The following is a 55,806-nucleotide window of genomic DNA, read 5'->3' on the forward strand; positions in this document are numbered from 1 at the left end:
AGCGCTCGCGCTGCTCGGGAGTGCAGTGCGACAGGGCGTTGGCGGGACGCCACACCATGTCCCAGAGCGCGCCGGTGAGCCGGCCGAGCTCCGCCTGCACGACGACCTGCTCCAGGATGGTCAGGCCGGCGCCGCCCCACTCGGCGGGCATGTTGACGGCCTGCAGGCCGCTGTCGAGGACCGCGTCGCGGATCTCGGTGTGGGCCTGCGGGGGCAGGCCGTTGTTCTCCTCGCAGTCGACCTCGTACTTCATGATGAACTCGGTGAGTTCGCGGGCCGCGCCCTGGAGCTCCTGCTGGCGTGCGGTGAGTCGGAAGTCCATGGGGTCCTCTGGGTCCTTTCGGCGGTTCACGGGAGGTGTGGCGGGTGGGGCGGGTGTGGTCGTACGGGTGGGGCGGTTTCAGCGCGGGAGGGACAGGACCCGGGTGCCGCGCTTGACGAGTTCGTTGGCGATGATCAGGCGCTGGATCTCGGAGGTGCCCTCCCAGATCCGGTCGACGCGCAGCTCGCGGTACATGCGCTCGACGGGGTACGTGCGGTCGTAGCCGCGGCCGCCGAAGATCTGCAGGCACCGGTCGACGACCCGCCCCGCGGCCTCGCTCGCCGCGAGCTTCGCCGTCGACGCCTTGGCGTGCAGGGTCTTGGGGTCGGTGCCGGGCTGATCGGCCTCCCAGGCGACCTGGTGGGTGTAGGCGCGGTTGACGGCGATGTCGACGGCGCAGTCGGCGAGCATGCCCTGGATCAACTGGAAGTCGGCGATGGGCGAGCCGAACTGGCGCCGCTCGACGGCCCAGTCCCGGGCCAGTTCCAGGGCCCGCTCGGCGGCGCCGACGGTCCGGGCGGCGATCATCAGCCGCTCGTCGGTGAACCACTCCTTGGTCAGCTCGTAGCCGTTGCCGACCCCGCCCAGCACGTCCTCGTCGGGGACGAAGACGTCGGTGAAGGTGAACTCGGGGTGCCCGTTCACCGCGGAGTGCATGAACCGGGGCACCCGCGTCATCTCCACGCCGGGCGCCTGCTTGTCGACGAAGAAGAGGGTCGCCGCCCGCTCGGGGCCCGCGTCGGCCTGCACCAGCAGGAAGTCCGCGATGTCACCGCAGGTCACGAACCACTTCTCGCCGTTCAGCAGCCAGCCGCCGTCGGTCCGGCCGGCGGTGCTCGTGCCCGAGCCGGGGTCGGAGCCCGCACCCGGCTCGGTCACCGCGAACGCGTCGAACCGCTCGCCGCGGATGACGGGCAGGAGGTACTTCTCCCGCTGCGCCTCCGTGCCGTACGCCAGGACGTTCGCCGGCCGCCAGGGGATGTCCCAGAGGCAGTTGGTGACCTTGCCGAACTCCTCCTCGACGATGACCTGGTCGAGCAGGGACAGCCCGGCGCCGCCCCATTCGGCGGGCATGTTGATCGCGTAGACGCCGGCGTCGATCGCGGCGCGGGTCAGCTCGCGGACCGTCTCGGCGGGCAGCGGGCCGCCGGCCTCCTCGGACCGGTCCTCGTAGGTCGTCAGCAGGCGGGTGTAGGCGGCGGCGCGCGTCTTGAGCTCGGTCTGCTCGGGCGTGTAGCGGAAGTCCATGGTCCTCTTGCTCTCCTTCGGGAAGGGGGATCCAGGGCGGCCTGATCCGAAAGACGGGCCCCGGGGGGCGGCGGGCCTCAGCCCAGGACGGCCCGGGCGTCCAGGGCCAGTGCGCCGTCCGGGCGCACCAGCAGCGGGTTCACCTCCAGTTCGGCGACCTCCGGATGGGCGGCGGCGACCTCGGTGATCCGCTCGATCACGGCGGCCGCGGCGGCCACGTCCACCGCCGGCCGGCCGCGTACGCCGTCCAGCAGTGCCCCGGTCCGCAGGCCGCGGAGCAGCTGCTCGGCCCGTGCGGCCGGTACGGGCGCCAGGGCGAAGGCCACGTCGCGCAGGGTCTCGGTGAGCACGCCGCCCAGCCCGACCATGGCCACCGGCCCGAACCGCGGGTCCCGGTTCACCCCGACGATCAGCTCGACGCCGTCGGAGAGGTCGGCCATCGCCTCCACCGAGTACGCGGCGGCGCCGAGCCGGGCGTGCATCTCCCGGTAGGCGGCCAGCAGCGCCGCCCGGTCGGGCAGGCGCAGGGCCACCCCGCCCGCGTCGGACTTGTGCAGCAGGTGCAGCGCCTTGAGCACGTACGGGCCCTCGAAGTCCGCGGCCGCCGCCAACAGTTCGCCCTCGTCGATGACCTCGCGGGCCGCCGGGAAGGGAACCCCGGAGGCGGCCAGCAGCGCCCGCACCCCGTGGTATCCGGGGTCCCCCAGCTCGACCGCCGGGGCGGGCAGCGGGGCGATCCCGGGCGCGGGCGCGGTCGCCCGGCCGGTGATCGCCGCCAGCGCCCGGGCGGCGTCCTCGGTGGCGGAGAACACCGGGACCCCGGCTTCGGCCAGTACCCGGCAGCTCGGCGACTGCGGATACATCGACTGCACGACCAGGGGTTTCGTCGCCGCCGCGAGGTGCCGGGTGATCTCCTTCGCTGCCCTGGTCTCGCCGTCGGCGAGTACGGAGCCACCGGCCGGGCCGCCGCCCAGACCGCCCTCGGAGGCGGCGTACCCGCCGAAGTAGCCGGTCATCAGGACCGCGTCGACCTCGTCGGCGGCGAGGAGTTCCCCGACCGTGTCCGCGTAGGAGAGGGGCCGCTGTTCGCCCATCCCGGCCAGGTCCACGGGGTTGCCGACGGAGGACTGCTCCCACAGCACGGCCCTCAACCGGTCCTGCGTCGACCCGCCGAGTTCCGGTACGTCGAGCCCGGCGTCCTCGGCCGCGTCCGCCGCGACCGCGCCGTGGCCGCCGCCGTCGGTGAACACCGCGGTACGCCGGCCGGTCGTACGCGTCCCCGAGCTCAGCGCCGCCAGGACGACGGTCATCTCCCGGGGCGTGCGGACGAGTTCGATCCCGGCGTCGCGGCAGGCGGCCGCCACCACGTCCGCCGAGGTGGTGAGCGCCCCGGTGTGGGACTGGGCGCTGCGCGCGGAGGCCGTGCCGCGCCCGGCGGTGAGCAGGACCACCGGCTTGCCCGCCGCGGCGGCGGCCCGCGCGAAGGCCCGGCCGTCGCCGAAGTCCTCGGCGTACACGGCGATCGCGGTGGTGGCCTCGTGCCGGGCGCAGTCCTCGACGAGATCGACCAGGGTGACGTCGGCCTGGTTGCCCAGCGAGACGAACCGGGAGAAGCCGAGGCCGTGCGGGGCGCCGCGGAGCTGGAGTTCGAGGGCGAGGTTGCCGCTCTGGCTCAGCAGGGCGACGCCGCCGGGCGCGAACCGGTCCGAGGCGAGGTAGAGCTCGGTCGTGTTGTCGGCTATGCCGAGGCAGTTGGGTCCGACGAGGACGGCCCCGGCTTCCCGGACGCGGGCGACGACCGCGCGCTGGCGGGCCAGTCCCGCGGGGCCGGCCTCCGCGAAGCCCGCGGTGATGGCGACGATCGCCTTCGCCCCGCAGACCAGGGCGTCCTCGACGGCGGCCTCGAAGCCGCTGCCGGGGACGGAGACCACCACCAGGTCGACCGGCTCGCCGATCGCGGCCAGAGAGGGTGCCGCCGTCTTGCCGAGGACGGTGCCGCCGCGCCGGTTCACCAGGTGCACCGGGCGGCGCCCGTCGGCGCGCAACGCCTGGGAGGCGACGGCGTGGCCGTACTTCGCGGGGTCGTCGCTGGCGCCGACGACGGCGACGGAGCGGGGGTCGAAGAGCGCGGTCAGATCGCGTCCCATGTCACTTCTCCACTCGGAGGGCGGAATTGGGGCAGCTCGCGGCGCAGGCACGGGCCGCCTCCTCGCCGCCGGGCGGGACCCCGAGGGCGATGACCTTCGCGTAGCCCCATTCGTCGAGCTCGATCAGCTCGGGCGCGGGTTCCTGGCACAGCCCGTAGCCCTGGCAGCGGGTGGAGTCCAGCAGGAGTTTCATGACGTGCCTTTCAGTACGGGCAACGGGATGCGGGATGTCGGCGCCATGGCGACCTCCGGTACGGGTACGGCCAGGCGGCGCCCGCGGCTGTCCGGCCGTACCGCGGTGCCGGCGGCGCAGTCGGGGCACGGCCCGCGCAGATGGGACCGGACCCGTTCGGGGAAGGCGCGCAGGAGGCTGCCGGCGGTGGCCGCGGCGGCGTCGAGCAGGCCGCACGCGCCGCGCCCCGGCAGGGTCTGCGACCACCGCTCCAGCCGGGCGGTGGCGTCCGGACCGGCGGTGCCCTCGGCGAGGGCGTGCACGGTGTCGCGGATCGCGGCGGTGCCGGAGACGCACACCCCGCACTGCCGTGCGCTCTCGGCGGCGAGGTGGCCGACGGCGTCGGCGGCGGTGGCGACCGGGCAGGCACCGGGGGCGAGGAAGCGGATCGCTCCGCAGCCCAGCGCGGTGCCCGCCGCGGCGAGTGCGTCGGGTTCGAGGGGGAGGTCGAGGGCCCGGGCGTCGACGAGCCCGCCGAACAGTCCGCCCATCAGGGCCCCGCCCGGGGCGGCGGTGCCGTGCCACGCCGCCAGGGTGCGCAGCGGGACGCCGTAGGGGACTTCGGTGAGCACCGGCTCCGCGTCCCCACCGGACAGCGTGATCAGGGTGGAGCGGGCGATGACACGGCGCAGCCCGGGGTGGGCGGCGGTGAGGGCGATGCGGGCGAGGGTCTCGACGTTGGAGACCAGGGTGGGCGCGCCCCCGACGCCCCGCTCGAACGGCCGGGGCGGTTTCGAGGTGGGCAGGGCGGGTCCGCCGTCGATCCGGCGGACGACCGCGCTCTCCTCGCCCGCCACATAGGTGTGGTCGGTCTCGACGACCTCCACGGGCAGGTGCGGCGCGCGTTCGGCGAGGGCCCGGCGTACGGACGCGCCCGCTTCCGGGTCGGAGAGGTAGACGTAGCCGCGTACGGCGCCGGTGATCGCGGCCGCGTGGGCCAGACCGTCGAGCACCAGATGGGGTCTGGCCCGCAGCAGCCAGCGGTCCTTGACCGAACCGGGCTCGCCCTCCTCTCCGTTGGCCACCACCACCGGGACGCCGCCCCGGTCGCGGACGGCGCGCAGCTTGACGGCCGCGGGGAAGCCCGCCCCGCCGCGCCCGCGCAGACCGGACGCGTCGAGGTGGCGCAGCAGCGCGTCCGGGTCGGTGGCGCCGGCGTCGCCGCCGGTGGCGCGGTGGGCCTCGGCACGCTCCGTCACGCCCGGTGCCGCGCCGAGTACGGAGCCGGGAGACCGTGTGGTGGGGAGGCGGATGGAGGTCATCGGCCGGCTCCTGTCCGGGGGTCGGTGCGCAGGTGCAGTACGGCGCGCTCGAGCGCGGTGCGGTCCTGGGCGGTGCGGTCGTACCCCGGTCCCGGGAGGCCGATGAGCATGCGGTGGTGGTCGAGGACCACCTCGGCGGCGTGCAGGGCGGCGGCGCGGTCGGCGTGCGCCCCGCCTGCGGCCGCGGTGGTCACCAGCTCGGTGACCTCGGCCAGGTAGCGGAGCCAGTCGTGCCGGCTGCCGTGCAGTACGAGGCGTTCCACGCGGCGCCGCTCGGCGGCGGCCGGCTCGTCGCGCTCCGTACGCGCCGAAGCGCGCAGGGCGGCGACCGCCGCGGGGAGCTCCCGCTCGGGTTCGGGGGTGAGCCCGAGCCAGTCCAGACGCCGACGACCGCTCATGGGTGCCTCCGCGAGGAGTGGGGTGGGTGGCGCACGCGGTGCCCGGGGGCGGCACGCGGTGCGGGTGGTGAAGGGCGGTGCGGTTCGTGCGGGCCCGGAAGAAGACCCGGGAGGGGCCGGCCGGCAGGTTCCAGCGGGACGAACACCCGCGAAAGCCGGAGAGGCGACAGACGGCACGCTCACTGACCGATCGGTCAGCCACGAATGACGCTAGCTGACCGATCGGTCAGCGCACAAGTCTTGACCCGGCGGAAACGAGCCAGCAATCTGGCTGTCCAATCGGTCAGCGAGATTCCGGCGTCCGTCCGGACCGCCATGCCGCACGCCGCCTCCATCGGCACCGGTCGGCCTCGGCATCGCGGACACCGATCGCCGCACGGCAGGCACGGAGGAGTCATCCGATGCAGTCCAGAGCCCCCGAAACCCAGCTCGGCCCGCCCGGCCAGGACGTTCCCGGCCCCGCGTTGCCGGCCCGCTACTACACCGACCCCGATACCGCCGCCGCGGAGACGGAGCACGTCTTCGCCCGGTCCTGGCAGCTCGTCTGCCACGAATCGGACCTGCCGGCCACCGGAGCCCGCCTCGCCGCCACGGTCGCGGGCCGGGAGGTCCTGGTGGTCCGCACCGAGGACGGCTCCCTGGCCGCCCACCTCAACGTGTGCCGCCATCGCGGAACGCGCCTCGTCACCGTTCCCGAACCGGACGGCAAGGCGATCCGCTGCCCTTACCACGGCTGGACCTACCGCCTCGACGGCAGCCTGGTCGGCGCCCCGGAGGCCCGCCAGATCCCCTGCCTCGACAAGCCCCGGCTCGGCCTGTTCCCGGCCCGCGTCGAGTCCTTCCTCGGCTTCGTCTTCGTCAACCTCGACATGGACGCCGTACCGCTCGCCAAGAGCTGCGCCAAACTCGCCGAGGCCGTCGGCCACTACGCCGACGCCGACCTGGTGCCGGTGGGCCGCGACCGGATCCACGACCTGGCCCGAGCCGAGGTCCAGCAGGCCAACTGGAAAGTGGCGGTCGACAACTACCTGGAGGGCTACCACGTCCCGGTGGCCCACCCCGGTCTGATGCGCCTGCTCGACTACCAGGGCTACAGCTGCGAACTGGACGAGTCCTACGCCCTGTTCGCGTCCCCCCTGCGGGACAAGCCGTCCTCGAACTGGGCCGAACGCCTCTACCAGCGCATCGCCGCGCCGATGCCGGGCCTCGCCGAGGCCGACCGCCGGGTCTGGCGGTACGCCGTCATCTATCCGAACACCCTCATCGACTTCTACCCCGACCACGTGCTGGCCTGGACCGCCATCCCGACGGCCGTGGACCGCGTCGCGGTACCCGGAGCGTTCTACACGCGCCGCGGCACGGGCCTGCGCACCCGACTGGCCCGCCGCCTGAACATCCACATCGGTTGGATCACCAACGACGAGGACGCCGAGCTGGTCGCCCGCGTACAGAAGGGGCTCACCACCCCCGGGTTCGAACCCGGGCCCCTTTCCCGCCGCGAGTCGGCCGTCGGCTGGTTCGCGGCCCGCATCCGGGCCGACCTCGCAGCCGCCGACACCCCCCGGCCCTGATCAGCGCACGGCAGCAACCCCCCACGCCCCGTGAAGCACCGTTCGATCCCCCACCGTTCCCCACCCCCGCCGTTCCCCACGGCCCCCCTACGGAGAGGACCCCGATGTCCCCCGAGGCACACTCCCTGACCAGACGCTCCTTCCTCCGGGCCGGCACCGCCGCCGCCGTCGGACTCACCGCCGCCGGATGCGGGTTCGCATCGGGTGACGACCCGGCCGCCAAGGCGGCCGAGGAGGCCCCGATCGACGTCAAGGTCGACGGCGACCTGGTCTATTTCAACTGGGCCGACTTCGTCGACCCGGCCGTCTTCGCAGGCTTCGAGAAGGAGTACGGCGTCAAGGTCATCCAGTCGAACTACGACTCGATGGAAGGCATGGCCGCCAAGCTCAACGCCGGCAACCGCTACGACATCGTCTTCCCCACGGCCAAGTGGGCACAGCGCCTGGCCGCCGGAGGCAAGCTCCGCACGATCGAGCACTCCCGCCTGAAGAACGCGGAAGCCGTGTTCGGCGGCTACGACTACTTCGCCAACCCCTGGTACGACCCCGGCTCCCGGCACACCGTTCCCTTCACGATGTACAAGACCGGCATCGGCTGGCGCCGCGACCGGCTCGGCGACCTCACCGGATCCTGGGCCGACCTGTGGAACGAGCAGGCCAAGAACAAGGTCTTCGTGCTCGACGACCGCGACGAGGTGCTCGGCATGGGCGCGCTCAAGGCCGGCGTCGGCCTCGGCACCGAAGACCCGGCCGAGCTCGCACGGGTCACCGAGACCCTGCACTCGCTCCGCCCCCGCCTGCGCGGCTTCTCCAGCGACAGCTACAACAACCTCCTCAACGGCAACGCCGACATCACCCAGGCGTGGAGCGGGGACATGGCCGCCATGCTCGCCCAGGCCGAGGACCCCGCCGTCTTCGGCTTCGAGGTCGCCAAGGAGGGCGCCCCCGTCAACTCCGACTGCTACGCCATCCCCGCGGGCGCGGAGCACCCCGGCACCGCGATGCTCTTCATCGACTACATGCTCCGCCCGGAGAACGTGAAGAAGAACATCGAGTACATCGGCTACCCGATGCCGGTGCGGGGGACGGAGGACACCTACTCCGCCCTCGTGGAGCCGTTCCCCCAATGCCTGGTGACGGCCGACGACCTCAAGGACGACCACTACTTCCGCAACGCCACGGTGAAGGGCGAACAACGCCGCGACGCCGCCTGGACCGACGTGAAGGCCGGCTGACATGCCCCGACGCAATCGACCCGGATCTTCCGGAGGAGCCGCCGGCTCCGGGAGATCCGGAGCCGGCCGCCCGCCGCGCGGCGGCCCGGCGGCCTCGGAGGCGAGACTGTGGAGCGGGCTCATGCTCCCCGGCACCCTCTGGATGACCGGGTTCCTCGTCGCCTCCCTCCTCCTGGTGGCCACCCTCGCCTTCGGCACCACCGACCCGCTCGGGAACCCGCGCTTCGGGCTCAACTTCGACAACTTCGCCGCACTGGCCGACCCGGCCTACCGGACCGTCCTGCTGCGCTCCCTCGGCTACGCGCTGATCACCTGCATCATCTGCCTGGCCGTGGCCTACCCGGTCACCTACGCCATCGCCCTGCGCGGCGGACGGTTCAAGAACCTGCTGATCGCCGCGATCGTCGTACCGTTCTTCGCCAACTACCTGGTGCGCATGTACGGCTGGTCCGTCGTCCTCTCCGACGACGGGCCGCTGCTGAAGGCCCTGCGCTCGATCGGCCTCGCCGACGACGGCACCAAGATCCTCCAGACCGGCCCCGGCGTCATCGCCGGACTCGTCTACGGCTTCGTCGTCTTCATGATCATCCCGCTGTACGCGGCCATGGAACGCATGGACACCTCCCTCATCGAGGCCGGACGCGACCTCTACGGCGGTCCCCTGCGCACCTTCTTCTTCGTCACCGTCCCCGCCACCCGGCAGGGCGCCGTCGCCGGCTGCGTCCTCGTCTTCCTGCCCGCCATGGGCGACTTCGTCAGCGCACAGCTCATGGGAGGCCCCGACCAGATCATGATCGGCAACCTGATCCAGGACAAGTTCTTCCAGGGCCAGAACTGGCCCCTCGGCTCGGCCCTGACCATGCTGCTCATGGCGGTCCTGCTGCTCGGCATGCTGGGATACCTGCGCCGCGCCCGCAAGGACGAAGCGGAGGCCGCCCGATGAAGCTCCGCCGGAGCAGCGGCCGCCGCGGAGCCGATCGCCGGCCCCGCTTCGCCATCGCCGTCACCGCGCTCTTCTTCGTCCTGCTCTACCTCCCCGTCGGCGTCGTCACCCTGTTCTCCTTCAACGCGCAGAAGTCCCTCACCGTCCTCGACGGCTTCAGCCTCCGCTGGTACCGGGAGTTCTTCCACGACGACGTACTGATCGGCTCGCTCGGCATGAGCCTTCAGGTGTCCCTCGTCGCCATGGTGGGCTCGCTCGTCCTCGGAGTGACCCTGGCCCTCGGCCTGGTCCGCGCCCGCTCCCGGCTCGGCTCCCTCGCGGGCCTGGTCATGCTCGTCCCGCTGATCACCCCGGAGATCGTCACCGGTGTCGCGGCGATGATGCTCTTCAAGGGCCTCGGCATCACCCTGTCCACCACCACCGTGATGCTCGCCGAGATCACCTTCTCCATCTCCTACGTGACGGTCATCCTGCGCTCCCGCATCGCCGCCCTGAACCCGGAGGTCGAAGAGGCCGCGATGGACCTCGGCGCCACCCGCCGGCAGGCCCTCTTCCTGGTCACCCTGCCCGCGCTGCTGCCCAGCATCCTGGCCTCCGCGGTGCTGATCTTCGCCCTGGTCTTCGACGACTTCGTCCTCGCCTACTTCACCACCGGAGTCGACCCGCAGCCGCTGTCCGTCCGCATCTACTCGGCCATCAGGTTCGGCGTCCAGCCCACCATCAACGCCGTGGGCACGCTGATGCTGGCCGGATCCGTCGCCCTGATCGTCCTCGCACTCGCCATTCCGCGCCTGATGGGGCGCCGCGGCGGCCTCGACCTGCTCTCCGGGAAGTGATCCCCATGTACCCGACACCCGTGCACCCGACCCCCGCCGTGCGTCTCGACCGCGTGAGCAAGCACTACCCCGGAGCGGCCGGCACCTACGCCGTGCACCAGGTCGAACTCGACATATCCCAGGGCGAGTTCTTCTCCCTCCTCGGCCCCTCCGGGTGCGGGAAGACCACCCTGCTGCGGATGACCGGAGGTTTCGCCGACCCCACGGAAGGCCGCGTCCTGCTCGACGGCGAGGACGTCACCGGCCTCCCGCCGAACAAGCGCAACGTCAACACCGTCTTCCAGAGCTACGCCCTCTTCGACCACCTCTCGCTCGCCGACAACGTGGCCTTCGGCCTCAAGCGCAAGGGCGTCGCCCGCGCCGAGATCCGCCAAAGGGTCGCCGACATGCTCGACCTCGTCCAGCTCGGCGGGCTGGCCGGTCGCAAGCCGCCCACCCTCTCCGGCGGCCAGCGCCAGCGCGTCGCGCTGGCCCGCGCCCTGGTCAACCGGCCCCAGGTCCTCCTGTTGGACGAGCCGCTGGCCGCCCTCGACCTCAAGCTCCGCCGCCAGATGCAGATCGAGCTCAAGCAGATCCAGCGCGAGGTCGGCATCACCTTCGTCTTCGTCACCCACGACCAGGACGAGGCCCTGACCATGTCGGACCGCCTCGCCGTCATGAACGAGGGCCGCATCGAGCAGTGCGGCACGCCCGAGGACGTGTACGAGCGCCCGACGAGCCGCTTCGTGGCCTCCTTCATGGGCACCTCCAACCTGGTCCCCGGCACCTACCGGGCCGGCCGCGTCGTCCTCGACGAGGGCCCCGCCCTGCCCGTCGGCACCCGACCCGGCGTCCCCGACGGGAGCCGCGTCAGCCTGTCGATCCGCCCCGAGAAGATCTGGCTCTCCGACTTCGAACCGGGCATGGCCACCGTCGGCGGGGTCGTCCGCGAGACCGTCTACTCCGGCCCCACCACCACCTACCTCATCGAACTCGCCCCCGGAGTCACGGTGTCCGTGCTGGAGCAGAACACCGTCCGCTCCCGCATGGAGGACCGCTGGAGCGGCGGCGAGCAGGTCGAGATCGCCTGGAAGCCCGAACACTGCCTGGTCCTCGACCACGCCGACGCCTGACCGGAGGCACCCGCAATGAACCACGACGTCATCGTGCTCGGCGCCGGCCTCGCCGGCCTCGCCGCGGCACGCGACCTCGCCGCCGCCGGGGCCGACGTCCTCGTACTGGAGGCCCGCGACCGGGTCGGCGGACGCGTCGAACAGACCGAACTCCCCGACGGCAGGCTCGTCCAGCTCGGCGGCGAGGTCGTCGGCCGCGCCCACACCGCCTACACGGCCCTCGCCGAGGAACTCGGCCTCACCCTCGTCCCCAGCTACGTCGCCGAGCCCGGCGCCCTCGCCCGCGCCACCCCCGAAGGGGTCTCGGCCGGGGACCCGCCCCACTGGTTCCGGCAAGGAGACGACGCCTGCCACCGGAAGGTCACCGCCGCCTTCACCGAACTCGCCCGGACCGTCGACCCCGACGACCCGTGGTCCCACCCCGACGCCACCGCCCTCGACCGGCTCTCCGTCGCCGACTGGCTGCGCTCCGAGGGGGCCGGCCCGGCCGTCGTACGCCTGTGGGAGATCGGCCAGCTCGCCCTCGCCGACGGCTCGTACGAGCGCACCTCGCTGCTCGCCGCCCTGCGCAAGAACGCCGCCGTCCCCGGCCCCGGCCACTACGACTACGAGGCCTGGGAAGGCCTGCGGGTCGCCGAGGGCTCGGCCACCGTCGCCCTGCGCATGGCCGAGGGCCTCGGCGCCCGCGTCCGCACCGGGGCGCCCGTCGAGGCGGTCGCGGTACGCCGGCCCAGGGGGTGCGCCGTACGGATCGCGGGCGGCGAGACCCTCACCGCCGCCGCCGTCGTCAGCGCCCTGCCCGCGGGCCCGCTGCGCTCGGTCGCCGTCAGCGGCGTCTCCGAAGCCCGCCTGGCCTCGCTCCACCGACAGCGCCACGCGCTCGCCGCCAAGTTCACCGCCTGCTACGAGACCCCCTTCTGGCGGGAGCGGGGCCTGAGCGGGCTCTCCGAATGCGAAGGCGTCCTCGGCAGCACCTGGCCGCAGAGCGAAGGCGTCCTCTCCGCCCTCGTCCCGCCCGAACGCTACGGCGTACTGCTCGGCATCCCCGGCCCCCTGCGCACCCCCGAGCTGCTGGCCGACATCGCCCGCCTCTACGGCGAGGAGGCCCACCGGCCGCTCACCACCCACCTGCGGCTGTGGGGCACCGACCCGTGGACCCAGGGCTACGTCACCCAGTGGACCCCCGGCGACGTGATGGGCGTCGGCCCCCTGCACGGCACCCACGAACCGCCCTTCTACGTGTGCGGCTCCGACCAGTGGGTGGCCGGCTACATGGAGGGCGCCGTACGCACCGGTCGCGACGCCGCCCGGGAGGTGCTGAGCCGTGGCTGACGCCCTGCGCAACCACATCGGCGGCGCCGACCTCCCCGCCGCCTCCGGCGCGACCATGGAACTGACCGACCCCGCCACCGGCGAGGTACACGGCCGCGCTCCCCGCTCCGGCCGAGCCGACACCGACGCCGCCTGTGCGGCGGCGGCAGCGGCCCTGCCAGGCTGGTCCGCGACCACCCCGGCCACGCGCCAGCGCGCCCTGCTCGGCATCGCCGACGCGATCGAGGCGTACGCGGACGAGCTGACGGCCGCCGAGACCGCGGACACCGGCAAGCCGGCGGAGCGGTTCCGTACCGACGAGCTGCCCGCGATCGCCGACACCGTACGGTTCTTCGCCGGCGCCGCACGCAACCTGCCGGGCGCCGCCGCGGCCGAGTACACCGAGGGCCGCACCTCCCTGCTGCGCCGCGAACCGGTCGGCGTCTGCGCCCAGATCACGCCCTGGAACTACCCGCTGATGATGGCGGCCTGGAAGATCGCGCCGGCCCTCGCCGTCGGGAACACGACCGTCCTCAAACCGGCGGACACCACACCCTCCTCCGCCGTCCTGCTGGCCAGGATCGCGGCCGCCCACCTCCCGCCCGGCGTGCTCAACGTCGTGTGCGGGGACCGGGACACCGGCCGGGAGCTCACCGCCCACCCCGAGGTCGCCCTGATCGCCGTCACCGGCAGCGTACGGGCCGGGCGCGAGATCGCGGCCGCCGCGGCGGCCGATCTCAAGCGGGTCCACCTGGAGCTCGGCGGCAACGCCCCCGTCATCGTCCACGACGACGCGGACGTCGGGGCGACCGCCGCGGCACTGGCCGAGGTCGCCTACTACAACGCGGGCCAGGACTGCACCGCGCCCACCCGGCTCCTCGTGCACCGGCGGGTGCACGACGCGTTCCTCGCGGCCTTCACCGAGGCCGCCGGCGCGCCGGCGAACCGCGACGCGGCCTTCGGCCCGCTCAACAGCGCCGCCCAGCTGGCCTCGGTCCGCGGTCTGCTGGAGCGGCTGCCCGCCCGTGCCGAGATCGTCACCGGCGGTGCCCGGCTCCCGCGCCCCGGCTTCTTCCACGCGCCCACCGTCGTCGCGGGCGTCCGCCAGGACGACGAGATCGTGCAGGAGGAGGTCTTCGGCCCCGTCGTGACCGTCCAGCCCTTCACGGACGAGGAAGAGGCCCTGCGCCTCGCCAACGGCGTCCGCTTCGGTCTGGCCGCGAGCGTCTGGACGAAGGACCACGACCGTGCGATGCGTGCCACCCGGGCCCTGCACACCGGCATCGTCTGGGTGAACACGCACGGCACCACCGTCTCCGAGATGCCCCACGGCGGGGTCAAGCACTCCGGCTACGGCAGCGACCTCTCCCTGACCGGCCTCCTGGAGTACACCCAGGCCAAGCACGTCATGCTGTGACCCCGGCCCGCCGCGTTTCGGGTGCCCGGAGCCGGGCAGCCGCCCCGCGGGGGTCCGGAACGGGAGGAGGCCCACGATGGACGAGCAGGGTGGAGCAGGCGGGGTGCCGCTGCACGACGACAGTGAGCAGGCCCGGCACCGCAAGCCGCACGCCGAACGCCGGGACGACCGGCGCACGGCTGCCGCCGACACGGACGAGGCCAGCCGCCTCGACCGCCCGCAGCAGCCCGAGAAGGAGAGCGGGAAGGGGACGCGCTGGGTGAGCCCGAAGCACGGCTGAATCGGCCGAACCGACGGACCGCGCACCACCGACCCCGACCCCGACCCCGACCCCGACCCCGACCCCGACCCCGGGCCCGGGGCCGGGGTCGGTCCGGCCGCCGTACGCACCCGGGAAGGCGCGGTGATCACCTGTACCGCGCAGCCAGGAGCCGTGCCTGCGGCGACGTGAGCGCATGCGGGGTTAGGCTCGAAGCCGGCCACGAAAGAGGTGATGCGCATGTGTCGCTGGCTGGCCTTCTACGGCTCGCCGGTGCTCCTCGACACGCTGCTGTACCGCCCGGAGCACTCGTTGATCAACCAGAGCCTGCGCGCCCGGATGGGCGTGGAATCCACGAACGGCGACGGCTTCGGAATCGGCTGGTACACCGCGGACGGAGACAGGACACCGGCGATCTTCCGGGACGTGGGCCCCGCCTGGAACAACCGCAACCTGCAGGAACTCGCGGCCCACGTGCGCTCGCCCCTCTTCTTCGCCCACGTGCGCGCCTCGACGGGCTCGGCCATCCAGCAGACCAACTGCCATCCGTTCCGCCACGGCCGGTGGCTGTGGATGCACAACGGTGCCATCTCGGAGTTCGAGCGGCTGCAACGCGACCTGTACATGGCGGTCGACCCGGCCCTGTTCCCGTCCATCGAGGGCTCCACCGACTCGGAGGTGATGTTCTACCTCGCGGTGACCTTCGGGCTGGACCAGGACGTGCCGGGCGCGGTGGCCAGGATGGCGGGTCTCGTGGAGCGGCTCGGCGACCAGCACGGCGTCGCCGACCCCCTGCAGATGACGGTGGCGGTCAGCGACGGCACCCGCGTATGGGCCTTCCGGTACTCCAGCCAGGGCAAGACGCGGTCCTTGTTCTACAGCAGCAAGGCCGAGACCGTACGGCGTCTGTACCCGGAACTGGACTACCTGAACAACGTGTCGGACTCCTCCCGCATCGTCGTCTCCGAGCCGCTGGGAGACCTGCCCGGTGTCTGGAACGAGCTCCCGGAAGCCAGCTACGCGGTCATCCCGTCGGACTCCGGGGACGACTACTTCCCCTTCGTCCCCGAGGTTTCCTGAACCACCGGGACCGCCGCGCGATCATGAGGGAGGAATGCCATGATCGTCGATTGCGCACACTACCGGGACGGGCGGCGCCAGCACGAAGGCGCGATGCCGCTGGAGGAGGCGGCCGCGCGCTGCACGACGGGCGGGTTCGTCTGGCTGGGCGTCTTCGAACCGGGCCCCGAGGAGCTGGCCCGCATCCGGGAGATCTTCGGGCTCCACGAACTCGCGGTCGAGGACGCCACCGCCTACCACCTGCGGCCCAAGGCCGAGCAGTACGAGGACGGCACCGAGCTGATCATCCTGCGCACGGCCCGCTACGACGACGAACGCGAGGAGATCGACACCGGCGAGATCAGCGTCTTCCTCGCCGAACACTTCGTGATCACCGTGCGCCAGGGCATCGCGAGCGAGCTGCACGGTGCCCGGAGCCGGCTCGAAAGCCGCCCCGAACTGCTGAAGAACGGCAGCGCCGCGACGCTCTGGGCGATCCTGGACCAGGTCGTCGACAGCTACGCGCCGGTCGTAGGGGAGCTCGAACGCGACATCGAGCAGATCGAGGCCACCGTGTTCTCCGGGGCGGTCGCGCCGACCGAGCGGATCTACTCCCTGCGCCGTGAGGCCACCGATTTCTACCGGGCCGTGCACCCGCTGCTCGCCGTGCTCGGGCGGCGTCTCCAGCCGGGCAAGTCACCGTCGGCGCTGCTGCCCTACTTCCGCGACGTGCACGACCACCTGCTGCTGGTCAACGAGGAGGTCGCCGCCCAGCGCGACCTCCTGACCACCGTGCTGGAGGCGAACATCGCGGTGATCTCCGTCGAACAGAACAAGATCAACCTCCGGCAGAGTGCCACGATGGAGCGGCTCACCGTCCTCGCCTCGGTGTTCCTGCCGCTGTCGTTCGTCGTCGGCTTCTTCGGGCAGAACTTCGGGTGGATGGTGGGCCACATCAGCAGCTTCACGGCGTTCCTCGCCTTCACCCTCGCCGGGCTGCTGCTGCCCTGCCTGCTGCTGTACGTCTGGCTGCGCCGGCGGCGCAGCCATCCGGGACAGCTGATGCCCGAGCCCTCGGGCCCGCCCCGGAGCCGGGCGGGTGCCTACGGACCCTCGTCGTAGGTACCCGCCTCGATCTCCAGGGCGAGTTCCTGGAGCACCTCGATCGCCGAAACGTCCGTGCGCCCGTTGTCGTGCGCGATGGCGAGGCTGGTGAACGCCAGGCTGAATCCGGAGACCATGGTGTGCAGCGCCGGGCCGAGGGCCTCGGCCACCAGGGTCGCCACCTGCTGCGGAGACGCGTCGGCCGGCACGCTGATCGACGGCAGCATCTCGTTCAGGAGCGTCGTGGCCACCCCGGGGGCCGCCGCCAGGTCGGCGTCGTAGCCGTCGGCGTCCTCACCGGCCTCGGCGGCCCGGCGGATCTCCTGGGCCTCGGTGAGGATGCCGATCACTCGCTTGAGTACCTCTGCGCGTTCCATCCTGTGGAGCGTAGCCCCGGATCCGGGGCTACGGGGCCGCGTCGTACTTGAAGTCCTGCCGGGCCGAGGGCGGTCAGCGGGTGACGCCGCCGTTGGCGAGGGGCCACTCCCGGTTGAGGGAGCCGAGCGGGATGCGGCGCTCGAAGACCGGCGTGCCGAACAGGGACAGCTGGAGGTGGAGCTGTCCGCTCAGGTCGAAGCCGCCGTACAGGGCCCAGGCGCCCGAGACCGAGGCCTTGCCGTCGGTGGAGGCGGTCGCCTTGGCGTCGGCCTCGCCGCGCAGGTAGGGGGCGAAGTCGGCGCTGACGCCGACGGCTCCGTACAGACCGACGGAGGCCTCCGCGCCGAGGGCGCCCTTGACCCGCCCGGCGGCGGTGACGCCCGCCTTGACCGGCGAGCTCTGCACGGCCGAGGTGCTGACCGGGGCCCAGCCCTTGCCCGCCGTGTAACCGCCGCCGACCCGGAAGTCGCCCTTGACGTCCTGCTGCACGTCGAGGGTCACCCGGCCGTCGGCCTCCACCTGGACGTAGCAGGTTAGGCTCAGGTTGACCACGACGGGAACGGGGCCGACCTGGATCACGGGAGCGCTGCGGAGCGTGGCGAACGGGATCCGCTTGGGCGCCCCGGTGCTCGCGGCGGCGCGGCCCTTCAGCTCCCACCGCGAGGACCAGTCGCCGCTCATCCCGAGGAAGGCGGAGTGCGGGCCCGCGCCGCCGCCCGGCGTGCCGTCGTACGCGAACTCGACCTTGGGGGCGAGCTGTACGAAGCCCGACACCGAGGCGCCGGCCGAGACGGGCGCACCCTCGGCGGTGTCCACCGCGGCGTTCACGTCGAGGCGCAGGCTGCCGAGGGGCAGCTCCGCGCCCTTGGGGCCGAACCGGGCGCCCTGGCCCTTGGCCCAGGAGAAGGTGACGCCCTTCATCAGCGGCTCGACGGTGACCGACGCCGGGTCGACCGGGACCTTGCCGTCGGCCTTGTCCTCCTTGAGGACGGAGGCCAGCGTGGTGGGAGCGGTCTTCACCTCGATGCCGCGGTCGGTCTTCCCGACCACCTCGGTGACCTTCGCGAGGAGACCGTCGGGGGCACCGGGCGCCGGCGCGCTGGCGATGACGTCGTCCACCGCCACGGGGTTGGGCGCGCCCGTGTGCTCCTGGGGGGTGGCCGCTATGACGGCGCGGCCGCTCGTCTTGTCGTAGGAGGCGACCTTCAGGGAGGACTTCTCGGGCCGTCCCTGGCCGGCACGGGCGCGGGCCACGGCCGTCGGCGCGGCGGATCCCTCGGGGGCGGAGGCGACGTCGAGCCGGCCGTCGCCGGCGGCCTCGGACGCGGAGGCGGCCGGGTTCTTCGGCTGGTCGGCGGAACCGGTGTGGGTGGGGGAGGAGCAGGCGGTGGCGGTGAGTGCCAGGGTCGTCAGGCAGGGGAGCAGGAGGCGTCGGGCGAGCGTGCGCACGTCGGAGTGACCTTCGGATCGTGGGGGAGGAGGAGTCGTTACTCGTAGGTAACGTCCGAATGATCATGCCATGTGCGCACAACGGCGGTCACCTCGGGATCCGGCCAACTCACGCCCGATTCATACACGTTGAAGATTCATCCATGCGGAAACGGGTGCGGGGGCCGGGGCAGCGGCGGGCGGTGACGTGCGCGCCGGGCGCGGTGCGCTCAGGATGAGGGGACCGGTGACAAGGAGCGGAGCATGAGCAGTCCGGCCGAGCGGTCCCGACGCGGGCGGGCCGTCCGCAAGAGCCTCAGCCGTGCCTCGCACGGTCAGTGGACCGTGTCGCCCGAGCGCCCCGATCCCGTCGCGGTGCTGCGGCGGCAGGCGGCCGGCAGGGTCCCGGAACTCCTGCCGATCCGCTACGGCCGGATGGCGGCCTCGCCGTTCGCGTTCCTGCGCGGCGCGGCCGCGGTCATGGCGGCCGACCTGGCGGCCCAACCGGACACGGGCCTGACCGTCCAGCTGGCCGGGGACGCGCACCTGCTGAACTTCGGAGTGTTCGCCTCACCCGAACGCGCCCTGCTCTTCGACCTCAACGACTTCGACGAGACCCTGCCCGGCCCCTTCGAATGGGACGTCAAGCGGCTCGTCGCGAGCGTCGCGGTGGCGGCCCGTCAGAACGGCCACGGCGACGACTGGGCCCGGGAATCGGCCCTGGCGGCGGCCCGGTCCTACCGGGAGACCATCAGGGAGCTCGCCGGGCAGGGCGAGCTGGACGTCTGGTACCACCGGATCGACACCGCCGATCTGGTGCCCCTCATCCGCAGGCCCAAGCTGCGCGGCCGAGTCGAGGCCACGTTGGCGCGCGCCCGCACCCGTACCAGCCTGCGCGCCCTCGAGAAGCTGACGGAGGCGCGCGACGGCGGCCGGCGCATCATCCACGACCCGCCCCTGCTGGAACCGCTGACCCGGGCGGATACCCAGGCCGTGGGCGAGCTCTTCGGCGAATACCGCAACACGCTCCCCGAGGAGCGCCACATGCTCCTGGACCGCTACCGGCTGGTCGACGTGGCGCGCAAGGTCGTCGGCGTCGGGAGCGTGGGGACCCGCTGCCACATCGTGCTGCTCACCGGCCGGGACGACGACGACCCGCTCTTCCTGCAGATCAAGGAGGCCGGCCCGTCCGTCCTGGAGGGCCACCTCCCGGCCGGAGGCCATGATCACCACGGTCACCGGGTCGTCGCCGGCCAGCGGCTGCTCCAGGCCACGAGCGACATCTTCCTCGGGTGGATGACCGGCCCCGGAGGACGCCACTTCTACGTCCGGCAGCTGCGCGACATGAAGGGATCGGCCGATGTCGCGAGCATGTCCCGGGGCGTCCTCGGGCAGTACGCCGCGCTGTGCGGCCGGGCGCTGGCGCGCGCCCACGCCCGCTCCGGCGACCGCATCGCCATCGCCGGGTACCTGGGCAACGCCGACACCTTCGACCGGGCCGTCGCCGGCTTCGCGCTGCGCTACGCCGACCGCACCGCCGCGGATCACGCCCTGCTGACCGCCGCCGTCGCCGACGGCTCCGTCACCGCCATCACCGGCGTCTGAACCGACGCGAAGGCGACGCCGTCCAAGGTCCAGTGCGGGTCGGGGGTGATGCCGAGCGCGGTGTAGACGTGGGCGGCGACATCGGCGTGTCGGAGGGCCGACGGTGCCGTGGCGGGCGACAGGCCGGGCCCACACGCGGCGATCCAGGCCGTGCGCTCCAGCGGGCTCCGTCCCCCGTGGCCCCCTTCGTCACGGTGACCGTGGTCCGTCACCACGATGACCGTCCACCGCTCGCCCCGGTGATCGGGGCGGCGGCGTACGGCGGCCAGGAGCCGGCCGAGGCGCCGGTCCGCCGCCTCGATCGCACGGCGGTACTCGGGACCGCAGCCGAGGAAGTGCGCGGTCTCGTCGACCGCGCCCAGGTAGACGAAGCCGGCGTGCAGCTCCTCGTCCAGCCCGAGGAGGTGTTCCGCGTCGGCGGTCACCCGCTCGTCCGCCTCCTCCCACGCCCCGGGGGTGTCCTCGCGGGGCGCGACGTAGCCGAGCCGGGTGGGGGCGGCGAAGAGCGGGCCGCCCTGCCGGGCGAGGAACAGCGGCTCCCAGCCCCCGACGGCGAAGGTGCGCCGACCGCAGTCGGCGGCGAGCCGGGTGGTGAAGTCGGGGAACACGTCGAGGCGGTGGCCGTCGAAGCGGTTGCCCCACACCCCGTGCTTGGCGACACCGACCCCGGTGACGATCGTGGCCCAGCACGGGCCCGACATCGTGGGGGTGTCGGCGTCCACCTCGACGGGTGCCAGGAAGCCCGCACGGGCGATCCCGTCGAGGTGCGGGGTGTCGACCTCGGGCAGCAGGTCGAGGCGCACCCCGTCGATGCCGACCACCAGTACGCGGGCGGTGTTCCGGGTGGTGTCGTCCATGGGCCGGTCCAGACGTGTCGTGGGCGGGTGGGGAGGGGCGTCGGGGCGGGCCGAGCGGGTGGCGCGCGCGAGGGTCAGGGGGCGACCCGGCGGAGCCGGATGAGGCTGCTGGCGTGGTCGCCCGCCGGCAGCCGCGGATCGAGGCCGTGACGGACGAGCGCGGCGCCGCTGTGCACCCGGCCCAGGTCCTCGTCCACGTACCGCGCCCCCGGGTCGAGGGCGGGCAGCCGCACGGGGGCGGGCGGATGGCCGAAGCGGGCCGTGGGACGCCATGCGAGGACCACGTGCTCGGAGTCGTCGTGCGCCGCGTAGTGGACCGCGGTCACGGGGCCGTCGGGCGGGGCGACGCGGTACTGGTGTCCCCGCTGGACGAGCGGGCGGATCCGCTTGTACAGGTCCACGAGTCCGGCGGCTTCGGCGAGTTCCTCCTCGCTCCAGGAGGTGAGGTCCCCGCCGAGGCCCAGGGCCCCGGCCATCGCGACGTGGAAGCGGAACCGCAGCGGGGTGCGCCGGCCGGTGACCCCGTTCGGGCTGTCGGTGACCCACGCGGCCATGGCCTGCGCGGGGAAGAGCTGCCCGAACCCGTGCTGGATGCCGATCCGGTCCACCGGGTCGGTGTTGTCCGAGGTCCACGCCTGGTCGGTACGGGCGAGGATCCCGAGGTCGACGCGCCCGCCGCCACCCGCGCACGCCTCGATGCGCAGACCGGGGTGGGCGGCACGGAGCCGGTCCATGATCCGGTGGACGGCGCGGGTGTGGTCGATCCACAGCCGGTCCGGGTCGGGCCCGCCCGGCCGGCCGGCCTCGGTGAAGGCCCGGTTGGCGTCCCACTTGAGCCAGTCGACGTCGTGGTCGCGCACGAGCCGGTCGAGCGTCTCCTGGGCCCACGCCTCGACCTCGGGCAGCCCGAAGTCCAGCACCAGCTGGTTGCGGAGCTCGGTCGCGTCGAGCCGGGGGGAGTGGACGACCCAATCGGGGTGGGCCCGGTACAACTCGCTGTCCCGGTTGACCATTTCGGGCTCCACCCACAGTCCGAACGCCATCCCGAGCCGGTGCACCTCGTCGGCGAGGGGTCGCAGTCCGCGGGGGAAGGCCTCGGGCCGCGGAGTCCAGTCCCCGAGCCCGGAACGGTCGTCGCGGCGGGTGCCGAACCAGCCGTCGTCCAGGACGAAGAGCTCCGCGCCGGCGCGGGCGGCCAGCCCGGCCAACCGCATCTGACCGGCCTCGTGGACGTCGAACCCGGTGGCCTCCCACGAGTTGTAGAGGACCGGCCGGTCCCGGTCGGGCTCCGGCAGTACGTGCCTCCGTACGTGGTCGTGCCAGGCGCGGCTGGCCGCGCCGAAGCCGTGCGGGGTGTGGAGGCCCGCGTACACCGGTGTACGAAGGCTCTGCCCGGGCCGCAGGGTCCAGCCGATCCCCTCGTGCCCGAAGCCGCCGGTCCAGGTGGTGCGGCCGACGGGATCGCGGTGGACCGTGACGCGCCAACTCCCGCTCCAGGCGAGGGCGGTGCTCCACACCTCGCCCGACTCCTCCGTCGCGGTGCCGTCGTCGACGGCGAGCCAGGGGGAGGCGTGGTGGCCGGTGAGTCCCCGACGGCTCGTCAGCACGGTCTCGGCGACGGGCAACCGGTCGCGCCGGAGCTGGAACTCGCTGTTCCAGCCGCCGACCAGATGGCTCAGCCGGTAGTCGGCCAGCGGGGGAGCGGTCCAGGCGGCCGAGTCGAGCCGGTCGACCGAGACGGGATCGTCCGTGGTCCCGGTGTGGGTCAGTTCCGTCCAGCGCTCGATGACGTCGCTGCCCGCCCGGACGCGGTAGCACAGTTCGGTGCGCAGCGGCCGGTGGCGGTCGTCGAGGCGCAGCCGCAGTTCGCCGCCCTCGACGCGGTGGCCGGCGAAGTGCCACTGGGTGCCCCGGGTGCCGTCGGAGAAGCGGACCTGGAGCCCGGCCGGTCCGAAGCGCGCACCGGTCTGCGGTGCGAGTTCGTCGGCGGCGGCATCGGCCTCGAAGCTGCTCGCGGCGGGGGAGACGGCCTCCGGCAGCTCGGACAGCAGTCCGGTGTCGAGCGGCGCACCCCAGTACACGTGCCGGGGACTGCCGTCCGCGCCGACGCGGAGGGCGTACACGCTGTGGGGCGTGCGCAGCACCGCGAGGCCCGGATCGGGATCGAAGGTGACGAGCGGGAGCGTGGCGAGCACGGATGGGTCCCCTGACGTGCGGATGTGAACGCGGTTGTCTGCGGGCGGAGTTGGGCCCCGAGCGTAGGGCCGGCCCAACTCCCGAATCAATACTGGAAGAAGTTATTTATTTGCTCTACGTTTCACCCGTGTTCCGACATCAAGCCCAGCCTCTGGTCAGCGCACCCGCCGAGACCGCGGTCCTCGCCCTGCTCCTCGCGGAGGGCCCGCTCAGCAGAGTGGAACTGGCCCGCCGCACCGGGCTCTCCTCGACGGCCGTCACCAAGGCGGCCAGACCGCTCATCGACGACGGCTACCTGTACGAACTCCCCCCGGAGCGCACGGCGCCCGGCGCCGGTCGGCCGGTGAACCCGCTCGCGGTCGCACCCGACCGGGAGTACTTCATCGGCCTGAAGATCAGCTCAGACCAGGTCTTCGGCGCCGTATGCGATCTGCGGGCCGGCATCAGGACCACAGCCGTCCGGCACCTCGACGTGTGCGCCCCCGAACCCGTCGCCGCCCTCGTCGCCGAACTGGTGGACGAACTCCTGGACTCCGAACCGGCGTTCCGCGACCGCACCCGCCACCTCGGCGTCGCCGTGAACGGGGACGTGGACCGCGACGACGGCCGGCTGCGCCACTCCGGCCTGCTCGGCTGGCGCGAGGTCCCGCTCGCCGAACTGCTCGCCGCCTCCACCGGCCTCGCGGTCACCGTCGAGAACGACGTCAGGGCCCTGACCGTCGCCGAGCACTGGTTCGGCGAAGGCATCGGCACCGGCTACTTCGCGCTGGTCACCATCGGCGCGGGCATCGGCTCCGCGCTCGTCGTGGGTGGGCACCTCCTCAGAGGCGCCCACGGCGTCGCGGGCGAGGTCGGACACATCTGCGTCGACCCGTCCGGTCCGCGCTGCCGATGCGGCGCGCGCGGCTGCGTCGAGGCGATCGCCTCGACCGGAGCGATCGTCGAAGCGGTCCGCCGGTCCACCGCGAACCCGGGTCTCACCTTCGACGAGGCCGTCGCCATGGCGCGCGAGGGCCTCCCCGCGGCACGCGAGGCCTTCGCCCGCGCCGGAGAGGCCATCGGGGTCGGCATCGCCGCACTGGTCAACCTCGTCGGCCCGGAGCGGGTCGTCGTCAGCGGCGAAGGAGTCGACACCTACGACCTCTTCGGCAGCCACATCCAGGACGCATACGCCGCACACGTCTTCGGCGCCGCGTCCCGGTGCTCCCTGTCGCTGCGCCCGCTGCCGTGGGAGGAGTGGGCCCGCGGCGGCGCCGCCGTCGCCATCCAGGCCCTGTTCCCGCAGCCGGCCACCCCCTCCACGCTCGGCGCCGGCTGACGGGGACGGCGGGCCGCCGTCCCCACAGCCGTCGCGTAGGCCCCTCCGATCCCCGACCGCCGCCCGCCCCTTTCCCCCGCACGCACCGGCGGGGGCGGGCGGCCGGGAAGCACAGCACGTCCGCACCGCGCCCCCTCAGTCCCCTCAGCACCCCTCACAGAAGGAAATGCGACATGAGCGCACGCAGACCAGAGCTCAGCCGACGCGGATTCCTCACCGGATCGCTGCTCGTCGCCGCCGGAACGGTCCTGACCACCGCCTGCGGCACCGACCCGACCGGCGGCTCCTCCTCCGGAGCGAAGACCACCCTCAACGTCTGGTACCACGCCTACGGCGAGGCCGGCACCCAGCAGGCCGTGCTCCGCTACGCGACCGCCTTCACCAAGGCCAACCCGGACACAGCCGTCAAGGTGACCTGGGTGCCCGGCGACTACACGGCCAAGCTCAACGCGACCCTGCTGACCGAATCGGCGCCCGACGTCTTCGAGATCGGCGACTTCAGCGAGGCCCTCGCCCGCCGCGGCCAGATCGCCGCGCTCGACGACGTGTACGGCAGCGCCAAGAGCGACTTCAACACCAACGCCGTCGAGTCGGTCGCCGTCGACGGCAAGCTCTACGGCGTCAAGATGATCGACGACGTCATGATGCTCTACTACCGCAAGAGCGCCCTGTCGAAGGCCGGGATCACCCCGCCCGCCACCTTCGACGACCTCGTCGCCGCCGCGAAGGCCCTGACCACCGACAAGAACAAGGGCCTGTTCGTCGGCAACGACGGCATCGGCGACTCCCCGAGCATCGCCGCCTTCGCCAACGGCAGCGACCTCGTGACCCCCGACGGCAAGGTGGCCTTCGGATCCGACCGGGCGCTCGAAGCACTGACCGGGCTGAAGCGCCTGCACGACGACAAGTCCCTGCTCCTCGGGTTCACCACGGACTGGTGGGATCCCGCCGCCTTCACCCAGGGCGTCGTACCGATGCAGTGGGGCGGCCTGTGGTCGATGCCCGCCGTCTCCACCGCGCTCGGCGACGACTTCGGCGTGCTGCCGTGGCCCGCCTTCAAGGCCGGCGCCGCTCCCGTCGTCCGCGTCGGCGGCTGGACGAGCTGCGTCAACGCCAAGGGCAAGAACGTGGACGCCGCGAAGAAGTTCGTCCAGTGGCTGTGGGTCGGCCAGTCCGACCTGCAGAAGGACTTCGCCGAGAGCTACGGGTTCCACGTCCCGCCGCGCACCTCCGTGGCGGCCTCCGCGCAGAAGCTCACCGCGGGCGCGGCCAAGGAGACCGTGGAGCTGGCGGCCAAGTACGGCAAGCACTACCCGGGGACCTGGGACACCGCCGTGAGCAGCACGTTCAACGCCGCCGCGGCGAAGATCACCGGCGGGCAGGGAGACCCCGCCGCCCTCCTGGCCGACGCGGTGAAGAAGGCGCAGAGCGAGATAGACAAGCAGCTCGGCCGGTGAAACCGATGAACGCGGTGAATCCCGTGAACCGGTCGGCCGGCGCCGGCCGGTCCGGCAGGCTCGCCTTCGTGCTGCTGACCGCGCCCATGCTGATCGGGCTCGGCGTCTTCAAGTACGTGGCGATCGGCTGGAGTTTCCTGCTGAGCCTCAGCGACGCCCGCGGCACCATCGCCCTCGGCCACTGGGTCGGATTCGAGAACTACCACACCCTCCTGTCCGACCCGGCGTTCCGCGGCTCGCTGGTCCAGATCCTGTTGTTCACCGCCTTCATCGTGCCCGTCACCTTCACGGCCTCCCTCGGGCTGGCCCTGCTGGTGCACCGGATCCGGCGCGGCCGGGCCCTGCTGCGCACCACGTTCCTCATACCGGCGGCCGTCTCGTACGTCGCCGCGTCCCTGCTGTGGAAGATGTGCCTGTTCAACGGCCTGCCGGCGGGCGTCGCCAACACGATCTCCGGATGGTTCGGAGCGGAGCCCGTCGCCTGGTTGCAGGGCGGCTCACCACCGCTGTACTGGATCGTCCTCGTGAGCCTGCGCCTCTGGCTCCAGGTCGGCTTCTACATGGTGCTCTTCCTCGCCGGGCTCCAGGCCATCCCCAGGGAGGTCCACGAGGCCGCCGCGCTCGACGGGGCGACCGGCCGGCGGCTCCTGACCCGGATCACCCTGCCGATGCTGCGCAACACCTCCGTCGCCGTCCTCATGCTGCTGTTCATCGCCGCCTTCCAGGCCTTCGACGAGTTCTACAACCTCTTCAACAGCGGGCTCTCGGGCACCGGAACGGCTCCGGTGCAGACCCCGCTGGTCCACCTCTACAACATCGCCATGGGAAGCCAGAACTACGGTCTCGGCTCGGCGGGCGCCTTCGTGCTGACCGCCCTCATCGTCGGAGTGACCCTGATCCAGGGCCGGTTCACCGGTTTCGGCAGGAGCGGAGAGTGAGAAGCGCGTGATCACCCTGCCCGGAATCCCCCGGACCGCACGCCTGTTGGCCCGCGGTCTGCTCGTCGGCCTGCTCACCACGGCCTTCCTGGCGCCCTTCTACCTGATGCTCCGCAACTCCCTCATGGACTCCCGGAGCCTGACGTCCCCGGAGTGGACGTGGTGGCCCCGGGAGGCGCACTTCGAGAACTTCACCGCCCTGTTCTCGGACCCCACCGTCTCCATGGGCCGCGCCCTCGGCAATTCGCTGCTGATCGCCGCCGTGACCGCGCCGCTCTCCACGCTCCTGGCCTCCGCCGCCGGTTACGCCCTCGCCCGGATCCCGGTCCGGGGGCGCGGGGTGCTGCTCGCCCTGGTGGTGGCCACGCTGATGATCCCCGGCTCGGTCACCTTCGTACCGACCTTCGTCGTCGTCGGTTCGATGGGCGGCGTCAACACGCTGTGGGGCATCATCGCGCCCGGCCTCTTCAACCCCTTCGCGGTGCTGCTGTTCCGCAACTTCTACCTCCAGTTCCCGAGTGAGATCGAAGAGGCGGGACGACTCGACGGCCTCGGTTGGCTCGGGCTGTACGGCCGGATCGCGCTGCCCAGCTCCGGCGCGATGCTGGCGTCGCTCGGCGCGCTGTCCTTCATCGAGAGCTGGAACTCCTTCCTCTGGCCGCTGGTCATCGGCCAGGACCCGTCCGCCTGGACCGCGCAGATCGCGCTGTCCACCTTCCTCACCTCGCAGACCGTCAACCTCCCCGGCCTCTTCGCCGGCGCCGTCGTCACCATCACGCCCCTGGTCGTCATGTTCCTCGTCGCCCAGCGCTACATCGTCGAGGGCATCGCCACGAGCGGTCTCAAGGGCTGACCCGAACCGGGCCCGCCTCCCCGAATCCCCCCGGAGCTCCCGTCCGGGGTCCGCACCGCCGCACCACGGCACCACCGCACCGCCGTTCCACCCCGCTCCCTCACCCCACTCCATCCGGAGGGAATCCCTCATGAGATCCGCAAGATCACCGAGGTCCGTGACACGAGGCCTGCGCACGCTGCTCGCGACCGCGGCGCTGATCGCCGCGGCCGTGGCCGTTCCCGGGGCACAGGCCGTCGCCGCCGCCCCGGCGTCCGCCACCGCGTCCGCCCCCGTAGCCCTGACGGGCGAGCAGCTCGCCGCCTCCTGGCGCGGCCCGCTCTCCACCCGGGGCCGGTACGTCGTCGACGCCGACGGGAACCGCTTCAAGCTGAAGTCCGGCAACTGGGCCGGCGCCCAGGGCACCTGGCAGGGCAGCGGAGACGTCGGCGACGTGGCCAACCACCAAGCGCGGCAGAACTCGCACAACCTCCCGCTCGGCCTGGACCGCAAGCCGATCGCACAGATCCTGGCCGACTTCCACGCCATGGGCCTCAACAGCGTCCGACTGCCGTTCGCCAACGCGCTGCTCCACGACACGAGCGTCGTCCCGGACTCGGCCGTGGCCGCCAACCCGCAGCTGAAGGGCAAGACACCGCTCCAGGTGTTCGACGCCGTCGTCGCGGCCCTGACCGCCGACGGGTTCGCCGTCATCCTCAACAACCACACCACCAGCTACCGCTTCTGCTGCGGCCTGGACGGCAACGAGCGCTGGAACAGCGGCCAGTCCACGCAGGCGTGGATCGACGACTGGGTGTTCCTGGTCAAGCGCTACCAGGCGGACAAGCGGGTCGTCGGCGCCGACCTGCGCAACGAGGTCCGCCGCGACACCTGGAACGACCCCAACTGGGGCTGGGGCAACGACCACGACCTCAACAAGGCCCTGGAAGACGCCGGCAACCGGATCCTCCAGGCCGACCCGGACATGCTGGTCGTCATGGAGGGCATCAACTGGCAGGGCATCCCGACGGACGTGACCCCCCACGGCCGTCCGACGCTCACCCCGGTCGCCACCCTCTCCAACACCCTCATCCGCTCCGACAAGCTCGTCTACGCGGCCCACTTCTACGGCTACACCGGCCCGAACCACACCGGCGCCACCGGCACGGGCGAGACCCACGACCCGCGCTACGAGGAGTTCACCCCCCAGCAGCTCGCCCAGGTCGTCGACGACCAGGCGCTGTTCGTCACCCGGTCCGGGCAGCACTTCACCGCACCCGTGTGGATCAGCGAGTTCGGTGCCGCCGGCCGCGGGGACGTCGACGCCCGCGAACGCGCGTGGTTCACCAACTTCACCGACATCATGGTGCGGAACGACACCGACTTCGCCATCTGGCCGCTGGTCGGCTGGAGCGACGCGAACGGCACGCCGAACGACAACTGGGCCATGGTCAACTACCGCGCGGACGGCACACGGCTCGGCGTCATGGACGCCGGCGACTGGCGCGCCGGCGACTGGAACAAGCTCGTGGGCGCCCCCGGCAAGACCGGCCCGGTCGACCAGACCCCGCGCTGGAACATGCTCAACCTCGACTACGGCGACTACGACGTCTCCGCCGGCATGCTCGCGAAGCCCGACTGGTCGCCCGGCAACCGCAAGGGCAACTGCCCCGACACCCAGCGCCTCGTCGGCCTCGGCCGCAGCGACAGCCGGGGCCTGTGCACCGACGCGGGCCGGCCCGCCAAGGGAGGCGGCGCCTGGACCGTCGTCACCGACGAGCGGTACGTCACCGGGGGCGACTGGGCCGGCGGCTACAACAAGCTCCAGTGCCCGGACCGCACCTTCGCCGTCGGCTACAGCGTGAACGGCAACGCCATGTCCGCGCTGCTCTGCGCCCCGGCGGCGACCGCCCTGCCCACCTCCGGTCGCGTGCTCTGGTTCGACCACGGCGACAACCGGCCCGCCACCGGTGGTTCGAACGCCAGTGACTGGGCACCCGGCTACTACAAGGGCCAGTGCGCCGACAACGAGTACCTCGCCGGCGTCGCCTTCACCTGGAAGTGGATGCACTACGGCGTCCCGGACGCCCTGCTCTGCCGCCCCCTCACCTGACCCCCTTCCTCCGCACCCGCACGCACAGCTAGGAGCACCCGGCATGCCCCGACTGGAGATCGACGAGGACGGATTCCGCCTCGACGACCGACCGTTCCGCATCCTCTCGGGCGGACTGCACTACTTCCGCGTCCACCCGCAGCAGTGGGCCGATCGGCTCCGCAAGGCACGCCTGCTGGGACTCAACACGGTCGAGACCTACGTCCCCTGGAACCTCCACGCCCCTCGGCGCGGCGAGTTCCGGCTGGACGGAGGTCTCGACCTGCCCCGCTTCCTCGACCTCGCCGCCGCCGAGGGCCTGCACGTCCTCCTGCGGCCCGGCCCGTACATCTGCGCCGAATGGGAGGGCGGCGGCCTGCCCTCGTGGCTGCTGACCGAGGAGGACATCGCCCTGCGCAGCCGCGACCCCCGCTTCCTGGCGGCCGTCGACGCCCATCTCGCCGCCCTCCTCCCGCCGCTGAAGCCGTACCTGTCCACCGCCGGCGGGCCGGTCATCGCGGTACAACTGGAGAACGAGTACGGCGCCTTCGGCGAGGACACCGGCTACCTCGCCGACCTCGCCGGCCTGCTGCGCACCCACGGAGTGGACGTCCCGCTGTTCACCTGTGACCAGCCCGGCGACCTCGCCCGCGGCGGCCTGGACGGCGTGCTCCGCACCGTGAACTTCGGCAGCCGGGTCGAGGCCGGCCTCGACGCGCTGCGCAGGCACCAGCCGACCGGGCCGCTGATGTGCTCGGAGTTCTGGATCGGCTGGTTCGACCGCTGGGGCGCCGCACACACCACCCGCGACGCCGCCGACGCGGCCGCCGACCTGGACCGGCTGCTGTCCGCCGGGGCCTCGGTCAACATCTACATGCTGCACGGCGGCACCAACTTCGGCTTCACCAACGGCGCCAACGACAAGGGCACCTACCGCCCGACCGTCACCTCGTACGACTACGACGCGCTGCTCGACGAGGCCGGCGACCCCACTCCCAAGTACGAGGCCTTCCGCGAGGTCCTCGCCCGTCACGCCCCGGTTCCCGACGAGACCGTCCCCGCCAGGGCCCGGAAGCTCGCCCCGGTCACCGTCGAACTCGACCACTGCGCCGGCCTGTTCGAGCAAGAGCGGCTGTTCGGCGAGGCCGTCCTCGGCGACCGTCCGCTGACCATGGAGCAGCTCGGTCAGTCCTTCGGGTTCGTGCTGTACGAGGCGGCCCTGCCGGCCGCCGGGCCGACCGTGCTGCGGATCGACGAGGTCCGCGACCGTGCCCAGGTCTTCGTCGACGGGCAGCCCGTCGGCGTCCTGGCGCGGGAGCTCCACGAGCACGCCCTCGCCTTCACCAGCCCCGGGCCCGGGGCGCGCCTGGCGGTCCTGGTGGAGAACCAGGGCCGGGTGAACTACGGACCCGGTGTCCACGACCGCAAGGGCCTGCTCGGCGCGGTCACCGTCAATGGCGAGCCGCTCACCGAGTGGAGCAGTCGGCCGCTGCCGCTGGACTCCCCGGACGGGATCGCCTTCGCCCCCGCCGCACCCCTGGTGGGCCCGGCCTTTCATCAGGGCTCCTTCGAGATCGACCGGCCCGCCGACGGCCACCTCGCCCTGGCCGGCTGGACCAAGGGCCATGCCTGGATCAACGGCTTCGCGCTCGGCCGCTACTGGTCCCGGGGCCCGCAGGCGACCCTGTACGTCCCCGCGCCGGTGCTCCGTACCGGCCGCAACGAGATCACCGTCCTGGAACTCCACGCCACCGCGACCCGCGCCGTGGAACTGAGGGACCGGCCCGACCCGGGTGCCGCGCAGGACTGAGCCCCGGCGCCCCTCCCGGCCGTCCGCCGGCCTCCCCGCACACCGTGTTCTCGGCACGGTGTGCGGGGATCGCCCATGTGCGGGCGCGCCGGGACCGCTCAGGTCGACGAGTTTGACTGAAGTTTCAGTCAGTGCGAGGGTGAGGGCAGGGCTGGAGCCCTGGCCGGCCGGTGCCCCCGTGCCCGCGATGGCGGCGCCGACCCGGCGATGGTCGACTTGATCTGGAGATGCCATGACCGAACACCGCGACGAGCGCTCGCTCGGCGACCACCTGCTCGGGTTCCTGCCCTCCCGCCGACGCCTGCTCGGAGCGGCCGGCCTCGGAGCGGCCGGCCTCGCCCTCGGCGCCGGGGCGCTGACGGGATCCTCCGCCTCGGCCGCGCCGCGTCCGGGCGGAGCGCGCCCCTGGGTGCCCGCCGATGACGTCCCGCACGCCAGGACCTGGATGTCCTGGCCGTCCCGGAAGTCGGTGTGGGGGCGGCAGCTGGGCGGCGTACAGGAGGACATCGCACTGATCGCGCGCACCATCGCCGAGTTCGAGCCCGTCGTGATGTGCGTCCCCGACGACTACAGCGCCCGCGAGGCGCGCAGCATGTGCGGCCCGCAGATCGAGGTGACCACCGCGATCCCCACCGACGACCTGTGGATGCGCGACATCGCCCCGGTCTTCCGCCGCGACGGCTACGGGGCCCTGGACGCGGTCTGCCTCAACTTCAACGGCTGGGGCAACAAGCAGATCCACACCGACGACGCCCGGGTCGCCGAGCGGATCGCCCGCCGCCGGAGCCTGCGGCTCACCTACGCCGACCTGGTCGGCGAGGGCGGGGCCGTGGAGACGGACGGCGACGGCACGGTGATGGCGACCGAGAGCAGCCTGGTCAACAAGAACCGCAACCGGGGCATGAGCCGCGCCGAGATCGAGGACGCCGTCCTCGACGCCTACGGCGCGGACAAGATGATCTGGCTGCCCGGCATCAAGGGCAAGGACATCACGGACGACCACGTCGACGTCACCTCGCGGTTCGTCCGCCCCGGCGTGGTGATGGTCCAGCTGCCGCCCGCCGACCGCGACGACGTCTGGGCGCGCGACGCCCGAGAGCAGTTCTCGATCCTCTCCGCGGCGACCGACGCGCGCGGCCGGGGGCTCCAGGTGATCCGGGTGGACGGCCCCGACACCGTCCGCTCGAAGAGCTCGACCTTCGTCGACTCCTACCTGAACTTCGTCCTCGTCAACGGCGGCGTGATCACCGCCCAGTTCGGCGACCGTGCCAAGGACGAGGCAGCCCGTCAGACCCTGGCCGCGGCCTTCCCCGGCCGCGAGGTCGTCCAGCTCGACGTCGACCGCCTGATGGGCGGCGGCGGTGGCATCCACTGCTCGACCATGCACGAGCCGATGCCCTGACCCCGCGTCCCCGCGGACACCGCCGGCGCACCGCTCCGCCGGCCCGGCCGGGTGCCGGTCCCGGTCACCCCTCCCTTCCCCTCTCCCCTCACCCTCCGGAGGACCCCTTGTCGAACCCCGCCCTGTCACGCCGCGCCATGATGCGCACCATCGCGGGCGCGAGCGTGCTCGCCCTCGGCCTGACCGCCTGCTCCGAGCTCGACGACCCGGAGCAGGACGGCGGCCAGGCCCCCGGCCCCGGCGGGGCGAACGGGCGCCGGTTCGGCGCCGAGTGGGAGAAGCACACCCGTACGTTCATGTCCTGGCCCGCCTCGGAGGACGTGTGGGGGGACCAGCTGGGCGGCGTGCGCAAGGACATCGCCGGACTCGCCGCCGCCATCGGCGCCCGCGAGCCCGTGGTGCTCATGGCCCGGCCCGACCAGGAGGAGGCGGCCCAGCAGGCCTGCGGGAACGACGTCGAGGTCATCCCGCTCGCGGTCGACGACCTGTGGGCCCGGGACACCGCGCCGGTCTTCGTCGAGGAGGGCGGCAAGGTCAAGGGCGTCGACTTCAACTTCAGCGGTTGGGGCAACAAGCAGGAGCACGACAACGACGCCAAGGTCTCCCGCGCGCTGCTGGCGAAGTACGGCCTCGACCGCGTCGAGACCCCGATCGTCGCCGAGGGCGGCTCCTTCGAGACCGACGGCCAAGGCACCCTCGTGCTCACCGAGAGCTCCGTGGTCAACGCCAACCGCAACCCCGGCATGAGCCGCGACCAGGTCGAGCAGGAGCTGAAGAAGGCCCTCGGCGTGACCAAGGTGATCTGGCTGGCCGGCGTGAAGGGCAAGGACATCACCGACGCGCACGTCGACTGCCTGATGCGCTTCGTCGCACCCGGCGTCGTGCTCCTGGACAAGGCCTTCCCGGGCACCCCGGCCGACGTGTGGTCGCGCTCGGCCGACCAGGCGAAGTCCGTCCTCAAGGACGCCACGGACGCGCGCGGCAAGAAGATCGAGGTCATCGAGCTCTCCCAGCCCGACCCCGACCGGATCACCGGCCGCGGCGACGCCTTCGTCTCCTCCTACATGAACTTCTACATCGGCGCCAAGGGCGTCTACCTGCCCCGGTTCGGCGACGCGAAGGCCGACGACCGGGCCAAGCAGGTCATGAAGGACCACTTCCCCGACCGCGAGATCGTCCAGGTGAAGATCGACGCGATCGCCTCCGGCGGCGGCGGCATCCACTGCGCCACCCACGACCAGCCCGCGATCGGCTGACCGAACCGTTCCCCGAGCCGCTCCCCGACCGCAGCCCGGCCCCACGTCGCACGACGTGGGGCCGGGCTGCGGTCATTGTCGTTCCGGACGCGGACGACTGTGCACTTTCGTTGCACCCGCCGGGCCGATCGCCACTACTGCGCGCCGTTCCCGCTCGCCAAAGCTGGTCCCGTGAACGACCTTCATGTGAATGACCTTCGTAAGGACGAAGCAGGGCCGGCCTGCGCGGACCGCACACCGCGCGGCGAACACCGGGGCGACCGGGGGAAGACGCCGGTGCTCCTCAAGGTGTTGGCCGCCGTGGCCGCCCTGGGCGTACTGCTGCTCGGCGTCCTCGGCTCACCCGACCGCTCCCTCGGCCACTCGCCCGAAGTGATCGGCGAACGGGAGATGGTGCGGGTCAGCGGACCGAACGGCAAGACGCTCGAAGTGCTCGCCATGGTCGACACCGGCGCGTCGGCGTCCTCGATGGACACCAAGCTGGCCAAGGAACTCGGCTTCGACCTCAAGGCGGCCCCCAAGGTCACCGTCGCCTCCGCGCTCGGCCGCGAACAGCGGCCCGTCGTCGACTCCACGGTGCGCCTCGCCGGCCGGTCGTTCGTCGCCAAGACCACCGTCAACAACCGCTCGAAGAGGGAGACGCCGGTCCTGCTCGGCCGACAGGACGTCCAAGGACTCCACGTCGTCGTCGGCAAGCGGCTGCTGACCCAGCCGGACGCCGCCAAGGCCCCCTCCGCCCTGCGCATCCTGTTCGCCAAGGCCCCCGCGATCGACCCGGTGTCCATGATGGCCCTGCTGCCGCTCGCCGCCCTGGTGATCGTCCTGCTGCGGGTGGTCGTCGGCCTGAACACCCTGGGCACCTTCAGCCCCGTCCTGCTGGCCCTGGCCTACGCGCAGTCGGGGCTGCTGCTCGGAGTGCCCCTGACGCTCGCGCTGTTCGCGCTCGGATTCGTCATCCAACCGCTGCTGCGCCGCCTGCACCTGCCGCGCGTCGCCCGCCTCGGCGTACTGATCGGCGTGGTCACCTCCGGCCTGATCGCGGCCCAGCTCTCCCTCGGCGGCCTCGGCCTGTCCGACTCCTGGGGCATGACCCTGCCCGTCGTCGTCACCTCGATCATCACCGAACGCCTGTGGGAGCAGTGGGACCTCGACGGCGCCCGCTCGGCCCTCGTCGGAGCCGCGGTGACCATGGGCACGGCCGTCCTGGTGGCACTGCTGCTCCTCACCCCGTTCGTACGCCACCTCGCGGAGGTCGTACCGCTGCAACTGGCGGGCGTCTGCGCGCTGTGGGCGGTGCTGGTCGGGACCTACCGCGGGCTGCGGCTGAGCGAGCTGTTCAGGTTCGCCCCCGCCGCCAAGGCGCAGGGCGGTGCCGCGTGATCCGGCTCCGCGGCTGGGACCCGGTCCTCGGCATGAACCTGCGCAACGCCCGGATCGCCGAACAGAACCCCTCGTCCGCGATCCGCCTGGTCAACGACAAGTACGCGACCAAGCAGGCCCTGGCCGCCGTCGGCGCACCGACCTCCCCGACCGTGGGCCTGCTGCGCTCCCGGCGGGAGATCGCCTCCCTCGACTGGGCCGGCCTGCCCGACTCGTGGGCATTGAAACCGAACCAGAGCCTCGGTGGGAACGGCATCCTGCTGTCGTTCGGCCGACGCCGCAACACCTGGTACTCCTCCTCCGGCAAACGGATCGCGCGGGAGACCGTCACCGACCACCTGCGGCGCATCCTGGACGGGGAGTTCTCCCCGCGGCCCAACGACTGGGCGATGTTCGAGCCGCTCATCCGGGCCCACCCGGAACTCGAAAGGCTCTCGCACCAGGGCCTGCCGGACATCAGGGTGATCTGCCGCGGCGACCGGCCGCAGCTGGCGATGCTGCGGCTGCCGACCCGGTTCAGCGGCGGCCGGGCCAACCTCCACCAGAAGGCCATCGGCGCCGCCGTCGACCTCGCCACCGGCCGCATCACCCACGCCCTGGTCGGCAAGGAACCCACCGACCACCACCCCGACACCGGGGAACCCCTGATCGGCGCGAGCGTCCCGCACTGGCCCGAGGTGCTCGACGCGGCCCGCCGCTGCGCGAAGGCGACGGGGCTGCGCTACCTGGGCGCCGACATCGTCGTGGACGCCGGCCGGGGCCCGTTGATCTTGGAGGTCAACGCCCGGCCGGGGCTCCAGATCCAGAACGTCACGGGACGCGGTCTGGCGCCCGCGTCGTCCGACCAGCACAGGAGGCACTGATGCGAGGGCTCGCCCTGGCTTCCAAGATCGTCGTAGCCGGACTCGCCGGTGCGTTCCTCACGATGAGCGCCGTACGCGCGGAGCCGCCCCGGCCCGCGTCCGACCACGACGCCGCGCCGCCGTCCACTGAGGCGTCCGCGTCGCCGTCCGCGCAGGCGTCCGCGCAGGCGTCCGCGTCGCCGTCGGGGCGGCCGTCCGCGTCGCCGACCGTGCGCCCGTCAACGTCCCCGAGCGGTTCCAAGCGGCCCTGACGGGGTACGGCGCCGGTCGTGTCACCCGTCGTGTCACCGGTCGGGGCGGAGCCGGGCGTCGCGGGCGAGGAGGGCCGCCTGGACCCGGTTGGCACAGCTCAGCTTGGTCAGCATCCGGCTCACGTACGCCTTGATCGTGCCCTCGCCGAGGTGCAGCCGCCTTCCGATCTCCGCGTTCGAGGCACCCGTACCGACCATGGCGAGCACCTCCCGCTCCCGCCCGGTGAGGGCCGCGATCCGGTCGAGCCGCGGATCCGCCTGCTCCTCGTCCGACTCGAGGTACCGGTCGATGAGGTGCCGGGTGATTCGCGGCGACACCATCGGAGTACCGCCCGCGACCGTGCGGACGGCCTGGATGAGCTCCTGCGGGGTGCTGTCCTTCAGCATGAACCCCATCGCACCCGCCCGCAGTGCCCGGGCCACGTACTCCTCCTCCCCGAAGGTGGTCAGCATGACCACCCGGACGGACGGGGCCCGGGCGGCGATCAGTTCGGCCGCGTCGAGCCCGTCGGAACCCGGCATCTGGATGTCGAGCATGGCGACGTCCACCAGGTGCCGGACGGCGAGCTCCGCCGCCTCGTGGCCGGAAGAGGCCTCCGCCACCACCTCGATGTCCTCGGCATGCCCCAGGACCAGCCGGATCCCGGCACGCACCAGGTCCTGGTCGTCGGCGAGGAGAACACGGATCACGGCAGGCCTCACGGTGTGTGGAAGGAACTCGGGAAGAGAGGGTCGAGGGAGTCCAGGGGGGCGATGCGGTCGAAGGGGCCGCGGCGGGCGTCGTCCTCCACGGAGACCCCGGGCCGCTCGAACTCCTCCGGTCCCCCTTCCACGGGAAAGGGGACGAAGGAGAGCGTCAGGAACTGCAGGGCGACCGCGCCCACCACGCCGAGCAGCATGACCGCGCTCGCCGCGGTCCGGCTCGGCCACGTCTGCGCGCCGACCAGTACGCCGAGCCCCGCTGCCGGGTCGGACGCCGAGCGGGGAGCGGCCGGGCCGCCGTCCAGCGGGATGCGTGCGTCGACGCTGAACCCGCCCTCGCCGGTGCGGGCGGCCCTCAGCGAACCGCCGAGCAGGCGAACCCGCTCGTGCAGACCGGCCAGCCCGAGCCCGTTGCCGCGTGCGGGCCGTGCGTGGCGGCCCGCGGGCCGCGGCCCGTTGCGGACGTCGACCCGTACCTCGCCGGTGTCGCAGTGGACGATCACCTCCACCGGGGCGCCGCCGGCGTGCTTGTGGACGTTGGTCAGTGCCTCCCGGACCACCCGGTGGACCGCGCGCCGGGCGGTCGGGGCGGCGTCGACCAGGTCCCCGCCGGTCCAGCGCAGGTCCACCGGGATGCCGGCGGCGGCGGACTCGCCGACGAGGGCGGTGACATCCGCGTGGGTGCCCGTCGCGGGGGTCAGCGGGTCCGGAGCCCCGGTCGCGGCGTCGCCCGCCCGGAGCACGCCCAGCACGCCCCGCAGCTCGTCCATCGCCTCCCGCACCGTGCTGTGCACCAGCACGGCGGCCCGTCGGATCTCCGGGGAACCCGCCCGGCCCGCCAGTTCCAGCCCGCCGGAGTGCAGCGCCGCCAGGCTGAGCCGATGCCCGAGCAGATCGTGCATCTCGCCGGCGATCCGGGCCCGCTCACGCGCCCGGGCCTGCTCCTCCGCCGAGCGCTGCGCCCGTTCCAGGACGGCGTTGCGCTCCCACAGCGCGCTCAGCAGCCGCTCGCGCTGACCGGCGAGCGCGCCCACCAGACCCGGCAGCGCTCCGCACACGATCCCGGTGACGAGCACGATCATGGCCTGGTACTCGCGCACCGGCCCGCTCGCGCCGGTCGTGATCGCCGTGGTGAGGACCAGGGGCCCCGTCACGCTCACCGCCGCGAGCACGGACCGGTGACGCAGCTCTGCCCAGCGGGAACCCGCCGCGTAGGCCGCCGCGACCAACGCCCCGCCGGTCAGCGGCTCGACCGCGACCATCGCCGCGGCGGTCGCGAGAGCGACCGAGGGCCACCGCCGCCGGACCAGTACCGCCACGGCCGCACAGCCGATGGCCGCGTAGTAGGCCACGGGACCGATCAGCCCCCGGACGCCCCAGCTGTCGGTCCACTCGAAGAGGACCAACGCGGTCAGGGTCACGGCGGCGATCAACAGCAGGTCGCCGAGCAGACGCAGAGTGACGGGCGGCAGCCGCCGAGACGGGTCGGCGGCGCGCGCGCCGGGGCGTTCGGCGGACATGCGGTGGCTCTTTCGGCGGTGCGGGGGAGGGGGACGTCGACCGGAGGTCTGTAGGTCTGTCCGCATCCTCTCCTCGACTGAAGATTCAGTCAATATGTGCCCCGCGGCCCTCCCTCCTTCCCCCGGGAGGTCATGGCCGGTCCCTGATCGGTGCGGGTGCGCCGCGAGGGGGCGCGTTGACGATTCCGAACGGCACGTGGACGCTCGGGGTGGCCGGCGCCGTGCCGGTCAGGTGGGAGACCTGGTCGTCGAAGAAGATGTGCGGATCGAGCGCGCGCATCACGGCGGCCTTGTCGACGCCGCCGAGGAAGAAGGCGTCGTCGACGCGCAGCCCCCATTGCCTGAGGCTCCGCACGGCACGCTCGTGCGCGGGGGCGTCCCGGGCGGTGACCAGGGACACCCGCAGGCGGGGCCGGTAGTCGCAATTCCTGCGGCGCTCCTCGTCCTCGCGGCGCTGGATGCGGTTGATGCCCGCGAGGAAGTCCTTCAAGGGGCCGGGGTCGTGCGCGGTGGTCACGTTGAGGACTTCGTGCGCGCGGAACTCGGCGATGCCGGCGGCCTGGTAGATCCGCTCGGAGGAGTCGTCCGCGACCACGCCGTCGAAGTCGAAGGCGATGCGCAGTTCCCGGTCGGTGTCGTCGTCGACCCGTTCCGTCGCGAGTACGTGACCCGCCGGCATCCCGTCGGCCACCGCCTCGCGAACGTCGGAGCCGTTGGCCGAGAGGAACAAGGACATGTTCAGAGCGGGCATGAACCGGTGCGACGGCCGGCCCTGTCGGAAGACGGCCCGGCTGATGCGCAGGCCGTGCGCCGAGATCGAGCGCATGACGCGGAGCCCGGTGTCCGGGTCGTTGCGCGAAAGGACGATGACCTCGACCAGCGGATCGACGGGATCCGCGAGGTCGTTCAGCGACAGCAGGCGCCGGACGAAGGGGAAGGCCACCCCGGTGGCCAGGACGTCGTCCACATGGGCCTCTTGATGGGTCCGGTACGCGTCCTCGCCCTGCTCCCGGAACACCGCGTCGCCGTCGGTGAGGTCGAACAGGGCGCTGGAGGCGATCCCTATGACGAGGCGGTCGGACAGGTCGTACTTCATCACGCCCCCTGTCGGCACGCGGGCGGTGTCGAGAGGGTTATCACCGGCTCGAACATGCCGAAAACGCGGACGGCGCCGGGCGCTCTGCCCGCCCGGTACCCGTCCCGTCGACGTCAGGCCGTCGGCTCGGTGAGCGTGAGTGCCCAGGTCCGGCTCGGGGAGACCACGCGCCACCGGAAAACAGCCATATTGAAATGAAAACGATTTCCGATGACGTCTGCGTCGCACCGAACCGACGGCAGTCCGGGAGGAAGTCCGGTGGGACATCTGCTGGTGATCGAAAGCTGGGTGGGGTCGATGAGCAGGCTGCTCCCCGGAGCGATCCGCGAGGAGGGGCACGAGTGCACGTTCGTCACCCGCGACCTGCACCACTACCTGCGTGCGGCCCCGGAGGGCGAGGGCCCGCACCCCCTCCTCACGGCCCGCACGTCATCACGGCGGACACGAACGACACGGCCTGCCTCCTCGCCCGGATCGAGGGCCTGCACAGCGTGCTCGGCTTCGACGGGGTCGTCTCCTCGTGCGACTACTACCTGCCGGCCGTCGCACACACCGCCCACCGGCTGGGCCTGCCCGGGCCCGCGCCGGAGGCCGTCGAGGCAGCGTGCCGCAAGGACCTGACGCGGCGTGTGCTCGCCGCGGCCGATGTCCCCGGGCCCCGGTTCGCGATCTGCGCGGGCGCCGGGGAGGCGGCGGCCGCCGCCCGCGGGATCGGCTACCCGCTCGTCGTGAAGCCGGTGGACCTCTGCGCGGGCATGCTGGTCCGCGCGGTGCGCGACGAGCACGAGCGGGAACGGGCCTGCCAGGCCCTCGCCGAGTTCCCGGTCAACGCGCGCGGCCAGGACAGGGCGCCCGTCATCCTGCTCGAAGAGCTCCTGCGCGGGCCCGAAGTCAGTGTCGAGACCGTCTCCTTCGGCGGGTCCACCCACGTCGTGGGCGTCACCGACAAGAGCATCGGCGGCGCGCCCGCCTTCGTCGAAACCGGGCACATGTTCCCGGCCGGGATCGACGAGGCCCAAGCCGCAGAGGCCGCGGAGACCACGCGCCGGGCGGTCGAGGCGCTGGGACTGGACCAGGTGGTCTGCCACACCGAGCTCAAGCTGACGGCCGACGGGTCACGGCTGGTCGAGGTCAACCCCCGACCGGCGGGCAACCGCATCACGCGCGCGGGGCGGCCCGCCCCCGGGCGAGTGCGCGACGCCCTCGGCCCGCTCCTCCCGACCCTGATCGACCGACTCGGCGGCGAGGTCTGCCGACTGCGGTACGTCCCCGACCGGCCGGCGGCGCTGTCCGCGCAGGCCGTCCACGCACTGCGGGACGCGGACGTCGTCGTGGTGACGGGCTCCACGTCCGTCGGTGTGACCGACCGACTGCGCGCGCTGCTCGCCGAGTCCGGGGCGCGGATGGTCGTCGACACGGTCGCCTGCCGTCCCGGGCACCCGATGCTGCTCGCCGAACTCCGGGCGGACCGTTGGGTGGTGGGACTGCCCGGGAACCCGTACGCGGCCCTGGTCGCGGCCCACACCCTGCTCGGCCCCTTGCTCGCGGGCCTGACCGGACGCCCCCTCCCGTCCCTCCCACGGGTACCCGTCCACGGGCAGGCCCGCCCCGCCCCCGGCCAGACCCGACTGGTCCCCGTCGCCTGGGGCGAGGCAGGAGCCCGGATCGCGGACGGACACCGCGCCGCCTTCCTCCGAGGGGCCGCCGTCGGGGATGCCCTCGCGGCGCTCCCGCCCGGCTGGAGCGACGGCCGCTCGGCCTCCCTGCTCCTGACGACGGCGGGCTGATCGCGGCATCCTCGGACCGCGTCGAGCACCGTTCTCCCTCGTCCGGAGCGTCACGACCAGAGCTGGAATCGACCCCAGCCGTCCGCGGTCCGTTCGTAGCGCAGCCGCGTGTGCACGCGGCTCGGCGCCGCCTGCCAGAACTCGACCACCGTCGGCGCGAGGGTGTACAGGGTCCAGGCGGAGTCGACGAGCGAAGGCTCCTTGCCGATCAGGGCCAGGGACTTCTCCAAGGCGTGGTCCCGTTCGGCCGGGTCGGCCAGGTACTGGCTCTGGCGGCCCGGCAGGGCCTCGGCGCGCGCCGAGGCCGCCCGGGCCAGGAAGTCCTCGGCGTTGTCGCGGGCCGAGCCGGGCGTGACCGGCCCGCGCAGGCGCACCTGCCGACCGTGCTCCGGCCAGTAGAAGGTCAGTGCCGCCCGTGGATGGACGGCCAGTTGGTTGCCCTTGGGGCTGAACGCGTGCCCGGCGAACCGCCACCCGGACGCGTCCACGTCCTTGAGGATCAGCACCCGGGCATCCGGGTCGCCGACCTCGTCGACCGTGGACAGGGTCATGGCGTGCGGGTCGCGCAGGTCGTCCGCGACGGCGTCGGACAGCCAGGAGAGGAACAGCCGGACGGGGTCGGTCGTGCCGCCCGGACCGTACGTCCGGCCCGGCCCGCCGGTCGATCACCTCGCAGGGGTTTGCCGCGGTGCTCACGGGTTAGCCGCGCAACAGGGCGTGGATCGCGCCCCCGGTCCTCACGGGGCCGACGTTCGGCTGCGAACGGAGTTCGCGCGATGAAGGTCTCGGACCATCTGCTGGAACGACTGCGACAGTGGGACGTGGAGTACGTCTTCGCGTACCCGGGAGACGGCATCAACGGTCTGCTCGCCGCCTGGGGCCGGGCAGGCGACAGGCCCCGCTTCATCCAGGCCCGGCACGAGGAGATGGCCGCGTTCCAGGCCGTCGGATACGCGAAGTTCTCCCACCGCACCGGAGTCTGCGCCGCGACCTCCGGCCCCGGGGCGATCCATCTGCTCAACGGCCTCTACGACGCCAAGCTCGACCACGTGCCCGTGGTCGCCGTCGTCGGCCAGACCGACCGGTCCGCGATGGGCGGCGCCTACCAGCAGGAAGTGGACCTGCTCTCCCTCTACAAGGACGTGGCATCGGACTTCTGCGAGATGGTCACCGTGCCGCAGCAGCTGCCGGGTGTCCTCGACCGGGCCATGCGCGTGGCCGCCGCCCGCCACACCGTGACGGCGATCATCGTCCCGGCGGACGTCCAGGACCTCGAGTACGAGGCGCCCGGGCACGCCTTCAAGATGGTGCCGTCGAGTCAGGGCATGGGCCGTTTCGCGCCGGTGCCCGCCAACGGCGAGATCGCCCGGTGCGCCGAAGTCCTGAACGCGGGCTCCAAGGTGGCCATGCTGATCGGCCAGGGCGCCCGGGGCGCGCGCGCCGAGGTCGAGGAAGTCGCCGAGATCCTGGGCGCGGGCGTCGCCAAGGCACTGCTCGGCAAGGACGTGCTGCCCGACACCCTTCCGTACGTCACCGGATCGATCGGGCTGCTGGGCACCCGCCCCTCGTACGAGATGATGCGCGATTGCGACACGCTGCTCGTGGTGGGTTCCAGCTTCCCCTACACCCAGTTCCTGCCCGAATTCGGCCAGGCGCGCGGTGTGCAGATCGACATCGATCCCTCCCTCGTCGGTCTGCGCTACCCCTTCGAGGTCAACGTCGTCGGCGACGCGGCGGAGACGCTCAAGCGCATGATCCCGCTGCTCGAACCCAAGACCGACCGGGCCTGGCGGGACACCGTCGAACAGGGCACCGCGCGATGGTGGGAGGTGATGGAGCGCAGGGCCAAGGTGCCCGCCGACCCGGTGAACCCGGAGTACGTCGTCCACGCGCTGGACGTGCTGCTGCCGGACGACGCCATCCTGTGCGCGGACTCGGGGTCCGTCGCGAACTGGTACGCGCGGCACCTGCGGATGCGCGGCTCCATGCGCGGATCGCTCTCCGGAACCCTGGCCACGATGGGCCCGGGGGTGCCGTACGCCATCGGGGCGAAGTTCGCGTTCCCGCAACGGCCGGTGATCGCGCTCGTCGGCGACGGCGCGATGCAGATGAACGGCCTGGCGGAGCTGATCACGGTGGCCAAGTACCACCGGGAATGGTCGGATCCGCGTCTGATCGTCGCGGTGCTCAACAACCACGACCTCAACCAGGTCACCTGGGAAATGCGCGCCATGGAGGGAGTGCCGCAGTTCGAGGAATCCCAAGCGCTGCCCGACCTGCGGTACGCGGACTTCGCCGTGGGCATCGGCCTTGCGGGGGAGCGGGTCGAGTCTCCCGAGGGCGTGGACCCGGCCTGGCGCAACGCGCTGACGGCGGACCGCCCCTACGTCATCGACTTCCGCACGGATCCGGCCGTACCCCCGATCCCACCGCACTCCACGTTCGACCAGGCGAAGGCCACGGCCGCGGCCGTGCTGCACGGGGACAGCGGCCGGGGCGCCATGGTCCGCCAGGGAATCAAGGCGAAGATCCAGGAATTCCTGCCCGGCAGCGGCAAGGAGTGACGCCGCCCCGTCAAGCCGCCACCGCTCGCCCCGGACCCAGGGGTGGGGCGAGCCCATGGCACCCGCGCCGCACCGAGCGGCATCGCGCTGTGCGGCGCCACGAGATCGACGGGACCGGCTCCGAACACGGCGACCGCGGCGCCGGGCCGGACGTGGGCCGGCCCGGCGCCTGTGTGTGGGCGGGCGTGGTCAATGGCCCAGGGCGCGCTTCAGCTCGGCCTTGTCCATCTGCGAGCGCCCCTTGATGTTGCGCTGCCTGGCTTCGTTGTACAGCTGGTCCTTCGTGGGGCCCTGGGAACCGCTGTGGGAGTGCTGCCCGCCGCGCTTCGGCGAGGGCATGTCCTCGATGGACGACCGACTGGCGGTCTTGGACTCTCCGGCCTGGGCGCGTTCCTTGTTGACGGTCCGGGCGGCGATCTCCTTGGCGCGCTCTTCCGATTCGCCGCGCTGCTCGGCGGATTCCTTGATGTGTTCGTACTGGCGTTCCCGCTTCGGGGAGGATCCACGGGGCATGGCCATCTCCTTTCCTTCTCGGGGCGCCTACCCCCGTTCACCGGGACCATCGCGGCCGGACGCCGGACGCCGGCTGTCACCGGAGCCCCTGCCGTTTCAGGCCCGGAGGTCCGGGCACGCGGCATGTATGGACCATTCGAGGGCCCCTGCCGACGGGCGAGTACGGAGAGGGCCCACACGAGTGGTGAGCCGTCCTCGGAGGTGAGCCTTGACCCGCCGCGGTGAGCACACGGGCGGCGCCGGTACGGACCCGGCGGCTACCGCACCGCTCGACGGCGCCCTGGCCGAGGCGGTCCGGCGCACGGGAGCTTCCGGCGGGGCCGTGTACCTGTGGGAGCGGACGGGGCGCCGCGGCCTCGGGCCGGCGGTGCTCTGCGCCATCCCCGTGGAGGTGGCCCGTCCCTGGCAGCGGATTCCGGTGGACGGCCACACCCCGGTCGCCGACGCGGTCCGCGAGGACCGGCTCGTGTGGGTCGGATCCCAGGAAGACCTCGCGCACGCCTACCCACGGGTCGCCGTGCCCCTGCCCTACCGGTTCTCGCTCGCCGCAGCGCCCCTGCCGGGCCGGGGAGGCCGCCGGGGAGCGGTGCTGCTGCTGTGGCCCGCCCGGCACCCCGCCGACGCCACCCGCCGAGAACTGGACCACCTCACCGCCGAGGCCCACCGCCTGGCACGGATCCTGGACGGGGCCGGAGCCGAGGCCATGGCCGTGGTTCCCGAACAGCCGCGCGTGGTCCCGGCCGCACCGCTCCGCCCGTACGACGGCCCAGGCCCAAACCCCGGTCCGGTCCGCGGCGGCCCCGGCACCGGCCCCGGGCCCGCCGCGGACTGGGCCGAGCGGCTTCCCGAAGGCGCCCTGGCCCTGGACCTGGAGGGACGGATCACCTTCCTCGACGGCACCGCCGAGGAGCTGCTCGGCCGCAGCGCCGCCCAACTGGTGGGCACACGGCCCTGGCAGTCCCTGCCCTGGCTCGACGTCCCCCTGGTCGAGGACCGCTACCGGACGGCCGTGATCAGCCGGGAGCCGGTCGAGGTCACCACGCGCAAGCCCCCCGACGGCCGACTGCGCTTCGAGCTGTACCCGGACGCGAGCGGCATCAGCGTCCGCATCACCGACCCCGCGGCCGCCCCGCCGGAGCCGGGCGCCCCCGCCTCCACCCGGCCCCGACCGGGCCCGGTCAAGCCCGGCGTCGACGCGGGACGGGTCTACCAGCTCCTGCACCTGTCGGCCGCCCTGACCGAGACCATCGCCGTCCGCGACGTCGTCGATCTCGTCGCCCACCAGATCCTCCCCGCGTTCGGAGCGGACGCCGTCGTCCTCTCCGCCGCGGACTCCGGCCGACTGAAGATCACCGGCCATCACGGGTACGACCCAGCCGTCATCGACCGCCTCGACGCCCTGCCCCTGGACACGGAACTGACCCCCGCCGGGCGGGTGCTCGCCACCGGCGCCCCGGCCTTCTTCGGCAGCCCGCGCGAGATGGCCGATGCCTATCCCCGCGCCCCCTGGCTGAGCGGCAAACAGGCCTGGGCCTTCCTCCCGCTGATGATCTCCGCCCGCCCCGTCGGCTGCTGCATCCTCTCCTACGAGCTGCCGCACGCCTTCACCGCGGACGAGCGCGCCGTCCTCACCGCGCCGGCCGGGCTGATCGCCCAAGCGCTGGACCGCGCCCGCCTGTACGACACCGCGAACGACCTCGCGCACGCCGGTGGCGCGCACGGCGGTGCGCAGCTGCCCCATGAGTGCGGCCGCGGCGACGTTGTGACCCTCTACGTCTCCGATGACGGCGGCGACGGTGGTGGCGTCCAGGACGATGACGTCGTAGAAGTCGCCCCCTATCTCCATCCCGTGGCCGGCCGGCAGGTAGCGTGCGGCGATCTCGAGTCCGGGCACGCTGGGCAGGCGGTGCGGAAGGAGTGCCTGCTGGAGGCCGGCGGTGGTGGGCTTCTCCACCAGACCGTCCGTGTAGAAGGCGATCAGCGTGCCCGGGGGCAGTTCGAGGCGGGTGACCGGGCAGGGGGCGTGGACACCGACGCCGAGCAGCGGGGCCGTGTCGACGCGGAGCGGGGCACGGAGGCGCTGGCCTCCGTCCTCGCCGAGCCCGCGGGCATCGGCCTCGACGAGCTGGTCGACACCATCCTCGACAGCTCCGGCCCCGGCTTCCACACCACCGACGACATCGCGCTGCTCCTCCTGCGAACCGAGCCTGAGCAGGCGGACGGAAGGAGACGGAGATGAACCAACCCCCCGCGTCCCGGCCGGCGCCACCGGCGACCGACGGGGCGGACCGGCGCCGGCTGCTGCTGGTCCGGCACGCGAAGGCCGTGCCGAAGGACCAACCCCTGGACGACTTCGACCGTCCCTTGTGCGAGCGCGGAAAGACCGACGCGCCCCGGACGGGTCACTGGCTCGCGGACTCCGGTTTCACCTCGGACCTCGTGCTGTGCTCCCCGTCCCGCAGGACGCGTCAGACCTGGCAGCTCGCCGCGGCCGCGCTGGAGGACCCGCCGCCCGCCGTGTACGACGAGCGGCTCTACAACGCGCCCCCGAGCATGCTGGTGACCGTACTGGCGGAGCGGGGCCCGGGCCTTCGATGCCTGGCACTGGTCGGCCACAACTCGGGCATCCACGAGCTGGCCGTCGGGCTGTGCGGCAGCGGCCCCGAGGATCTGCTGGAGCGCGTCAGGGCGGGGTTCCCGACTTCGGGCGTAGTGGTGCTGGACGTGTACGGCGGCTGGGAGCGACTGTCCCCGGGCAGCGGCACCGTGACGGCTTTCTGGTCACCGACCGATTGACCCCGCGCGCTACTCCCGCCGGTCCGCGACCGAGGGGAGGAGGGTGAACAGGCCGTCCGATCCGGTCAGGTCCAGCAGTCTGATCATCTGGTGGCTGGGCGCCGCGAGCAGCAGATGATGGCCCAGTGCGCGGGCCTCCTCCCGCGCCGCCAGCAACACGTTGAGCCCGGTCGAGTCGCAGAACGACGAGTTCTGCAGGTCGACGATGACGTCCGAGCCTTCCGGGGCCTCGGAGAGGGCGGTATCCAGCGAGCCACGCAGCTGATCCGCGTGGTCGAGGTCCATGTCGCCGATCACACGGAGCACGTACGGGTCCTGATTTCGCAGCGTCCTCGGTCGGTCCGTGTCCCCCTTGCCGATGACCATGATGTGCCTCCTGATACGTCAGGTTCCTGCCCCTCGTGAGGCTCCCCATGCACCGGGCCGCGCCACAGAATGTGACGGCGCGGGCGGTGTGTGCCCGGGAAACCGTTTGAATGCGAGATACGGGGACAGACGCCTGAGCGCCTGGAGTCGTGAACGGACGCCAGGCGAGAGCATGGGCGGTTTCATGAAAGGGGGCCGACATGAGCGCCAATCAGAAGGTCATGGCCCAGGTGGAACAGGTCGCGGGAAAGGCCCTGAGGAAAGCGGCGCACGCGCTGGGCAAGGAGACCTTGGCCGCCAAGGGCGCTGCGCTGGAAACACGGGGAAAGGCCCGTGAGACGAAGGAGAAGGCCGGGGACACCTTCCGCTGAAGGGGGTCCTTCGTCACCGCAGGCCCTGCCGGAACCGCGTGATTTCGTCGAGGCGGTCCAGGAGTTCGTCTTCGGCGCGGTCGAAGGCGTCCTGATCGATCTCGCCGCGCCGGAGCCGGGCTTCGAGTTCGGCGAGGGCGGCCCAGACCGGCGCGGGGTCGTAGTACTCCTCGTCGGCCCTGTCCGCGATCCTCTGCGCCACCCACACCACGGCCCGCACCGGCGCCAGCGGCGCGGTCAGCAAAGCGCTCAGCAGTCCCATGGCTCCTCCCGGGCCTCTATACGAAGCTGTAGGGCGGCAGGGGCCCCGCGAAACGGAACGCGATGCCGTCGGTCTGCCGGGCGAGGTCCGCTTCGGCCTCGACCAAGCTGCGCTTCCGGTCGTCGGGGACCAGGAGGGCGAGGCTGAGGATGTCACCGTTGGCCGGAGGCCGGACGCTGTGGTCGCGAGCGAGAGGAATGAGGGCCTGGACCAGACCGGCGGCCACCGCCTCCTGCCTGTCGCGCACCTCGCGGGCGACGAGTTCGCCGAGCACGAGCGGCAGCCGGGGATCGGGGTCGCCGGCCCGGATCCGGTCGTTGAGTTCCCGGGCCTGCGGGGAATCGTCCAGGACTTCCCGCAGCAGCGCCTCCTCGTCCTGGGACGCCTTGACGTTGTACTCGGCGCAGCCCTCCAGCCTCTCCAGGGCGTCCAGGTAGGCGTCGGCGCGCTCCTGCAGCACCTGTGTGACCGCCACGTCGTCCGGGGCGGTGTACCCGAACTGCAGGGGAAGGATCGTGCCGTCGGCCATGAGCCGCTCCTGGACCTCCTGGTGGGCGGCCAGGTCCCGGCGTTTGGGCCTGATCTCCTCGTCGACGTCGCTGACGACCGCGCTCAGTCGCCCGGCGGTGATGGTGCGGAGCGGCGCGGGGTCGGTCCCGACTCCGGTCAGACCGTCAAGGCGCTGCGGATGTGTCGCAGCGGTGATCGAGTACACGTAGAGAGCCATCGTCTAGTCCTTCTCGCGGCGTACGGGCCGGCGAGCGGGCCGACGGCGGCGCGGAGCCTCTTCCTCTTCGGCTTCCTCCTCCGGCTCTTCTTCCTGGTCGGACTTGCCGGTCAGGGACTGCTTCACTCCCTCGATGGCCCCGCTGAGCGCGCCCTTGCTCTTGCCACTGGCACCGCTCTCGACCATGTTGCCCACGACGTCGGTCAGCTGGGCGGGAGCCTTGCGGCCGGCTTCCAGATCGAGCCGGTTGCACGCTTCGGCGAAACGCAGGTAGGTGTCGACGCTCGCCACGACGATGCGCGCGTCGATCTTCAGGATCTCGATCCCGACCAACGAAACGCGGACGAAGACGTCGATGACGAGACCTCGGTCCAGGATCAGTTCCAGGACGTCGTAGAGGCTGCTCGTGTTCCCGCCTCCGCCTTGGCTCATGCCGAGGCTGGTTCCCCCCTGCGGCATCACAGTCATGGCCGCTTCCCTTCAGGGTTGCCGGCCCGTCAGGCCGGTCGGTCGATCATGCCCCGGCTGTAGCGTCGGGTCCGCTGGTAGGAGATCAACTCGCCTTCCTCGTCGATCGTGACCTTGTAACTGGCCATGACACTGGTGGTATCGGGGATGCGCTCCAGTTCGACGACCTCGACCTGCGCCTCCCAGCCCTCTTCCGTGGGCTTGAGCGACGAGACCGAGTCCGGGATCCGCCCCAGCAGCTGGGAGAGCTGTTCGGCGGCGAGCCGCATGGCTGTGGCCGCTCCGGTCACGCCATGGCGCGCGGGTGTCTTGCGGACCGGGCCCTTGCGGCTGGGCCGGGCGGCCCGAGCGTCCGAGGCGTCGTAGTCGTCGTTCGGAGAACGGCGGCGGCGCGTCGGCTCTGCTGCGGCCATGAGCGCACTCCCCTCACGGGTTGACTTGGGGACTGCCCGATCACAATGACACCAAACGGGTCTATTCGGATTAAACGTAGATTCTCTTCCGATAACAGGCATAACTGGTGCCAGGTCGAGCAGCCGCCTGTTGACCGTGCGAACGATGTCCCGTCACCCGAACGCGCGTCCGCGGCGGCACTCGGACCGGCAGGAGAGGTGACGGCGGCCCCGCGCACTTGGTGAAGGGAAAGGCTCATGGAGGACACGACCAAGATCGCCCTGGCTGCCGCCATCTTCGGAGGCTACGTACTGGGGCGGGCGAAAAAGGGACGCCTGGCCATCAGCCTGGCGACGTACGCCCTCGGCCGCCAGTTCGGCCTCGACCCGCGAGAGCTCGCCATGCAGGGCGTCAAGAAGCTCAGCGAGATGCCGCAGGTCGCCGAACTCGGCGAGCAGATCAAGGGCGAAGCCATGGACGCGGGCCGCAAGGCGATAACGGCCGCCGCGAACCGTCAGCTCTCCCAGCTGGCCGACACGCTGCACGACAGGACCCTCGCTCTGACCCGTGGCCCCGAAGAGGAAGGCGACGAGGAGGAGTACGAGGACGCGGAAGAAGGCTACGAGGAGGAACCCGAGCAGGAGTCCTACGACGGAGCCGAGGAGGAAGAGCCGGAAGACGAGGGCGAGCCCGAGGACGAGGACGAGGACGAGGAAGAGGAGCCCGAGGAGGAAGAGGAACCCGAGGAGGAAGAGGAAGAGCAGGAGCAGCAGGAGGAGGAACCGCGAGCTCGCCGTCGGCCCGCGCGCCGCACCTCGCACGCCCGAGCCGCCACGCCGGCGTCACGCAGAACGCAGACCCGCAAGGCCCCGGCCAAGAAGGCGGCTCCGGCGAAGAAGGCGGCCCCGTCCAGGAAGGCTGCCCCGGCGAAGAAGGCCGCAGCCGCCAAGAAGACGACCCCTGCCAAGAAGACCGCGTCCGGAGGCGCTTCCAAGCGTGCCCCGGCGAAGAAGGCCGCCGGCACGAGGGCGAAGCCGGCTTCGTCATCCACGAGGAGTCGGGCCCCCGCCAAGAAGGCCGCGGCGAAGAAGGCGGCCAAGCCGCCGGCGAAGAAGGCCGCCGCGAAGAAGAGCACCGCCGGCCGCCCGCCCTCCAAGGCCACCGCCAAGAAGACCGCCGCCAAGAAGACGACGGCCCGCCGCAAGCCGACCGCGAGGAGGTGAACCATGGCTACCACGGAGCGTGGCGCCGAAGGCGCCCAGTCGGGTCTCGACAAACTGATGTCCGAGGTCACCAGCTACCTCTCCGCGCAGGCGGATCAACTCGCGGACAAGGCCGTGGACAAGGTCGGCGACCTCACCGACGGCCTCTACGACGTGGCCGAGAACGGGGGCTCGCTCGCCGGCATCGGAGGACGACTCCTCAAAGGGGACTCTCCGGTCAAAGCCGTTCTGGGGCAAGCGTTCGGAGGCCTGAAGGACAAGGTCACCGACGTCGGCACCAACCTGCTCGGCGGCAAGGGGAAGGGCAAGGGCCGCAAGGGCGGCACCAAAGTCATCAACATCGTCGAATCGATCGACGTCGGGGTACCGCTGCGTACCGCCTACGACCACTGGACCCAGTACGAGGACTTCAGCAGCTTCGCGAAGGGCGTGCGCAGCGTCTCGCAAAGCGACGACACGACCACCGACTGGAAGGTGAAGGTCGGCCCCTCCACGCGCAGCTGGAAGGCCACCGTGGAAGAACAGGTTCCCGACGAGAGGATCGTCTGGTCCTCCTCGGGACCCAAGGGAACGACGCGCGGCTGCGTGAGCTTCCACGAACTCGCTCCCTCGCTGACCCGGATCCTCGTGGTCGTCGAGTACTACCCCGCCGGACTCTTCGAGAAGACGGGAAACATCTGGCGCGCCCAGGGCCGACGACTGCGCCTCGACCTGAAGCATTTCGATCGCCACGTCACCCTCTCCAACGCGGAACCCGACGGTTGGCGCGGAGAGATCCAGGACGGCGAAGTCGTCGTCACCCACGAAGAAGCCCTCGAAGAAGAGGAAGCCGAAGCCGAAGAGCCCGAGGGCGAGGAGGATTCGGAATCCGGCGAGGGCGAAGGCGACGAAGAGGAATACGAGGACGAGTACGAGGACGCGGACGAGGACGCGGACGCGGAAGCCGACGAGGACGCGGAAGCCGACGAGGACGCGGACGCGGAAGCCGACGAGGACTACGCGGACGAGGAGCAGGACTACCCGGAGGAACAGGACGAGGAAGAGTACGAGGAGGAAGAAGAGGAAGGCGGGGGAGAGGACGAGGACGAGGACGAGGAAGAGCAGCACAGACGCCCGCGTCGTCGGCGCTGAGGCTCGCGGGAGGACGGGATCCGACGGCTGGGAAGCCCGGTGATCCCGTACGCCGGCCGGGGGGCTCGCCGTCCGGCGTCGGTTGGGTGACGGGGGGTCGTCCAGTGGGCTGCGGGCGTCGGCGGTCGGCGGCACCCGTGTCGTAACCCATCCTTGAGCGGGGTCGGGACCTGCGCAGGTCGTGCCCCGAACGTCTCTCCGAGGCCTTCGTCGGGGCGTTTCGAGCGTCCCGGCCCGAGACGTGCCCGCCGTTCTGCGCCGGGCCCGCCTCGACCTTCCGGGCACCACGGGTGCCTCCGTCTCCCTCGTGGGCGACGACGACGCGAGCGTGCTGCGGTGGTCCTCCGACGATCGGGCCGACCGCCTGGCGGAGGCGCGGTACACCTGGGGATGCGGCCCCGGCGGGGCCGCACACCATCACCACCGCCCGCGTCGCCCCGCACGTCCACGAGGAAACGGGGGGCGAGCGGGCCGCCAGTCGGTTGGACGCGGCGGAAACGGACCACGAGGACGTCCACGACGCGTCCGAGATGTTCCAGGCGCAGTTCGCGCAGGGTCCCCGCGTCGACGCCCACGCCACGGGGTAGCCGGTCCACGCCGACGGCCTCGCCGACCACGCGGAGCGCCGGTCGGCCTGCACGCCGCTCGTCGACGTCCCCGCTCCGGGCTGCCCACACACTGCGCCTGCGGGTCCGCAACCAGCGGGTCGGCGCCCCGAACCGCCTGGACACCGCCACGGGCATGATCGCCCCCACCGCGGACATCGGCCCGGCGCAGGCACTCCGCGTGGCAGGCGCGTGACGGCTCCCCCCCGCTCGATCACAGGGGAAGGGGAACGCGCAGCGCCGATTTCCCGGCGGTCCACCTCTGCCGCAGATGATCCGAGAGACGGTCCTCCAACAACCCCGTGGCCGCGCACCCGAAAGCGACGTCCGCCTCCAGATGGGGTTCGACGGCGAGCAGTCCGGCGATCACCTCGTGCCGGACGACCTGTTCGTGGACCGCGTCCGCCTCCACGTGCTCGGCGTAGAAGTGCTCGGCGGCCGGTCCGGCCCCACAACGGCGCATCGCCCGGGCCAGTCGACGGGAACCGGGGGAGGAGGTCACCTCGACACTGGCGAAGTGGCCGATCAACGCGCCGCGCAGGGCCCGGTGCAGGCCGAAGAGGGACATGAGGTTGACCGTCGCGAGGACGGGGGCCGGGGCCCGCTCCACGTGGCTGCCGTACGAGGGGTCCAGGCCCAGGTCGGTCATCAGGTCGGCGAACAGCCGGGCGTGGATGCGCTCGGGTCGGCCCGCGCCGAACTCGTCGTACTCCACGGCCACCATCGCCGCCTTGGCCCGTCCGGTGAGCCGCGGCACCACCCAAAGGTGCGGGTCGGCCTCCTTGAGGTGGTACAGGGACCGCAGGGCCGCGTACTCCCGCAGCTGCCACAGCTCGCCCTCGGTCGCCAGGAAATGGCTCAGGCTGCCGCTCAGGTCGACGGGCTCTTCCAGCAGCGGCCCGAACGCCGCGTCCACGTCGGTCGGGGCGCCCGTCAGCTCCTCGCGCAACGCGCCCAGCATGCGCGACTCCAGGTGCCCCCGCAGGTCGATCAGCCGTGCGTCCCATTCCAGGTCGTCCGGTACGCCGGCGAAACCCCGGTAGTGGAGTTCGTACAGGACGTAGAGCGCGAGCTGGAGGTCCTCCCCCCACGGGTCGGCCGCGGTGGCGACGGCCGCGGTGGCGGGCCCGGAGGACGCAAGCCCGCCGGGGTCGCGCAACGCGCCGAGTACGGCGCCGGAGAGGGGACCGCGGGCAGCCGGCAGCACCGGTCCATCGCGGCGCTCCGAGCCCGGTTCGGGGCCGGCGCCCCCGGTGGCGGCATCGGTCGGGATCACGGGTGGGGCTCCTCTCGCGCTTCGGGGTCGGATCCGCGAGCCGGCTCGTCGACGGCGCGGCGCCGGGGCCGGTGGCTGGTGTCGCACCACGGCGGGGTACGCGTCCTGCGACACGTGCACAGGGCGACGACGAAGCGGTCGGACACGGCGGTCGTGCCGTCGTCGAGGAGCACCTCCACCGGGCCCTCGACCAGCAGCGGACCCGCCGGATCCATGCGGACACGGCGGACTTCGGGGTCAGACGGCGTTGCGGGCACGGACGACCACCAACTCCTCCCACTGCTCACCGGGAGCCGCCAGCCCGCGTTCCTGCAGCCAAGCCCGCCTGGAGCGGAGGACCGGGCCCCAGGCCACCCGGCGCCGCGCGGTCACGTGCCCGCGGACTCCCGCCCGTTCCAGGCGGTCGATGGTCCGGTCGCTGTCGCACAGGGCGGAATGGACGAGCAGCAGCACCCCGCCCGGGCGGAGCAGGACGGGTGCGAGCGCGCAGATGCGGTCGATGACCGCCCGGCCGTCGCGCCCCGCGTCCCAGGCCAGACCGGGCCCCCTGGACGGCAGCTCCCGCTCCGGGGAGGGCACGTACGGGGGATTCGCCAGCACCAGGTCATAGCCGTTTCCGGAGCCCCGGGCGGCGAAGTCGCCGTGCAGGACGCGCAGGGGCAGGCGGCGCAGCCACGCGTTGAGGCGGGCCGCCACGACCGCGGCCAAGGCCACGTCCACGGCGGTGACCCGGGCTCCGGTCGCGGCCGCGCGCAACGCCACCGCCCCCGTCCCGGTGCCGATGTCCAGAACCTCCTGGCCGCGCCCTAGCTGCTCCTCCGAGAGGGCTTCCTGCAGCAGGCGGGTGTCCTCCTGGGGGCGATAGACCCCCGGCAGGCGTACCAGACGCTCCTGCACTTGAGCCGAGTGATCGGTGCTGCCGAGCAGGTCCATGGTCACCTCCGTCGTCCCGAGGGGTTTCGCCCCTGTCTGAGCTGCGGCTACCCGAGGCCCGTCGTTCCATTCCCGTCGACGGATCAATCGGCCGGACCGTGCGGCAGGGGCATGCGTCGCGGTCCTGTGGAAGATCCGAAGGGAGCGCGACACCGCGGACGCCTTTCCCGGTCCGCACCGGCCCCCCATCCGCGGCGCAAGAACCGCCGGGCCCCGCGAGTGCTGCCGGACAGGGTGGGTAGTCGCGGGAGGTCCGGAAACGGTGAAGCAGCCGTGCAGCCGGAGCCGACAGTGCCCCCGACCGAAGGAGACCGTCCGTGAACCGCGCCGCGCTGTTCGACATCGACGGGACCCTCGCCGATACCAATCACCTGCACGTCACTTCCTGGTGGGAGGCCCTGCGGCAAGCCGGGCACGACGTATCGATGCACGCCATCCACCGCGCGATCGGGCTGCCGGGCGAGGACCTCCTCGCCCACCTGCTCGGCGACGGCAGGGATACGGGTGAGGACGCGGAACTCAGCGCCGCGCACGACACCCTCTACGGCACGTAC

At 72.4% G+C, this 55,806-nt stretch carries 49 protein-coding genes and 5 pseudogenes (2 of these 54 only partly in view); 29 read left to right on the forward strand and 25 right to left on the reverse strand.

Going from position 1 to position 55,806, the window contains the following annotated elements; translation table 11 throughout:
* From ACFYZL_RS28955 to ACFYZL_RS28980, 6 genes are all read right to left on the reverse strand, one after another.
* On the reverse strand, positions 1-322 hold the beginning of the coding sequence (locus ACFYZL_RS28955; protein WP_388682952.1) for an acyl-CoA dehydrogenase family protein. The gene continues 866 nt to the left of window position 1, outside the view; 322 of the gene's 1,188 nt are visible here — the first part of the coding sequence; its start codon is at positions 320-322; its stop codon lies beyond the left edge, outside the window.
* Between the two features lie 78 nt (positions 323-400).
* Positions 401-1,570: an acyl-CoA dehydrogenase family protein gene (locus tag ACFYZL_RS28960; RefSeq protein ID WP_388682954.1), complete on the reverse strand. Its 1,170-nt coding sequence runs from the start codon at positions 1,568-1,570 to the stop codon at positions 401-403.
* 77 nt (positions 1,571-1,647) lie between these two features.
* Positions 1,648-3,717 (reverse strand): acetate--CoA ligase family protein, encoded by a 2,070-nt coding sequence (locus ACFYZL_RS28965; protein WP_388682956.1) that lies wholly within the window; start codon positions 3,715-3,717, stop codon positions 1,648-1,650.
* 1 nt (position 3,718) lies between these two features.
* The gene (locus ACFYZL_RS28970) at positions 3,719-3,910 is read right to left on the reverse strand and encodes a ferredoxin (RefSeq protein ID WP_388682959.1); all 192 of its coding nucleotides are present in this window, start codon (positions 3,908-3,910) and stop codon (positions 3,719-3,721) included.
* Positions 3,907-5,211 carry an NADH-ubiquinone oxidoreductase-F iron-sulfur binding region domain-containing protein gene (locus ACFYZL_RS28975; RefSeq protein WP_388682961.1) on the reverse strand — a complete coding sequence of 435 codons (1,305 nt, stop codon included), beginning with the start codon at positions 5,209-5,211 and terminating at the stop codon, positions 3,907-3,909. The genes ACFYZL_RS28970 and ACFYZL_RS28975 overlap by 4 nt, the downstream gene beginning before the upstream one ends.
* On the reverse strand, positions 5,208-5,609 hold the full coding sequence (locus tag ACFYZL_RS28980) for a hypothetical protein (RefSeq protein WP_384753560.1): 402 nt from the start codon (positions 5,607-5,609) through the stop codon (positions 5,208-5,210). The genes ACFYZL_RS28975 and ACFYZL_RS28980 overlap by 4 nt, the downstream gene beginning before the upstream one ends.
* A 401-nt stretch (positions 5,610-6,010) precedes the next feature.
* Here ACFYZL_RS28980 and ACFYZL_RS28985 point away from each other — a divergent pair, with 401 nt between their 5' ends.
* The 10 genes from ACFYZL_RS28985 to ACFYZL_RS29030 all read left to right on the forward strand — a co-directional run bounded on the left by ACFYZL_RS28985 (position 6,011) and on the right by ACFYZL_RS29030 (position 16,474).
* Positions 6,011-7,180: an aromatic ring-hydroxylating dioxygenase subunit alpha gene (locus tag ACFYZL_RS28985; protein WP_384753563.1), complete on the forward strand. Its 1,170-nt coding sequence runs from the start codon at positions 6,011-6,013 to the stop codon at positions 7,178-7,180.
* A 104-nt stretch (positions 7,181-7,284) separates the two neighbouring features.
* Complete coding sequence (locus ACFYZL_RS28990; RefSeq protein WP_384744285.1) at positions 7,285-8,415, forward strand: extracellular solute-binding protein; 1,131 nt, start codon at positions 7,285-7,287, stop codon at positions 8,413-8,415.
* A gap of 121 nt (positions 8,416-8,536) precedes the next feature.
* On the forward strand, positions 8,537-9,358 hold the full coding sequence (locus tag ACFYZL_RS28995) for an ABC transporter permease (protein WP_384744282.1): 822 nt from the start codon (positions 8,537-8,539) through the stop codon (positions 9,356-9,358).
* Positions 9,355-10,194 carry an ABC transporter permease gene (locus ACFYZL_RS29000; protein ID WP_388682965.1) on the forward strand — a complete coding sequence of 280 codons (840 nt, stop codon included), beginning with the start codon at positions 9,355-9,357 and terminating at the stop codon, positions 10,192-10,194. Before ACFYZL_RS28995 ends, ACFYZL_RS29000 begins: the two co-directional genes overlap by 4 nt.
* A 5-nt stretch (positions 10,195-10,199) precedes the next feature.
* Positions 10,200-11,306, forward strand: a complete 1,107-nt coding sequence (locus ACFYZL_RS29005; RefSeq protein WP_388682968.1) for an ABC transporter ATP-binding protein — start codon at positions 10,200-10,202, stop codon at positions 11,304-11,306.
* 15 nt (positions 11,307-11,321) lie between these two features.
* Positions 11,322-12,638, forward strand: a complete 1,317-nt coding sequence (locus tag ACFYZL_RS29010) for a flavin monoamine oxidase family protein (protein ID WP_384744278.1) — start codon at positions 11,322-11,324, stop codon at positions 12,636-12,638.
* Entirely contained in the window at positions 12,631-14,034 is a 1,404-nt protein-coding gene (locus ACFYZL_RS29015) for an aminobutyraldehyde dehydrogenase (protein ID WP_388682971.1), read from the forward strand. The genes ACFYZL_RS29010 and ACFYZL_RS29015 overlap by 8 nt, the downstream gene beginning before the upstream one ends.
* Before the next feature lie 76 nt (positions 14,035-14,110).
* Positions 14,111-14,314, forward strand: coding sequence for a hypothetical protein (locus tag ACFYZL_RS29020; RefSeq protein WP_384744275.1), 204 nt, complete (start codon positions 14,111-14,113; stop codon positions 14,312-14,314).
* Positions 14,315-14,533: 219 nt separating this feature from the next.
* Positions 14,534-15,373, forward strand: a complete 840-nt coding sequence (locus ACFYZL_RS29025; protein WP_384744273.1) for a class II glutamine amidotransferase — start codon at positions 14,534-14,536, stop codon at positions 15,371-15,373.
* A 39-nt stretch (positions 15,374-15,412) separates the two neighbouring features.
* On the forward strand, positions 15,413-16,474 hold the full coding sequence (locus ACFYZL_RS29030; RefSeq protein ID WP_384744272.1) for a magnesium and cobalt transport protein CorA: 1,062 nt from the start codon (positions 15,413-15,415) through the stop codon (positions 16,472-16,474).
* Here ACFYZL_RS29030 and ACFYZL_RS29035 read toward each other — a convergent pair.
* Positions 16,456-16,833: a hypothetical protein gene (locus ACFYZL_RS29035; RefSeq protein WP_384744270.1), complete on the reverse strand. Its 378-nt coding sequence runs from the start codon at positions 16,831-16,833 to the stop codon at positions 16,456-16,458. The two genes, ACFYZL_RS29030 and ACFYZL_RS29035, sit on opposite strands and share 19 nt — an antisense overlap.
* 73 nt (positions 16,834-16,906) lie before the next feature.
* Positions 16,907-18,283, reverse strand: coding sequence for a hypothetical protein (locus tag ACFYZL_RS29040; RefSeq protein ID WP_388682975.1), 1,377 nt, complete (start codon positions 18,281-18,283; stop codon positions 16,907-16,909).
* 243 nt (positions 18,284-18,526) lie between these two features.
* On the opposite strand from ACFYZL_RS29040, the gene ACFYZL_RS29045 reads away from it, so the two are divergent.
* Positions 18,527-19,867: a DUF2252 domain-containing protein gene (locus tag ACFYZL_RS29045; protein ID WP_384744267.1), complete on the forward strand. Its 1,341-nt coding sequence runs from the start codon at positions 18,527-18,529 to the stop codon at positions 19,865-19,867.
* On the opposite strand, the gene ACFYZL_RS29050 is transcribed toward ACFYZL_RS29045, so the two are convergent.
* Positions 19,807-20,724, reverse strand: coding sequence for an alkaline phosphatase family protein (locus ACFYZL_RS29050; RefSeq protein WP_384744266.1), 918 nt, complete (start codon positions 20,722-20,724; stop codon positions 19,807-19,809). The two genes, ACFYZL_RS29045 and ACFYZL_RS29050, sit on opposite strands and share 61 nt — an antisense overlap.
* A 74-nt stretch (positions 20,725-20,798) precedes the next feature.
* The gene (locus ACFYZL_RS29055) at positions 20,799-22,919 is read right to left on the reverse strand and encodes an alpha-galactosidase (protein ID WP_388682978.1); all 2,121 of its coding nucleotides are present in this window, start codon (positions 22,917-22,919) and stop codon (positions 20,799-20,801) included.
* 128 nt (positions 22,920-23,047) lie between these two features.
* Here ACFYZL_RS29055 and ACFYZL_RS29060 point away from each other — a divergent pair, with 128 nt between their 5' ends.
* The 10 genes from ACFYZL_RS29060 (at position 23,048) to ACFYZL_RS29105 (ending at position 36,268) form a co-directional block, all read left to right on the forward strand.
* Positions 23,048-24,238 (forward strand): ROK family protein, encoded by a 1,191-nt coding sequence (locus ACFYZL_RS29060; RefSeq protein WP_388682980.1) that lies wholly within the window; start codon positions 23,048-23,050, stop codon positions 24,236-24,238.
* Between the two features lie 173 nt (positions 24,239-24,411).
* Entirely contained in the window at positions 24,412-25,695 is a 1,284-nt protein-coding gene (locus ACFYZL_RS29065) for an ABC transporter substrate-binding protein (RefSeq protein ID WP_384744262.1), read from the forward strand.
* Positions 25,696-25,700: 5 nt separating this feature from the next.
* Positions 25,701-26,633 (forward strand): carbohydrate ABC transporter permease, encoded by a 933-nt coding sequence (locus ACFYZL_RS29070; protein WP_384744261.1) that lies wholly within the window; start codon positions 25,701-25,703, stop codon positions 26,631-26,633.
* 7 nt (positions 26,634-26,640) lie between these two features.
* A complete protein-coding gene (locus ACFYZL_RS29075; protein ID WP_388682983.1) occupies positions 26,641-27,486 on the forward strand; it encodes a carbohydrate ABC transporter permease in 846 nt (281 codons plus the stop codon).
* A 130-nt stretch (positions 27,487-27,616) separates the two neighbouring features.
* Positions 27,617-29,578, forward strand: coding sequence for a glycoside hydrolase family 5 protein (locus ACFYZL_RS29080; protein ID WP_388682987.1), 1,962 nt, complete (start codon positions 27,617-27,619; stop codon positions 29,576-29,578).
* 43 nt (positions 29,579-29,621) lie between these two features.
* Positions 29,622-31,367: a beta-galactosidase family protein gene (locus tag ACFYZL_RS29085; protein WP_388682990.1), complete on the forward strand. Its 1,746-nt coding sequence runs from the start codon at positions 29,622-29,624 to the stop codon at positions 31,365-31,367.
* A 232-nt stretch (positions 31,368-31,599) separates the two neighbouring features.
* Positions 31,600-32,769, forward strand: a complete 1,170-nt coding sequence (locus ACFYZL_RS29090) for an agmatine/peptidylarginine deiminase (RefSeq protein WP_384744253.1) — start codon at positions 31,600-31,602, stop codon at positions 32,767-32,769.
* Between the two features lie 107 nt (positions 32,770-32,876).
* On the forward strand, positions 32,877-34,025 hold the full coding sequence (locus ACFYZL_RS29095) for an agmatine/peptidylarginine deiminase (protein ID WP_384744252.1): 1,149 nt from the start codon (positions 32,877-32,879) through the stop codon (positions 34,023-34,025).
* Between the two features lie 186 nt (positions 34,026-34,211).
* A complete protein-coding gene (locus ACFYZL_RS29100) occupies positions 34,212-35,405 on the forward strand; it encodes a 7TM domain-containing protein (RefSeq protein ID WP_388682995.1) in 1,194 nt (397 codons plus the stop codon).
* Positions 35,402-36,268: a sugar-transfer associated ATP-grasp domain-containing protein gene (locus ACFYZL_RS29105; protein WP_384744248.1), complete on the forward strand. Its 867-nt coding sequence runs from the start codon at positions 35,402-35,404 to the stop codon at positions 36,266-36,268. The genes ACFYZL_RS29100 and ACFYZL_RS29105 overlap by 4 nt, the downstream gene beginning before the upstream one ends.
* Before the next feature lie 284 nt (positions 36,269-36,552).
* Here the strand turns inward: ACFYZL_RS29105 and ACFYZL_RS29110 are convergent, their stop codons facing one another.
* The 3 genes from ACFYZL_RS29110 to ACFYZL_RS29120 form a co-directional block, all read right to left on the reverse strand.
* A complete protein-coding gene (locus ACFYZL_RS29110; protein WP_384744246.1) occupies positions 36,553-37,209 on the reverse strand; it encodes a response regulator in 657 nt (218 codons plus the stop codon).
* Positions 37,210-37,217: 8 nt separating this feature from the next.
* Complete coding sequence (locus tag ACFYZL_RS29115) at positions 37,218-38,741, reverse strand: sensor histidine kinase (protein WP_388682998.1); 1,524 nt, start codon at positions 38,739-38,741, stop codon at positions 37,218-37,220.
* Positions 38,742-38,871: 130 nt separating this feature from the next.
* Positions 38,872-39,837 (reverse strand): 5'-nucleotidase, encoded by a 966-nt coding sequence (locus ACFYZL_RS29120; RefSeq protein ID WP_384744244.1) that lies wholly within the window; start codon positions 39,835-39,837, stop codon positions 38,872-38,874.
* 258 nt (positions 39,838-40,095) lie between these two features.
* Between ACFYZL_RS29120 and ACFYZL_RS29125 the strand changes: the two are divergent.
* Positions 40,096-41,624: pseudogene (locus ACFYZL_RS29125) on the forward strand (molybdopterin-binding protein).
* A gap of 50 nt (positions 41,625-41,674) precedes the next feature.
* Here ACFYZL_RS29125 and ACFYZL_RS29130 read toward each other — a convergent pair.
* Positions 41,675-42,235, reverse strand: a pseudogene (locus ACFYZL_RS29130) (pyridoxal 5'-phosphate synthase); the annotation flags it as partial.
* Between the two features lie 165 nt (positions 42,236-42,400).
* Here ACFYZL_RS29130 and ACFYZL_RS29135 point away from each other — a divergent pair.
* Positions 42,401-44,188: a thiamine pyrophosphate-requiring protein gene (locus tag ACFYZL_RS29135; RefSeq protein WP_384744243.1), complete on the forward strand. Its 1,788-nt coding sequence runs from the start codon at positions 42,401-42,403 to the stop codon at positions 44,186-44,188.
* 189 nt (positions 44,189-44,377) lie between these two features.
* Here ACFYZL_RS29135 and ACFYZL_RS29140 read toward each other — a convergent pair whose 3' ends face one another.
* Positions 44,378-44,701 carry a plasmid stabilization protein gene (locus ACFYZL_RS29140; protein WP_384744241.1) on the reverse strand — a complete coding sequence of 108 codons (324 nt, stop codon included), beginning with the start codon at positions 44,699-44,701 and terminating at the stop codon, positions 44,378-44,380.
* Positions 44,702-45,404: 703 nt separating this feature from the next.
* Between ACFYZL_RS29140 and ACFYZL_RS29145 the strand changes: the two are divergent.
* Positions 45,405-46,307, forward strand: a pseudogene (locus tag ACFYZL_RS29145) (PAS domain-containing protein); the annotation flags it as partial.
* Positions 46,308-46,411: 104 nt separating this feature from the next.
* On the opposite strand, the pseudogene ACFYZL_RS29150 reads toward ACFYZL_RS29145, so the two are convergent.
* Together ACFYZL_RS29150 and ACFYZL_RS29155 are read right to left on the reverse strand one after the other, a co-directional pair.
* Positions 46,412-46,631 (reverse strand): annotated as a pseudogene (locus ACFYZL_RS29150) (PP2C family protein-serine/threonine phosphatase); the annotation flags it as partial.
* A 60-nt stretch (positions 46,632-46,691) separates the two neighbouring features.
* Positions 46,692-46,970 (reverse strand): annotated as a pseudogene (locus ACFYZL_RS29155) (hypothetical protein); the annotation flags it as partial.
* Between ACFYZL_RS29155 and ACFYZL_RS29160 the strand changes: the two are divergent.
* Positions 46,937-47,497, forward strand: a complete 561-nt coding sequence (locus ACFYZL_RS29160) for a SixA phosphatase family protein (protein WP_388683003.1) — start codon at positions 46,937-46,939, stop codon at positions 47,495-47,497. The pseudogene ACFYZL_RS29155 and the gene ACFYZL_RS29160 overlap by 34 nt on opposite strands.
* A gap of 9 nt (positions 47,498-47,506) precedes the next feature.
* Here ACFYZL_RS29160 and ACFYZL_RS29165 read toward each other — a convergent pair whose 3' ends face one another.
* Positions 47,507-47,863, reverse strand: coding sequence for an STAS domain-containing protein (locus tag ACFYZL_RS29165; RefSeq protein WP_388683006.1), 357 nt, complete (start codon positions 47,861-47,863; stop codon positions 47,507-47,509).
* A gap of 200 nt (positions 47,864-48,063) precedes the next feature.
* Here ACFYZL_RS29165 and ACFYZL_RS29170 point away from each other — a divergent pair, with 200 nt between their 5' ends.
* On the forward strand, positions 48,064-48,234 hold the full coding sequence (locus ACFYZL_RS29170) for a hypothetical protein (protein ID WP_384744238.1): 171 nt from the start codon (positions 48,064-48,066) through the stop codon (positions 48,232-48,234).
* 13 nt (positions 48,235-48,247) lie between these two features.
* Here ACFYZL_RS29170 and ACFYZL_RS29175 read toward each other — a convergent pair whose 3' ends face one another.
* From ACFYZL_RS29175 to ACFYZL_RS29190, 4 genes are read right to left on the reverse strand one after another with little or no spacing between them, the layout of a single operon-like run.
* Positions 48,248-48,496, reverse strand: a complete 249-nt coding sequence (locus ACFYZL_RS29175) for a gas vesicle protein GvpG (protein WP_388683009.1) — start codon at positions 48,494-48,496, stop codon at positions 48,248-48,250.
* 16 nt (positions 48,497-48,512) lie between these two features.
* Complete coding sequence (locus ACFYZL_RS29180) at positions 48,513-49,223, reverse strand: GvpL/GvpF family gas vesicle protein (protein ID WP_384744235.1); 711 nt, start codon at positions 49,221-49,223, stop codon at positions 48,513-48,515.
* A 3-nt stretch (positions 49,224-49,226) separates the two neighbouring features.
* Complete coding sequence (locus tag ACFYZL_RS29185; protein WP_384744233.1) at positions 49,227-49,691, reverse strand: gas vesicle structural protein GvpA; 465 nt, start codon at positions 49,689-49,691, stop codon at positions 49,227-49,229.
* A 29-nt stretch (positions 49,692-49,720) separates the two neighbouring features.
* Positions 49,721-50,104, reverse strand: coding sequence for a gas vesicle protein (locus tag ACFYZL_RS29190; RefSeq protein WP_384744231.1), 384 nt, complete (start codon positions 50,102-50,104; stop codon positions 49,721-49,723).
* A 237-nt stretch (positions 50,105-50,341) separates the two neighbouring features.
* Between ACFYZL_RS29190 and ACFYZL_RS29195 the strand changes: the two genes are divergently transcribed.
* Together ACFYZL_RS29195 and ACFYZL_RS29200 are read left to right on the forward strand one after the other, a co-directional pair.
* Complete coding sequence (locus tag ACFYZL_RS29195) at positions 50,342-51,307, forward strand: histone protein (protein WP_388683013.1); 966 nt, start codon at positions 50,342-50,344, stop codon at positions 51,305-51,307.
* A gap of 3 nt (positions 51,308-51,310) precedes the next feature.
* Entirely contained in the window at positions 51,311-52,438 is a 1,128-nt protein-coding gene (locus ACFYZL_RS29200) for an SRPBCC family protein (RefSeq protein WP_388683015.1), read from the forward strand.
* 819 nt (positions 52,439-53,257) lie between these two features.
* On the opposite strand, the gene ACFYZL_RS29205 is transcribed toward ACFYZL_RS29200, so the two are convergent.
* Genes ACFYZL_RS29205 through ACFYZL_RS29215 form a run of 3 tightly spaced genes read right to left on the reverse strand, consistent with a single transcriptional unit; the run spans position 53,258 to position 55,252 of the window.
* Positions 53,258-54,316 carry an iron-containing redox enzyme family protein gene (locus ACFYZL_RS29205; protein WP_384744283.1) on the reverse strand — a complete coding sequence of 353 codons (1,059 nt, stop codon included), beginning with the start codon at positions 54,314-54,316 and terminating at the stop codon, positions 53,258-53,260.
* Entirely contained in the window at positions 54,316-54,534 is a 219-nt protein-coding gene (locus ACFYZL_RS29210; protein ID WP_384744227.1) for a CDGSH iron-sulfur domain-containing protein, read from the reverse strand. Before ACFYZL_RS29210 ends, ACFYZL_RS29205 begins: the two co-directional genes overlap by 1 nt.
* Before the next feature lie 22 nt (positions 54,535-54,556).
* Entirely contained in the window at positions 54,557-55,252 is a 696-nt protein-coding gene (locus ACFYZL_RS29215) for a HemK2/MTQ2 family protein methyltransferase (protein WP_388683018.1), read from the reverse strand.
* 317 nt (positions 55,253-55,569) lie between these two features.
* On the opposite strand from ACFYZL_RS29215, the gene ACFYZL_RS29220 reads away from it, so the two are divergent.
* Positions 55,570-55,806, forward strand: the start of a protein-coding gene (locus ACFYZL_RS29220; protein WP_384744224.1) for an HAD family hydrolase. Its footprint extends 447 nt past the window's final position; only the first 237 of its 684 coding nucleotides appear in the window; it begins with the start codon at positions 55,570-55,572; its stop codon lies off the right edge, out of view.

Origin of the sequence: Streptomyces sp. NPDC001717 (genome assembly GCF_042892775.1) — a bacterium.
GTDB lineage: Bacteria > Actinomycetota > Actinomycetes > Streptomycetales > Streptomycetaceae > Streptomyces.

Excerpts from the sequence above, each read along its gene's own strand:
- ACFYZL_RS29175 (WP_388683009.1), bottom strand. The coding sequence starts at position 48,496 with ATGGGACTGCTGAGCGCTTTGCTGACCGCGCCGCTGGCGCCGGTGCGG.
- ACFYZL_RS29160 (WP_388683003.1), top strand. The coding sequence starts at position 46,937 with ATGAACCAACCCCCCGCGTCCCGGCCGGCGCCACCGGCGACCGACGGG.
- ACFYZL_RS29035 (WP_384744270.1), bottom strand. The coding sequence starts at position 16,833 with ATGGAACGCGCAGAGGTACTCAAGCGAGTGATCGGCATCCTCACCGAG.
- ACFYZL_RS29210 (WP_384744227.1), bottom strand. The coding sequence starts at position 54,534 with ATGGATCCGGCGGGTCCGCTGCTGGTCGAGGGCCCGGTGGAGGTGCTC.
- ACFYZL_RS29170 (WP_384744238.1), top strand. The coding sequence starts at position 48,064 with ATGAGCGCCAATCAGAAGGTCATGGCCCAGGTGGAACAGGTCGCGGGA.
- ACFYZL_RS28990 (WP_384744285.1), top strand. The coding sequence starts at position 7,285 with ATGTCCCCCGAGGCACACTCCCTGACCAGACGCTCCTTCCTCCGGGCC.
- ACFYZL_RS29190 (WP_384744231.1), bottom strand. The coding sequence starts at position 50,104 with ATGGCCGCAGCAGAGCCGACGCGCCGCCGCCGTTCTCCGAACGACGAC.
- ACFYZL_RS29000 (WP_388682965.1), top strand. The coding sequence starts at position 9,355 with ATGAAGCTCCGCCGGAGCAGCGGCCGCCGCGGAGCCGATCGCCGGCCC.
- ACFYZL_RS29005 (WP_388682968.1), top strand. The coding sequence starts at position 10,200 with ATGTACCCGACACCCGTGCACCCGACCCCCGCCGTGCGTCTCGACCGC.
- ACFYZL_RS29200 (WP_388683015.1), top strand. The coding sequence starts at position 51,311 with ATGGCTACCACGGAGCGTGGCGCCGAAGGCGCCCAGTCGGGTCTCGAC.
- ACFYZL_RS28965 (WP_388682956.1), bottom strand. The coding sequence starts at position 3,717 with ATGGGACGCGATCTGACCGCGCTCTTCGACCCCCGCTCCGTCGCCGTC.
- ACFYZL_RS29180 (WP_384744235.1), bottom strand. The coding sequence starts at position 49,223 with ATGGCTCTCTACGTGTACTCGATCACCGCTGCGACACATCCGCAGCGC.
- ACFYZL_RS29135 (WP_384744243.1), top strand. The coding sequence starts at position 42,401 with ATGAAGGTCTCGGACCATCTGCTGGAACGACTGCGACAGTGGGACGTG.
- ACFYZL_RS29120 (WP_384744244.1), bottom strand. The coding sequence starts at position 39,837 with ATGAAGTACGACCTGTCCGACCGCCTCGTCATAGGGATCGCCTCCAGC.
- ACFYZL_RS29140 (WP_384744241.1), bottom strand. The coding sequence starts at position 44,701 with ATGCCCCGTGGATCCTCCCCGAAGCGGGAACGCCAGTACGAACACATC.
- ACFYZL_RS29185 (WP_384744233.1), bottom strand. The coding sequence starts at position 49,691 with ATGACTGTGATGCCGCAGGGGGGAACCAGCCTCGGCATGAGCCAAGGC.
- ACFYZL_RS29025 (WP_384744273.1), top strand. The coding sequence starts at position 14,534 with ATGTGTCGCTGGCTGGCCTTCTACGGCTCGCCGGTGCTCCTCGACACG.
- ACFYZL_RS29050 (WP_384744266.1), bottom strand. The coding sequence starts at position 20,724 with ATGGACGACACCACCCGGAACACCGCCCGCGTACTGGTGGTCGGCATC.
- ACFYZL_RS29090 (WP_384744253.1), top strand. The coding sequence starts at position 31,600 with ATGACCGAACACCGCGACGAGCGCTCGCTCGGCGACCACCTGCTCGGG.
- ACFYZL_RS29115 (WP_388682998.1), bottom strand. The coding sequence starts at position 38,741 with ATGTCCGCCGAACGCCCCGGCGCGCGCGCCGCCGACCCGTCTCGGCGG.
- ACFYZL_RS28995 (WP_384744282.1), top strand. The coding sequence starts at position 8,537 with ATGCTCCCCGGCACCCTCTGGATGACCGGGTTCCTCGTCGCCTCCCTC.
- ACFYZL_RS28975 (WP_388682961.1), bottom strand. The coding sequence starts at position 5,211 with ATGACCTCCATCCGCCTCCCCACCACACGGTCTCCCGGCTCCGTACTC.
- ACFYZL_RS29030 (WP_384744272.1), top strand. The coding sequence starts at position 15,413 with ATGATCGTCGATTGCGCACACTACCGGGACGGGCGGCGCCAGCACGAA.
- ACFYZL_RS28970 (WP_388682959.1), bottom strand. The coding sequence starts at position 3,910 with ATGAAACTCCTGCTGGACTCCACCCGCTGCCAGGGCTACGGGCTGTGC.
- ACFYZL_RS28980 (WP_384753560.1), bottom strand. The coding sequence starts at position 5,609 with ATGAGCGGTCGTCGGCGTCTGGACTGGCTCGGGCTCACCCCCGAACCC.
- ACFYZL_RS29045 (WP_384744267.1), top strand. The coding sequence starts at position 18,527 with ATGAGCAGTCCGGCCGAGCGGTCCCGACGCGGGCGGGCCGTCCGCAAG.
- ACFYZL_RS29085 (WP_388682990.1), top strand. The coding sequence starts at position 29,622 with ATGCCCCGACTGGAGATCGACGAGGACGGATTCCGCCTCGACGACCGA.
- ACFYZL_RS28960 (WP_388682954.1), bottom strand. The coding sequence starts at position 1,570 with ATGGACTTCCGCTACACGCCCGAGCAGACCGAGCTCAAGACGCGCGCC.
- ACFYZL_RS29020 (WP_384744275.1), top strand. The coding sequence starts at position 14,111 with ATGGACGAGCAGGGTGGAGCAGGCGGGGTGCCGCTGCACGACGACAGT.
- ACFYZL_RS29195 (WP_388683013.1), top strand. The coding sequence starts at position 50,342 with ATGGAGGACACGACCAAGATCGCCCTGGCTGCCGCCATCTTCGGAGGC.
- ACFYZL_RS29080 (WP_388682987.1), top strand. The coding sequence starts at position 27,617 with ATGAGATCCGCAAGATCACCGAGGTCCGTGACACGAGGCCTGCGCACG.
- ACFYZL_RS29165 (WP_388683006.1), bottom strand. The coding sequence starts at position 47,863 with ATGGTCATCGGCAAGGGGGACACGGACCGACCGAGGACGCTGCGAAAT.
- ACFYZL_RS29070 (WP_384744261.1), top strand. The coding sequence starts at position 25,701 with ATGAACGCGGTGAATCCCGTGAACCGGTCGGCCGGCGCCGGCCGGTCC.
- ACFYZL_RS29010 (WP_384744278.1), top strand. The coding sequence starts at position 11,322 with ATGAACCACGACGTCATCGTGCTCGGCGCCGGCCTCGCCGGCCTCGCC.
- ACFYZL_RS29215 (WP_388683018.1), bottom strand. The coding sequence starts at position 55,252 with ATGGACCTGCTCGGCAGCACCGATCACTCGGCTCAAGTGCAGGAGCGT.
- ACFYZL_RS28985 (WP_384753563.1), top strand. The coding sequence starts at position 6,011 with ATGCAGTCCAGAGCCCCCGAAACCCAGCTCGGCCCGCCCGGCCAGGAC.
- ACFYZL_RS29065 (WP_384744262.1), top strand. The coding sequence starts at position 24,412 with ATGAGCGCACGCAGACCAGAGCTCAGCCGACGCGGATTCCTCACCGGA.